Annotated in this window: 60 protein-coding genes (1 of these 60 running past the window's edge); 20 read left to right on the top strand and 40 right to left on the bottom strand. The window is 65.0% G+C overall.

Annotation, left to right across the window (positions count from 1 at the left end; genetic code table 11):
- The 3 genes from EAE28_RS11015 to EAE28_RS11005 form a co-directional block, all read right to left on the bottom strand.
- Window positions 1-752, bottom strand: the 5' portion of a protein-coding gene (locus EAE28_RS11015) for a DMT family transporter (RefSeq protein ID WP_127106140.1). The gene continues 121 nt to the left of window position 1, outside the view; only the first 752 of its 873 coding nucleotides appear in the window; it begins with the start codon at window positions 750-752; its stop codon lies beyond the left edge, outside the window.
- 507 nt (window positions 753-1,259) lie between these two features.
- Window positions 1,260-2,120, bottom strand: coding sequence for a ParB/RepB/Spo0J family partition protein (locus EAE28_RS11010; protein ID WP_127106138.1), 861 nt, complete (start codon window positions 2,118-2,120; stop codon window positions 1,260-1,262).
- A 122-nt stretch (window positions 2,121-2,242) separates the two neighbouring features.
- The gene (locus EAE28_RS11005; RefSeq protein WP_127106136.1) at window positions 2,243-2,527 is read right to left on the bottom strand and encodes an HU family DNA-binding protein; all 285 of its coding nucleotides are present in this window, start codon (window positions 2,525-2,527) and stop codon (window positions 2,243-2,245) included.
- Between the two features lie 299 nt (window positions 2,528-2,826).
- Here EAE28_RS11005 and argC point away from each other — a divergent pair, with 299 nt between their 5' ends.
- Both argC and EAE28_RS10995 read left to right on the top strand, forming a co-directional pair.
- Window positions 2,827-3,804 carry an N-acetyl-gamma-glutamyl-phosphate reductase gene (gene argC, locus EAE28_RS11000; protein WP_127106134.1) on the top strand — a complete coding sequence of 326 codons (978 nt, stop codon included), beginning with the start codon at window positions 2,827-2,829 and terminating at the stop codon, window positions 3,802-3,804.
- A gap of 15 nt (window positions 3,805-3,819) precedes the next feature.
- Window positions 3,820-4,302 carry a GNAT family N-acetyltransferase gene (locus EAE28_RS10995; protein WP_127106132.1) on the top strand — a complete coding sequence of 161 codons (483 nt, stop codon included), beginning with the start codon at window positions 3,820-3,822 and terminating at the stop codon, window positions 4,300-4,302.
- Window positions 4,303-4,312: 10 nt separating this feature from the next.
- On the opposite strand, the gene EAE28_RS10990 is transcribed toward EAE28_RS10995, so the two are convergent.
- Window positions 4,313-5,254: a phosphotransferase family protein gene (locus EAE28_RS10990; protein WP_127106130.1), complete on the bottom strand. Its 942-nt coding sequence runs from the start codon at window positions 5,252-5,254 to the stop codon at window positions 4,313-4,315.
- Window positions 5,255-5,267: 13 nt separating this feature from the next.
- Window positions 5,268-6,743, bottom strand: a complete 1,476-nt coding sequence (locus EAE28_RS10985) for an AMP nucleosidase (protein ID WP_127106128.1) — start codon at window positions 6,741-6,743, stop codon at window positions 5,268-5,270.
- 490 nt (window positions 6,744-7,233) lie between these two features.
- Here EAE28_RS10985 and EAE28_RS10980 point away from each other — a divergent pair, with 490 nt between their 5' ends.
- Entirely contained in the window at window positions 7,234-7,863 is a 630-nt protein-coding gene (locus EAE28_RS10980; protein WP_164736613.1) for an outer membrane protein, read from the top strand.
- Between the two features lie 223 nt (window positions 7,864-8,086).
- Entirely contained in the window at window positions 8,087-8,710 is a 624-nt protein-coding gene (locus tag EAE28_RS10975; protein WP_127106124.1) for an outer membrane protein, read from the top strand.
- Between the two features lie 72 nt (window positions 8,711-8,782).
- On the opposite strand, the gene dxs is transcribed toward EAE28_RS10975, so the two are convergent.
- The 6 genes from dxs to EAE28_RS10945 form a co-directional block, all read right to left on the bottom strand.
- Window positions 8,783-10,711, bottom strand: a complete 1,929-nt coding sequence (gene dxs / locus EAE28_RS10970) for a 1-deoxy-D-xylulose-5-phosphate synthase (protein WP_127106122.1) — start codon at window positions 10,709-10,711, stop codon at window positions 8,783-8,785.
- A 13-nt stretch (window positions 10,712-10,724) separates the two neighbouring features.
- Complete coding sequence (locus EAE28_RS10965) at window positions 10,725-11,576, bottom strand: polyprenyl synthetase family protein (protein WP_127106120.1); 852 nt, start codon at window positions 11,574-11,576, stop codon at window positions 10,725-10,727.
- Window positions 11,573-11,809 (bottom strand): exodeoxyribonuclease VII small subunit, encoded by a 237-nt coding sequence (locus EAE28_RS10960; protein WP_127106118.1) that lies wholly within the window; start codon window positions 11,807-11,809, stop codon window positions 11,573-11,575. Before EAE28_RS10960 ends, EAE28_RS10965 begins: the two co-directional genes overlap by 4 nt.
- Window positions 11,806-12,741: a histone deacetylase family protein gene (locus EAE28_RS10955; RefSeq protein ID WP_127106116.1), complete on the bottom strand. Its 936-nt coding sequence runs from the start codon at window positions 12,739-12,741 to the stop codon at window positions 11,806-11,808. The genes EAE28_RS10960 and EAE28_RS10955 overlap by 4 nt, the downstream gene beginning before the upstream one ends.
- A gap of 123 nt (window positions 12,742-12,864) precedes the next feature.
- Window positions 12,865-13,767 (bottom strand): methionyl-tRNA formyltransferase, encoded by a 903-nt coding sequence (gene fmt / locus EAE28_RS10950; protein WP_127106114.1) that lies wholly within the window; start codon window positions 13,765-13,767, stop codon window positions 12,865-12,867.
- A gap of 62 nt (window positions 13,768-13,829) precedes the next feature.
- Window positions 13,830-14,018 carry a DUF1127 domain-containing protein gene (locus EAE28_RS10945; protein ID WP_181954487.1) on the bottom strand — a complete coding sequence of 63 codons (189 nt, stop codon included), beginning with the start codon at window positions 14,016-14,018 and terminating at the stop codon, window positions 13,830-13,832.
- Between the two features lie 111 nt (window positions 14,019-14,129).
- Between EAE28_RS10945 and EAE28_RS10940 the strand changes: the two genes are divergently transcribed.
- Both EAE28_RS10940 and EAE28_RS10935 read left to right on the top strand, forming a co-directional pair.
- Window positions 14,130-14,807, top strand: coding sequence for an ArsR/SmtB family transcription factor (locus EAE28_RS10940; RefSeq protein WP_127106110.1), 678 nt, complete (start codon window positions 14,130-14,132; stop codon window positions 14,805-14,807).
- 26 nt (window positions 14,808-14,833) lie between these two features.
- A complete protein-coding gene (locus EAE28_RS10935) occupies window positions 14,834-15,073 on the top strand; it encodes a methionine synthase (RefSeq protein ID WP_127106108.1) in 240 nt (79 codons plus the stop codon).
- On the opposite strand, the gene def (EAE28_RS10930) is transcribed toward EAE28_RS10935, so the two are convergent.
- The 4 genes from def (EAE28_RS10930) to def (EAE28_RS10915) are packed head-to-tail and all read right to left on the bottom strand — an operon-like array spanning window position 15,070 to window position 17,856.
- The gene (gene def / locus EAE28_RS10930) at window positions 15,070-15,564 is read right to left on the bottom strand and encodes a peptide deformylase (protein ID WP_127106106.1); all 495 of its coding nucleotides are present in this window, start codon (window positions 15,562-15,564) and stop codon (window positions 15,070-15,072) included. The genes EAE28_RS10935 and def (EAE28_RS10930) overlap by 4 nt on opposite strands.
- Complete coding sequence (gene def, locus EAE28_RS10925) at window positions 15,561-16,076, bottom strand: peptide deformylase (RefSeq protein ID WP_127106104.1); 516 nt, start codon at window positions 16,074-16,076, stop codon at window positions 15,561-15,563. The genes def (EAE28_RS10930) and def (EAE28_RS10925) overlap by 4 nt, the downstream gene beginning before the upstream one ends.
- 1 nt (window position 16,077) lies before the next feature.
- Window positions 16,078-17,286: an FAD-dependent oxidoreductase gene (locus EAE28_RS10920; protein ID WP_425466774.1), complete on the bottom strand. Its 1,209-nt coding sequence runs from the start codon at window positions 17,284-17,286 to the stop codon at window positions 16,078-16,080.
- Window positions 17,287-17,334: 48 nt separating this feature from the next.
- Window positions 17,335-17,856: a peptide deformylase gene (def, locus tag EAE28_RS10915; protein WP_127106100.1), complete on the bottom strand. Its 522-nt coding sequence runs from the start codon at window positions 17,854-17,856 to the stop codon at window positions 17,335-17,337.
- A gap of 140 nt (window positions 17,857-17,996) precedes the next feature.
- On the opposite strand from def (EAE28_RS10915), the gene EAE28_RS10910 reads away from it, so the two are divergent.
- Complete coding sequence (locus EAE28_RS10910) at window positions 17,997-19,169, top strand: MalY/PatB family protein (protein WP_127106098.1); 1,173 nt, start codon at window positions 17,997-17,999, stop codon at window positions 19,167-19,169.
- 33 nt (window positions 19,170-19,202) lie between these two features.
- Here the strand turns inward: EAE28_RS10910 and EAE28_RS10905 are convergent, their stop codons facing one another.
- The gene (locus tag EAE28_RS10905) at window positions 19,203-19,556 is read right to left on the bottom strand and encodes a hypothetical protein (protein WP_127106096.1); all 354 of its coding nucleotides are present in this window, start codon (window positions 19,554-19,556) and stop codon (window positions 19,203-19,205) included.
- A 178-nt stretch (window positions 19,557-19,734) separates the two neighbouring features.
- Between EAE28_RS10905 and EAE28_RS10900 the strand changes: the two genes are divergently transcribed.
- Window positions 19,735-20,730, top strand: a complete 996-nt coding sequence (locus tag EAE28_RS10900; RefSeq protein ID WP_127106094.1) for a glutathione S-transferase family protein — start codon at window positions 19,735-19,737, stop codon at window positions 20,728-20,730.
- 212 nt (window positions 20,731-20,942) lie between these two features.
- Window positions 20,943-21,197, top strand: a complete 255-nt coding sequence (locus EAE28_RS10895; RefSeq protein ID WP_127106092.1) for a DUF6455 family protein — start codon at window positions 20,943-20,945, stop codon at window positions 21,195-21,197.
- A 15-nt stretch (window positions 21,198-21,212) separates the two neighbouring features.
- On the opposite strand, the gene gyrB is transcribed toward EAE28_RS10895, so the two are convergent.
- From gyrB to mutM, 12 genes are all read right to left on the bottom strand, one after another.
- Entirely contained in the window at window positions 21,213-23,651 is a 2,439-nt protein-coding gene (gene gyrB, locus EAE28_RS10890; RefSeq protein ID WP_127106090.1) for a DNA topoisomerase (ATP-hydrolyzing) subunit B, read from the bottom strand.
- 99 nt (window positions 23,652-23,750) lie between these two features.
- Complete coding sequence (locus EAE28_RS10885) at window positions 23,751-24,122, bottom strand: hypothetical protein (RefSeq protein ID WP_127106088.1); 372 nt, start codon at window positions 24,120-24,122, stop codon at window positions 23,751-23,753.
- A gap of 16 nt (window positions 24,123-24,138) precedes the next feature.
- Window positions 24,139-24,429 carry a DUF6958 family protein gene (locus tag EAE28_RS10880; protein WP_127106086.1) on the bottom strand — a complete coding sequence of 97 codons (291 nt, stop codon included), beginning with the start codon at window positions 24,427-24,429 and terminating at the stop codon, window positions 24,139-24,141.
- Window positions 24,426-24,950: a GFA family protein gene (locus EAE28_RS24205; RefSeq protein WP_127106084.1), complete on the bottom strand. Its 525-nt coding sequence runs from the start codon at window positions 24,948-24,950 to the stop codon at window positions 24,426-24,428. The genes EAE28_RS10880 and EAE28_RS24205 overlap by 4 nt, the downstream gene beginning before the upstream one ends.
- Window positions 24,947-25,570 (bottom strand): TetR/AcrR family transcriptional regulator, encoded by a 624-nt coding sequence (locus EAE28_RS10870; RefSeq protein WP_127106082.1) that lies wholly within the window; start codon window positions 25,568-25,570, stop codon window positions 24,947-24,949. Before EAE28_RS10870 ends, EAE28_RS24205 begins: the two co-directional genes overlap by 4 nt.
- Before the next feature lie 27 nt (window positions 25,571-25,597).
- Window positions 25,598-26,014 carry a VOC family protein gene (locus tag EAE28_RS10865; protein WP_127106080.1) on the bottom strand — a complete coding sequence of 139 codons (417 nt, stop codon included), beginning with the start codon at window positions 26,012-26,014 and terminating at the stop codon, window positions 25,598-25,600.
- Window positions 26,011-27,099, bottom strand: coding sequence for a DNA replication/repair protein RecF (gene recF / locus EAE28_RS10860; RefSeq protein WP_127106078.1), 1,089 nt, complete (start codon window positions 27,097-27,099; stop codon window positions 26,011-26,013). The genes EAE28_RS10865 and recF overlap by 4 nt, the downstream gene beginning before the upstream one ends.
- A gap of 274 nt (window positions 27,100-27,373) precedes the next feature.
- Entirely contained in the window at window positions 27,374-28,492 is a 1,119-nt protein-coding gene (dnaN, locus tag EAE28_RS10855; RefSeq protein WP_127106076.1) for a DNA polymerase III subunit beta, read from the bottom strand.
- A gap of 105 nt (window positions 28,493-28,597) precedes the next feature.
- On the bottom strand, window positions 28,598-29,989 hold the full coding sequence (gene dnaA, locus EAE28_RS10850; RefSeq protein WP_127106074.1) for a chromosomal replication initiator protein DnaA: 1,392 nt from the start codon (window positions 29,987-29,989) through the stop codon (window positions 28,598-28,600).
- A 448-nt stretch (window positions 29,990-30,437) separates the two neighbouring features.
- Complete coding sequence (gene rpsT / locus EAE28_RS10845) at window positions 30,438-30,704, bottom strand: 30S ribosomal protein S20 (protein WP_127106072.1); 267 nt, start codon at window positions 30,702-30,704, stop codon at window positions 30,438-30,440.
- Between the two features lie 174 nt (window positions 30,705-30,878).
- Window positions 30,879-31,655 carry an enoyl-CoA hydratase gene (locus EAE28_RS10840; RefSeq protein ID WP_127106070.1) on the bottom strand — a complete coding sequence of 259 codons (777 nt, stop codon included), beginning with the start codon at window positions 31,653-31,655 and terminating at the stop codon, window positions 30,879-30,881.
- A gap of 60 nt (window positions 31,656-31,715) precedes the next feature.
- Window positions 31,716-32,579, bottom strand: a complete 864-nt coding sequence (mutM, locus tag EAE28_RS10835; protein WP_127106068.1) for a bifunctional DNA-formamidopyrimidine glycosylase/DNA-(apurinic or apyrimidinic site) lyase — start codon at window positions 32,577-32,579, stop codon at window positions 31,716-31,718.
- A 93-nt stretch (window positions 32,580-32,672) separates the two neighbouring features.
- On the opposite strand from mutM, the gene ubiE reads away from it, so the two are divergent.
- Both ubiE and ubiB read left to right on the top strand, forming a co-directional pair.
- Window positions 32,673-33,425 (top strand): bifunctional demethylmenaquinone methyltransferase/2-methoxy-6-polyprenyl-1,4-benzoquinol methylase UbiE, encoded by a 753-nt coding sequence (ubiE, locus tag EAE28_RS10830; RefSeq protein ID WP_127106066.1) that lies wholly within the window; start codon window positions 32,673-32,675, stop codon window positions 33,423-33,425.
- A gap of 1 nt (window position 33,426) precedes the next feature.
- Window positions 33,427-34,956 carry a 2-polyprenylphenol 6-hydroxylase gene (gene ubiB / locus EAE28_RS10825; protein WP_127106064.1) on the top strand — a complete coding sequence of 510 codons (1,530 nt, stop codon included), beginning with the start codon at window positions 33,427-33,429 and terminating at the stop codon, window positions 34,954-34,956.
- Between the two features lie 5 nt (window positions 34,957-34,961).
- Here the strand turns inward: ubiB and EAE28_RS10820 are convergent, their stop codons facing one another.
- Window positions 34,962-35,603 (bottom strand): flagellar hook capping FlgD N-terminal domain-containing protein, encoded by a 642-nt coding sequence (locus EAE28_RS10820; protein WP_127106062.1) that lies wholly within the window; start codon window positions 35,601-35,603, stop codon window positions 34,962-34,964.
- A 9-nt stretch (window positions 35,604-35,612) separates the two neighbouring features.
- A complete protein-coding gene (locus EAE28_RS23735; RefSeq protein ID WP_164736612.1) occupies window positions 35,613-36,716 on the bottom strand; it encodes a flagellar hook-length control protein FliK in 1,104 nt (367 codons plus the stop codon).
- Window positions 36,717-37,958: 1,242 nt separating this feature from the next.
- On the opposite strand from EAE28_RS23735, the gene EAE28_RS10810 reads away from it, so the two are divergent.
- The 6 genes from EAE28_RS10810 (at window position 37,959) to EAE28_RS10785 (ending at window position 41,755) form a co-directional block, all read left to right on the top strand.
- On the top strand, window positions 37,959-38,240 hold the full coding sequence (locus EAE28_RS10810) for a rod-binding protein (RefSeq protein WP_127106058.1): 282 nt from the start codon (window positions 37,959-37,961) through the stop codon (window positions 38,238-38,240).
- The gene (locus tag EAE28_RS10805) at window positions 38,237-38,599 is read left to right on the top strand and encodes a hypothetical protein (RefSeq protein ID WP_127106056.1); all 363 of its coding nucleotides are present in this window, start codon (window positions 38,237-38,239) and stop codon (window positions 38,597-38,599) included. The genes EAE28_RS10810 and EAE28_RS10805 overlap by 4 nt, the downstream gene beginning before the upstream one ends.
- 206 nt (window positions 38,600-38,805) lie before the next feature.
- On the top strand, window positions 38,806-40,086 hold the full coding sequence (locus EAE28_RS10800; protein WP_127106054.1) for a flagellin: 1,281 nt from the start codon (window positions 38,806-38,808) through the stop codon (window positions 40,084-40,086).
- Window positions 40,087-40,155: 69 nt separating this feature from the next.
- The gene (flaF, locus tag EAE28_RS10795) at window positions 40,156-40,536 is read left to right on the top strand and encodes a flagellar biosynthesis regulator FlaF (protein WP_127106052.1); all 381 of its coding nucleotides are present in this window, start codon (window positions 40,156-40,158) and stop codon (window positions 40,534-40,536) included.
- Window positions 40,533-40,937 carry a flagellar biosynthesis repressor FlbT gene (gene flbT, locus EAE28_RS10790; protein WP_127106050.1) on the top strand — a complete coding sequence of 135 codons (405 nt, stop codon included), beginning with the start codon at window positions 40,533-40,535 and terminating at the stop codon, window positions 40,935-40,937. Before flaF ends, flbT begins: the two co-directional genes overlap by 4 nt.
- On the top strand, window positions 40,934-41,755 hold the full coding sequence (locus EAE28_RS10785) for a DUF1217 domain-containing protein (protein WP_127106048.1): 822 nt from the start codon (window positions 40,934-40,936) through the stop codon (window positions 41,753-41,755). Before flbT ends, EAE28_RS10785 begins: the two co-directional genes overlap by 4 nt.
- A gap of 176 nt (window positions 41,756-41,931) precedes the next feature.
- Here the strand turns inward: EAE28_RS10785 and EAE28_RS10780 are convergent, their stop codons facing one another.
- From EAE28_RS10780 to EAE28_RS10745, 8 genes are all read right to left on the bottom strand, one after another.
- Entirely contained in the window at window positions 41,932-42,711 is a 780-nt protein-coding gene (locus EAE28_RS10780) for a succinate dehydrogenase iron-sulfur subunit (protein WP_127106046.1), read from the bottom strand.
- Between the two features lie 14 nt (window positions 42,712-42,725).
- On the bottom strand, window positions 42,726-44,531 hold the full coding sequence (gene sdhA / locus EAE28_RS10775) for a succinate dehydrogenase flavoprotein subunit (RefSeq protein WP_127106044.1): 1,806 nt from the start codon (window positions 44,529-44,531) through the stop codon (window positions 42,726-42,728).
- A 10-nt stretch (window positions 44,532-44,541) separates the two neighbouring features.
- Entirely contained in the window at window positions 44,542-44,919 is a 378-nt protein-coding gene (sdhD, locus tag EAE28_RS10770; protein WP_127106042.1) for a succinate dehydrogenase, hydrophobic membrane anchor protein, read from the bottom strand.
- A gap of 11 nt (window positions 44,920-44,930) precedes the next feature.
- Window positions 44,931-45,314, bottom strand: a complete 384-nt coding sequence (gene sdhC, locus EAE28_RS10765) for a succinate dehydrogenase, cytochrome b556 subunit (protein WP_127106040.1) — start codon at window positions 45,312-45,314, stop codon at window positions 44,931-44,933.
- A 209-nt stretch (window positions 45,315-45,523) separates the two neighbouring features.
- Entirely contained in the window at window positions 45,524-46,549 is a 1,026-nt protein-coding gene (locus tag EAE28_RS10760) for a MaoC family dehydratase (protein WP_127106038.1), read from the bottom strand.
- 112 nt (window positions 46,550-46,661) lie between these two features.
- Window positions 46,662-46,865, bottom strand: a complete 204-nt coding sequence (locus EAE28_RS10755; RefSeq protein WP_127106037.1) for a DUF1737 domain-containing protein — start codon at window positions 46,863-46,865, stop codon at window positions 46,662-46,664.
- A gap of 4 nt (window positions 46,866-46,869) precedes the next feature.
- Window positions 46,870-47,424, bottom strand: coding sequence for an NnrU family protein (locus EAE28_RS10750; RefSeq protein WP_127106035.1), 555 nt, complete (start codon window positions 47,422-47,424; stop codon window positions 46,870-46,872).
- On the bottom strand, window positions 47,424-48,299 hold the full coding sequence (locus EAE28_RS10745; protein WP_127106033.1) for an HpcH/HpaI aldolase/citrate lyase family protein: 876 nt from the start codon (window positions 48,297-48,299) through the stop codon (window positions 47,424-47,426). The genes EAE28_RS10750 and EAE28_RS10745 overlap by 1 nt, the downstream gene beginning before the upstream one ends.
- A 159-nt stretch (window positions 48,300-48,458) precedes the next feature.
- Here EAE28_RS10745 and EAE28_RS10740 point away from each other — a divergent pair, with 159 nt between their 5' ends.
- A complete protein-coding gene (locus tag EAE28_RS10740) occupies window positions 48,459-48,752 on the top strand; it encodes a hypothetical protein (RefSeq protein ID WP_127106031.1) in 294 nt (97 codons plus the stop codon).
- A gap of 138 nt (window positions 48,753-48,890) precedes the next feature.
- A complete protein-coding gene (gene mdh, locus EAE28_RS10735) occupies window positions 48,891-49,853 on the top strand; it encodes a malate dehydrogenase (protein ID WP_127106029.1) in 963 nt (320 codons plus the stop codon).
- 199 nt (window positions 49,854-50,052) lie between these two features.
- On the opposite strand, the gene EAE28_RS10730 is transcribed toward mdh, so the two are convergent.
- Window positions 50,053-50,565 (bottom strand): Rossmann-fold NAD(P)-binding domain-containing protein, encoded by a 513-nt coding sequence (locus tag EAE28_RS10730; RefSeq protein ID WP_127106027.1) that lies wholly within the window; start codon window positions 50,563-50,565, stop codon window positions 50,053-50,055.
- Between the two features lie 120 nt (window positions 50,566-50,685).
- Here EAE28_RS10730 and EAE28_RS10725 point away from each other — a divergent pair, with 120 nt between their 5' ends.
- Entirely contained in the window at window positions 50,686-51,849 is a 1,164-nt protein-coding gene (locus EAE28_RS10725; protein WP_127106025.1) for a cytochrome P450, read from the top strand.
- Between the two features lie 272 nt (window positions 51,850-52,121).
- Here EAE28_RS10725 and EAE28_RS10720 read toward each other — a convergent pair whose 3' ends face one another.
- Window positions 52,122-52,385 carry a hypothetical protein gene (locus EAE28_RS10720; protein WP_127106023.1) on the bottom strand — a complete coding sequence of 88 codons (264 nt, stop codon included), beginning with the start codon at window positions 52,383-52,385 and terminating at the stop codon, window positions 52,122-52,124.
- Window positions 52,386-52,517: the final 132 nt, after the last annotated feature.

Genomic DNA, 52,517 nt, shown 5'->3' with positions numbered 1-52,517 from the left:
CCGAAGAACGGGTTGAGAAAGTGGAAGGTCGCGCCCCGGACAGCGCCGATGCGCTGCACCAGCTTGAACCAGACCCATGTCGCGGCGAGGCCGGGAACGAGGGTGGTGTAGAGGAAGGCGAGGATCAGGCGGGGCGTCAGGTTGACCGAGAGCGTCTCGAAGGTCAGCGAGGGGCCGATCAGCACAACCGCCCCGATCAGCATCTGCAGCCCGACGACCATCATCACGTTGCCGCCCGAGGAAGCGCCGCGCAGGGCGAGGGTGGCGACGGTGAGGGCCATCGCGGCGAGCACGCAGAGGGCGACGCCGAGCGGGTCCAGCCCGCCGCCCAGCCGCGCGCCCATGATCAGGATGACGCCGCCGAAGCCGGCGACCAGCCCGGCGATGGCAAGGGGTTTCAGGCGGTCGCCGAAGAACACGAACCCGGCCAACGCGACCATCAGCGGCAGGGTCGAGGCGATGATGGCGGCGGCCGAGGCCTCGATCCACTGCATGGCGATGAAGTTGAGGCCGAGATAGGCGCCGTTCTGGCAGATCCCGAAGATGATCGTGGCGCGCCACTGGGCACGGGTCAGCCGCCACGTCTCGCCCATCAGGCGGGCAAGGGCGACGCCGATCAGGCCGGAAACAAGGAAGCGGGCCGAGAGGGACAGGAGCGGCGGGGCGTCGACGACGATCATCCGGGCCGAGGTGAAGGCCGAGGACCACATGAAGGCGAAGGCGAGGCCCATCAGGAGGGCTTTGAAATCCATGCGGTCCCCTTGTCCGGGCCACGACCGGGGCCCCGCCAGCAGGGATACCGGGGAAAACGGGGCAGGGAAAGGGGTGTCCCACGATGGGACAAGGGTGTGGATTGAGGGAAATCAACGGGTTGTGGGGAGGGATTCAGGTTTTGTTAAGAGATGTCCCCGGGGTGGGGGTGAGTCCAGTAGGGGAATTGAGGTTGTGGGTGCGCCGTGTGGACGGGACGGATAGCCCGTAGGTCGGGGTTCACCCCGACATTGGCGCATGGAGGTGCCGGGCGTCGCGTGTCGGTCGCGGGAGAGAGAGAGAGTCGGGGTGAACCCCGACCTACGGCTGGCTGTCAGCAGGGATAACGAGGAAGACGGTGGGGGAAGGGAAACGTAGGGTGCGCAATGAATGCGCACCCTACCGGCTGTGTGGGTTGGTCGGGGTTCCCCGGACATTGGCGCAGGGGTGTGGCGGGGATGGTGGGGTGGAACCCCACCCTACACTGGTGGCGATGGGGGCGGGCCCCCTCACACCCTCCTCTCAAACCACTCCTCCACCAGATCCAGAATGTCGTCCACGATCCCCGGGTGATCGGCGTGGCGGGCGTCGATGCGGATGGTCCAGCCGGAGACCGTCCATTCGCGGCGCAGGGTGATGCCCCGGTTCAGGCGGAGCAGGCGGCGGGGGCGGGGGGTGCGGCTGATCCGCGAGGTGGGGGCGGCGTCGGGGTCGTCGGGGAGCAGGATGGCCTCGGAAATCGCAGGCAGCAAGGCGCGCCACTGGCGATCCGCCGAGGCGCGGCCAACGGGGTGGAGGGCTTCGACCATGATCTCGCCCAGACCGGCGCGGATGGCGACGGCGAGCCGGTCCATGCGCGCCGAGGACAGGGTATGCGGATGGGTCATCAGATCGCCCAGCACCTCGACCACGCGACCAAAGCCGCGCAGGCGCGAGCGGGCCTGCCGGGTGAGCGTGGGGTAGAGCGCGTCGGTGGCAGCCTCGATACTGTCGAAAAGGCCGAACTCGACGGCCTCGCAGAGCAGCGCGCCCTTTTCCCAGGGGGAAATCTGCGCGCGCATCTCGTTTTCCGAGACCATCAGGGCCATGGCCTGCGGAATATCGGCGGGTTTGCGGATCACGCAGGGGATGGTGTCCCAGCTGCCGGGGGTCAGGCGGTTGAGCGCATCAAGGCATTGGAGGCGGCGGTGCCCGGCGAGCAGGCCCCAGGGGGTGTCGCCGGTGATGGGGAAGACCTCGACCGGTTGGCGCAGGCCTTCGCTGGCGATGGAGGCTTGCAGGGCGGCGAGGGCCTCGGGGTCACAGGTGAGGCGGTCGCGCAGCAGGGCATCGGCGAGGATATCGGTGCGGGGCAGGTGCTGGAGGTCCATCGGCGGTTCCCTTGAGCAAAGCGCCAAGGGACCACGGCCGGGTTAATGCGGCGCGAAGCGGGCGCACGCAAAAGGCCGCCCGTGGGGGCGGCCTGAGCGGTCGTGTACGCTGACGGGTGGCGTCAGGCCACGGCGTCTTTCAGAGCCTTGGCGACGGTGACTTTGACCGCGCGGTCGGCGGCTTTGGTCAGGGTCTCACCGGTGGCCGGGTTGCGCACTTCGCGCTCAGGGCGGGCGCGGCAGGCGACTTTGCCGATGCCGGGCAGGGTGACAGCGCCGCCAGCGGCAACTTCGGTCGCGACGATGGCCGCGATGCCGTCCAGCGCGGCGGTGGCGGTTTTCTTGTCGGCGCCCATCTGCTCGGCGAGGGCGGCTACGAGCTGGGTCTTGGTCATCGGTTTGTTCATTGTTGCTCTCCGTAGGTCAAGCGTTCAGACGCGGGGCGAGGCGGCTCCACGTCATTGTCCAGCGCGTCTATCGGCAAGCTTCGGATCAGGCAATCGCAAAGGCGAGCACGCCAGCGTGAAAACGCCGAAAAGACAGGCTGTGAAGGGGAAAGCTGGTTCTGAGAGGGCGTTTTAGGGCTGTGGGTATCAGGGAACTTGCCTGATGGCGGGTTTCGGCGGGTTCGGGAGCACGTGGACATTGTTTCGCGGATCCGTGATGGTGCGCGCGGGTTCGCTCTCACCAGCAAAGGGACAGGCACATGAGCATTCGCGTCGGCATTGTCGGGATCAGCGGTTTTGGCGGCGGCGAGGCGATGCGATTGATCGCGGGCCATCCGTCGTTCGAGCTGGTTTATGCGGCGGGTGAGGGCAGTGCGGGCCGTCGGCTGGTCGAACTTTTCCCCGGTGTGCCGCCCCGGCTGGCCGGGCTGGTTGTCCAGAAATGGGATCCTGAGGCGCTGCCGGAACTGGACGTGCTGTTCGCGTCGCTGCCGACGGGGTCGTCGGCCGAGGGGCTGGCACGGGTGCCGGCGGGGGTGAAGATCGTCGATATTGGCGGGGATCATCGTTATGTCGACGGCTGGGCTTACGGGCTGGCCGATGTCTGGCCCGAGCAGATGGCGGGGCAGACCCGCGTGGCCAATCCCGGCTGCTTTCCGGTCGCCACGCTGAACGCTTTGGCACCGTTGCTGGCGGGCAAGCTGATCGAGCCGGGCAATATCATCATCGACGCCAAGACCGGGATTTCGGGCGCCGGGCGCGGTGGGGCGGACAGCCGGTTCAGCTATGCGGGCAGCAATGAGAACCTGCAGCCCTACGGGTTGCTCAAGCACACCCATATGCCCGAGATGGCGACGACGATCGAACGGTTGAGCGGTGGCAAGGCCGACGGGCTGGTGTTCACGCCGCATCTGGTGCCGATGACGCGCGGCGTGCTGGTGACGATCTATGCGCGGGGTCAGGCGACGACGCAGCAGTGCCTCGACACGGCGCGGCAGTTCTATGCGGACCGGGCCTTCGTGCGGGTGACGGATCAGCCGCCGCAGACGAAATGGGCCACCGGCTCGAACCTGTCGTTTGTCAGCTATGCCGCCGATCCCGAGCGCAATCTGGTGATGGCGATGGGGGTGGTCGACAATCTGGGCAAGGGCGCGGCGGGGCAGGCGGTGCAGAACGCCAACCTGATCTGTGGTCTGCCCGAGACCGCCGGACTGGAGGGCGCGCCGGTCTGGCCGTGAGGCCACAGGCGCGCGATGCGGATGGTCGAGATCGGTTTCATGGATCCTGCCGAGGCGGATCAGCTGGGCACTGTCTTTTTTGACGCGGTGCGTCAGGGGGCGGCGGGGTTCTATGATGCGGATCAGCGACGCGCCTGGGCTCCGCGTGTGCCTGCGGGGCCTGACTGGGCGCGTCGGTTAACCGGGCAGCAGACGCTGGTGGCGCGGGTGGCGGGCAAGCCGGTGGGCTTTATGACGCTGGACGCGCAGGGCTATATCGACCTTGCCTTCGTTGCGCCTGCGCACCAGCGGCAGGGTGTCGGCGGGCGGCTTTACGCGCGGATCGAGGACTTGGCGCAGGAGGCCGGGCTTGAGCGGTTGCATGCTCAGGCCAGCCATCTGGTGCGCGGGTTGTTCGAGCAGCAGGGCTGGCGCGTGCTGCGTGAACAGCAGAGCGAGCGGGCGGGTGTGACGCTGACCAATTTCGTGATGGAGAAGCGGCTTTCTGGCGCCGCATGACGCCGGAGCGTCAGGTGCCGGGCCAGATCACCTGTTCAAGGTCGTAGAGGCTGGCGATTCGCTTTTCCCAGTCGGGGATCGTCATGTTGCGAAAATCGCTCGCATGATGCAGCGCCATGTGGATCAGCAACCGCCGCCGCATCGCGTTGTCAGCGGCGGTGCCGTAGCCGTCAAACAGGCTGTGTACCAGATCGGGCTTGCCGTCACACATCAGGGCGCTGGGCCCGAGCAGATCGTATTCCCACCAGCCGGTTCTGACATCGCCAAAATCAATGAGCGCGCACAGCCGCCAGTGGCCAGCCCGGTCCGAGAGAAGGAGGTTCTGCGGGATCAGGTCGCTGATCAGGATGACAGGCGGTTCGTCCAGCGGGATCAGTGTGGGGGCCTCGCGCACAAGGGCGGCAAGATCGTCCAGCAGGGTGGCGGCCAGACCCTGCGCGCGGTGACGCGCGACGCAGGTGCTGGCCTGCGCGCGGATGAAGTCGGGCCAGGGCGTGCCGATCTGAGCGAGGTCAGCGGGCGGAAGAGCGTGAACCTCGGCAATCACCCGTCCGACGTCATGCAGGATCGCGGCGCGCTCGCGGTCCGATAGCTGCGGCCAGACGGCTGAGCCGACGACCCCGTCCAGCTTGGTCATCACCAGCCATGACCACCCGTCCTGCTCATCGGCGGCGATGATCCGGGGGATGGCGACAGAGAGCTGCCCGGCCAGCCGGTGCAGGGCGGCGCATTCGCTGAGGAACTGGGGGTGATAGAGCGGCGGAAAGATCTTGAGGATCGCCGCGCCATCGACATCGATCACCAGATTGGTGCTGTCGCCAAAGGCCGTCAGATCCCGCCCGGCAAGCCCCGCCGCGCGCGCGATGCTCCGGGCGAGGGTCTGCCATTGGCCGGGGTCCTGACGCCATGCGTCGAAGGCGTCTGTGGTGTCGACGGCAGGGAACGTCGTCAAAACTCAGGCTGCCTCACAGGAACGCCGTCTCATCAAAACTGCGCAGTTTGCGGCTGTGGATGCGGTCCAGCGGCATGTCGCGCAGATGCTCCATGGCGCGCACGCCGATCAGCAGGTGGCGGGCGACTTGCGTCTTGTAAAAGGCCGAAGCCATGCCGGGCAGCTTTAGCTCGCCATGCAGCGGCTTGTCCGAGACGCAGAGCAAGGTGCCGTAGGGAACGCGGAAGCGAAAGCCGTTGGCGGCGATGGTGGCCGATTCCATGTCCAGCGCGATGGCGCGGGACTGGGACAGGCGCTGCACCGGGCCGGACTGGTCGCGCAGCTCCCAGTTCCGGTTGTCGACGGTCGCGACGGTGCCGGTGCGCATGATCTTTTTCAGCTCATAGCCCGACAGCTGGGTAATGTCGGCCACCGCGTCTTGCAGGGCGATCTGGATCTCGGCCAGCGCCGGGATCGGCACCCAGAGCGGCAGATCCTCGTCCAGCACCTTGTCTTCGCGCAGGTAGCCATGCGCCAGCACGAAATCGCCAAGGCTTTGCGAGTTGCGCAGACCGGCGCAGTGCCCGACCATCAGCCAGGCATGCGGGCGCAAGACGGCGATGTGGTCAGTGGCGGTTTTCGCGTTGGACGGACCGACGCCGATGTTGACCAGCGTGATGCCCTGACCGCCCGCGCGTTTCAGGTGGTAGGTCGGCATCTGCGGCAGGCGCGGCAGGACGGGCAGGGCGGCGTTGGCATCGGTGATCTCGGCATTGCCGGGCGCGACAAAGGCGGTGTAGCCGCTGTCAGGGTCGGACAGGGCTTGGCGGGCGTAGGCCTCGAATTCATCGACATAGAACTGGTAGTTGGTGAACAGCACGTGGTTCTGGAAATGCTCGGGGTCGGTGGCGGTATAGTGCGCCAGACGGGCCAGCGAGTAATCCACCCGCTGCGCGGTGAACGGGGCCAGCGGGACCGAGCCGTCGGCGTTGCGCACGCCTTCCCCGTTGACGATGTCGTCGTTGGTGATCGACAGGTCCGGCACGTCGAACACGTCGCGCAGGGTAAAGGTCAGCTCGCCCGACATGTTCACATCATGCCGCCCGGCCATCGCGAAGTGCAGCGAGATCGGCGTGTCAGAATAGCCGACCATCACCGGCTGGCCGTGATTCTTCAGCAAAAGCTCGATCTGCTGCTTGAGGTAGTTCGAGAACAGATCGGGCCGGGTGATCGAGGTGGCATAGGTGCCCGGCTCGGGCAGATAGCCATAGGCGAGGCGGCTGTCGGGCTGGTCATAGGTCGTCGTGGTGACGCGCAGCTCAGGATAATAGGCGCGGTAGCGGGCCTTGGGCGTGCCGTCCTTCAACGCGGCGCGGAAGCTGGCGGCAAGGAAATCGGTGGCCTGAGAATAGAGTGTCTGCAGATAGGCGACGGCCTGCGCGGCATCGGTGAAGGCGCGCGGTTCGGCCTGCGGGGCGGTTTCGGTCGGCAGTGAACGGGTGGGTTTCATAAACGTCTCATCAAAAGGTCAACCCCTCCCTGCCGCAAAGATGCGGCGGGTGCGTGACAGCATGACGGGAGGGGGAGTGTTGTTCCATACACAAAGATAGGGGGGTGTGCGGATAAAAGAAAGAGGGCGCGTCGGGTCAGGCCGAGAGGTCGCCTGCGGAAAAGCCCTTGTTTGGCTGGGTCGCGCCACGTTCTGGATGCGGTCTGCGGCGGTGGCAGCGAGGGCGCTCTGGAGCTTTTGTGGCACGCTCCGTCGGCCGGGTTCCATCACACTCGTGTGACGGTGTCACTTTTCATGGGCGGAAAGGCGCCTATTTTTGGAATATCCATATTTTACAGATATTTAAGGTGCCCCAGCTGGGTGCGGGTGATGCGCGAATGTTTCACCCGCAAGCGGCCTAAATGGCATCTGTCCGAGATGCCTTGAAGAGAACGCGCTGCGGGTGTGTGTAGGGCCAGAAGTTAACATTCGGTTAACGATGGAGAAAAAAATGACTGCAATTCGCAAACTCATCCTTGGTTCGGCCGCTTCGGTCACCGCTCTCGGTTTCGCTGCTGGCGCCGCCCTGGCCTCGGGCCCGGTCGTTTACAACGAGCCGGAAGTCATGGTTGCCCCGATGCCGGCGCCTGCTCTGTCCTGGGCTGGCCTGTACGGCGGTCTGAGCTACTCGCGCGTCAGCGGTTCGGCTGAAGTCGTTGGTCTGGGTACCGACGACATGGACAGCGACAACGGCTTTGGCGCGTTCGTCGGTTACAACTGGCAGAACGGTGGCTTCGTGTTCGGTGGCGAACTGAGCTACACCAACTTCGACAGCACCTACCCGCTCGTTCCGGGCAGCTACCAGCGTGATTCGCTCGAGCTGCGCGCCCGCGCTGGCTACGCGTTCAACCGCGTGATGGTGTACGGCTTTGTCGGCGCTGCCCGTTCGGAAATCGGCGCACCTGGCTTCGACCTGAACCAAACCGGCCCGGTCTACGGTCTGGGCGTCGAAGCGATGGTCACCAGCAACATGTCCGTTGGTCTTGAGTTCGCTCGTCGCGACGTGGACGCGGACGTTCTGGGCACCACGGTCGAGTCCGAGCTGGACACCGTGTCGCTGCGCGTCGGCTACCACTTCTAATCGCACCCAAGCGATACCGACAGCAGCCGCGCCCTTTGGGCGCGGCTGTTTGCGTTTGGGGGTGGCGGAACAGCCAAGCGCAAGCGGCGACCCACGGGGTGATGCGGGAAAGCGTCACTTCGCGCGAAATTGTCGACAAATTTTGAAGGTGACTTGAAAAATCGCAGCCGCGGGTGTGTGATCCTCTGCTAATTGATAAGAATTTAACAATTAGGTGGTTCACATGACAAAAATTCTCAAACTCTCACTCGGCTCGGCAGCTTCGGTTGTTGCGCTGGTCGTCGCGTCGGGGGCTGCGCTGGCCTCGGGTCCGGTTGTTTACGTCGAGCCGGAGGTGATGGTCGCGCCGATGCCTGCGCCTCAGTATTCGTGGGAAGGTTTTTACGGCGGTCTGAGCTATTCGTCGGTGCGCGGCCATGTCGATGCTTCGGGCACCATCGCGTCGATGGACAACGACACCGGCCCCGGTGCTTTTGTCGGGTACAACTGGCAGCGTGGCAACGTCGTTTTCGGTGGCGAGCTGAACTATACCGACTTTGACACGCCCTATCCCGGCTTCATCAACCGGCAGCGCAACGCGCTTGAACTGCGCGGGCGCGTCGGCTACGCCGCGAATAACGTGCTGTTCTACGGCTTCGTGGGCGCTGCCCGGTCCGAGATCTTCGGGTCAGGGAGCTGGAACAACCAGAGCGGTCACAGCTATGGTCTGGGCGTCCAGTACCACATCACGCGCGGTGCATTCGTCGGGCTCGAGGCAGTGCGTCGCGAGGTTGGGGCCAATATCGGCGGCGTTCAGGCTGACACCCAGATCGATTCCGTTGCGTTCCGACTCGGCTACCAATTCTGATCGCACCCAAGCGATAACGACAACAGCCGCTCCCTTTGGGTGCGGCTGTTTGCTTTTGCGGCACTCGGCTGTTCAGGCCCGCTTGGCCCCGATCCGCGCGACGCCCAGCGCGTCGAGCACTTTCGCTTCGATGTCCGCGGCGGTCAGCCCAGCCGCCTGATACATCTGATCCGGCGAGGCCTGGTCGATGAACACGTCAGGCAGCACCATCGAGCGGAACTTGAGTCCGGTGTCGAACACGCCCTCTTCCGCCAACAGCTGCGCGACATGGCTGCCGAAGCCGCCGACCGCGCCCTCTTCGATGGTGATCAGCGCTTCATGGTCCGCCGCGAGCCGCAGAATCAGGTCGCGGTCCAGCGGTTTGGCAAAGCGGGCGTCGGCGACGGTGGGCGCGATGCCGCGCGCGTCCAGCGCCTCGGCTGCTTTCATCACCTCGGCAAGACGGGTGCCAAAGGACAGGATCGCCACGCGCTTGCCCTCTCGCATCACGCGGCCCTTACCGATTTCCAGCGGGATGCCGCGCTCGGGCATCTCTACCCCGACGCCTTCACCGCGCGGAAAGCGGAAGGCGATGGGGCCGGTATCATGCGCGGCGGCGGTGGCGACCATGTGGACCAGCTCGGCCTCATCGGCGGCGGCCATCACCACCATGCCGGGCAGGTTGGCGAGGTAAGCCACGTCAAAGCTGCCCGCATGCGTCGCGCCATCCGCGCCGACCAGACCGGCGCGGTCGATGGCGAAGCGCACGGGCAGACCTTGCAGCGCCACGTCATGCACGACCTGATCATAGCCGCGCTGCAGAAAGGTCGAATACATCGTGCAGAACGGCTTCATCCCGCCCGCCGCCAGCGCGGCGCAGAAGGTGACGCCGTGTTGCTCGGCGATGCCGACGTCGAAGCAGCGGGTCGGGAACCGCTCGGCGAACAGGTTCAACCCGGTGCCATCCGGCATCGCGGCGGTGACGGCGACGATCTTGTCGTCGCCCTCGGCCAGCTGGATCAGCGATTGCGCGAAAACCTTGGTGTAGCTGGGCGCGTTGGACGGCGCTTTCTGCTGCTTACCCGTCAGCACGTCGAATTTCGCCGTGGCGTGGCCCTTGTCCATCGCCTGCTCGGCGGGGCGATAGCCTTTGCCCTTCTTGGTTAGCACATGGATCAGCGTCGGCCCGGTGGCGCGGTCATGCACGGTGCGCAGGACGGCCAGCAGCGTGTCCATGTCGTGCCCGTCAACGGGGCCGACGTATTTGAAGCCCAGTTCCTCGAACATCGTGCCGCCGACGGTCATGTGCTTGAGCATGTCCTTGGCGCGCTTGGCCCCCTCCTGAAAGGGGGGCGGCAGCAGGGACAGCGCGCCCTTGGCGGCGGCCTTGAGGTCTTGCAGCGGGCGCTCGGTATAGAGACGCGACAGGTAAGACGAGAGTGCGCCGGTGGGGGGCGCGATGGACATCTCGTTGTCATTCAGGATCACGAACATCCGCTTGCCCAGATGGCCCGCATTGTTCATCGCCTCAAACGCCATGCCCGCCGACATGCTGCCATCGCCGATCACCGCGATGGCATCGCCCAGCGCCGGGTCCGGCGCGCCGCCCAGATCCTGCGCGACCTTGAAACCCAGCGCGGCGCTGATCGAGGTCGAGCTATGCGCGGCACCGAAAGGGTCGTAGGGGCTTTCCGAGCGTTTGGTGAAGCCCGACAGCCCGTCCTTCATGCGCAGCGTGCGGATACGGTCCCGCCGCCCTGTCAGGATCTTGTGCGGATAGGATTGGTGCGAGACGTCCCAGATCAGCCGGTCGCGCGGCGTGTCAAAGATCGCGTGCAGCGCCACGGTCAGCTCAACCACGCCCAGACCCGCGCCCAGATGCCCGCCGGTTTCCGACACCGCGCTGATCGTCTCGGCGCGCAACTCATCAGCGACCTGTTTGAGCTGTGGATCGGTCAGCCGCTTGAGATCGGCAGGGCTGTGCACGCGGTCGAGGAGCGGTGTTTCGGGACGGGTATTCATGGACGCTCCAACTTTACTTGTCGCGGCTGATAACGAAACGCGCCGCGTCTCGCAAGGAATCGGCCCCCGCGCCATAGGGTGCCAGAGCGTCACAGGCCTGTGAAATCAAACCTGCGGCACGGGCGCGCGCCGGTTCAAGGCCGAGCAGCGACACAAAGGTCGCCTTGCCCGCCTCTGCATCCTTTTGCAGCCGTTTTCCGGCTGTTGCGGCATCGCCTTCGCAATCCAGAATGTCATCGGCGATCTGAAACGCCAGCCCCAGCGCCTGCGCATAGGTGGCCAGCGGGGCTGAGTCGCCGCCGGCCAGCACTGGCCCCACGGTGCAGGACCACTGAAACAGCGCGCCGGTCTTGCCCTGTTGCAGGTGGATGATCTGCTCCAGCGTCAGGGGATCGGCGGCGGTTTCGGCCTCGATGTCCAGCGCCTGACCTAGCACCATCCCGGCGGCACCGGCGGCCTGCGCAAGGGCGGCGGTCAGCGGCGCGCTGCCGGTTTCGGCGCACAGCTGAAACGCCAGCGATTGCAGCGCGTCCCCGGCCAGAATCGCGGTGGCTTCGTCAAAGGCGATGTGCACGGTGGGGCGTCCCCGGCGCAGATCGTCGTCATCCATGGCGGGCAGGTCGTCATGCACCAGCGAATAGGCATGCATCGCCTCGATTGCTGCCGCCGCATTCAGCGCAGCCACGTGCGGCACGCCGTGCAGCCCGGCGCTTTCCAGCGCCAGAAATCCGCGCAGGCCTTTGCCGCCATGGACGGCATGCGCCATGGCGGCGCGCACCCGGCTGTCGGGCAGCGCGTTCAGCGCCTGCGCCAGCCGGGCGTTCACGGCCAGTGCTGCGCTGGCCAGATCCTGCGGGAAGCTCATTGCGCGTCGAAAGGGGCGGTGCCGTCGGGCTGGCCATTCTCGGCCAGCGTGATCTGTTCGATCCGCGCCTGCGCCTGCGCCAGCTTGGCCTCGCAATGCTTTTTCAGCTCGGCGCCGCGCTCGTAGATGGCGATGGATTTCTCCAGATCGACCGCGCCGCCTTCCAGCTGGCTGACGACCTGCTCCAATTCGCGCAGGGCGTCCTCAAACGACAAGTCTGCTACAGGCTTCATGCGCCACGCTCCATCAACACCCGGATATGCGCCGCGGTCGAGGCCGCCAGCGCGTCGAGGTTATAGCCGCCTTCCAGCGCACTGACCACCCGCCCGCCGGCATGGGCATCGGCAAGATCGCAGATGCGGTGGGTGATCCAGATGAAATCTTCTTCGGTCAGCGCCAGTTGGGCCAGCGGATCGTCGATATGGGCGTCGAACCCGGCCGAGATCAGGATCAGCTCGGGCTTGAAGATGTCGAGCCGGGGGAACACCTGCCCCTCCCAAGCGTCGCGGAAATCGGGTCCGCGCGTGCCGGGGGCCAGCGGCACGTTCAGGATGGTGCCATGCGGTCCGGTCTCTTCCGCGCGCCCGGTGCCGGGCCAGAGCGGGAACTGGTGGCTGGACACGAACAGCGCGCGCGGCTCGTCCCAGAGCAGATCCTGCGTGCCATTGCCGTGGTGCACGTCGAAGTCCAGCACCGCAACGCGGCTCAGCCCATGGTGATCCAGCGCCCGCTTGGCGGCGATGGCAACGGTGCCGAACAGGCAAAAGCCCATGGGCGTGGCGGTTTCCGCGTGGTGGCCGGGCGGGCGGATCGCGGCGAAAGCGTTGCGCGCCTCACCGGCCACCACCGCATCCAGCGCCGCCGTCACCGCGCCCACCCCGGCCAGCGCGGCAGCCCAGCTGCCCGGCGACATCCACGTATCGGCGTCCAGCTGATGATTGCCCGCGTCAGGCTCTGCCGCGCGGATACGGTCGATATAGTCCTGCGGATGGCAGCGCAGCAGCTCGGCCACCTCGGCCATCGGCGCTTGCCGCCGGTCCAGCCCGGCGAAATCGCGATGCTCGAGCGCGGCCAGAATCGATACCAGCCGGGCTACCTGCTCGGGATGGCCCTCGGGCGTTGCGTGGTTCAGACAGGCGGGGTCGGTGTAAAAGGCTGTGCTCATGCTCAAAGGCTAGCGCCCGCCCCGTACCCCTTCAAGCACCGCGCCATCATCTTGTTGAAAATACTCTCAGGGGGTGAATTCGGCGTCAGCCGAAGAGGGGGGCGGAAAGCCCCCCTTGCCCGCTCATCCCAGCAGCGTTCCGGCTGGCCAGTCGAGCCCGCGCAGCAGCTCGTCCGCGTCCATCGGGCGCTTGCCCTCGCGTTGGGCGCGGGTGATCTTCACCGCACCCGTACCGCAGGCGATGGTCAGTCCGTCGAGCACCGCGCCCGGTGCCCCGGTGCCCGGCCCGGCGATGGCACCGAGCAGTTTCAGCCGACCCACCGGCGTCTCGCACCACGCACCCGGAAAGGGCGACAGCCCGCGGATCAGGCGGGCGACGGCGGCGGCGTCTTGCGTCCAGTCCACCCGGGCTTCGGCCTTGTCGATCTTGGCGGCATAGGTGACGCCCTCCTCGGGTTGCGGCATGGCCCGCAGGTCCGGCAACTGATCCAGCGCCGTCAGCACCAGCCGCGCCCCCATCAGCGACAGCCGGTCGTGCAGCTGGTCGGTGGTCTCCACATCGCCAATCGGCGTGGCCTCGCGCAGCAGGACCGGGCCGGTGTCCAGCCCCGCCTCCATCTGCATGATGCAGACGCCGGTTTCCGTATCCCCGGCCATGATCGCCCGGTGAATCGGCGCCGCCCCGCGCCAGCGCGGCAGGAGCGAGGCGTGGATGTTCAGGCAACCGTGCTTCGGCGCGTCGAGCACCGCTTGCGGCAGGATCAACCCGTAAGCCACCACCACGGCAATATCGGCGTTCAGGGCGGCAAAGGCCTCTTGCTCGGCCGCGTCGCGCAGTTTGGCCGGGTGGCGCACGGGCAAGCCCAGTTCCAGCGCGCGGGCGTGTACCGGCGTCGGGCGTTCCTGCTTGCCGCGACCGGCGGGGCGGGGGGGTTGGCAATAGACGCAGACCACCTCATGCGAGGCGGCCAGCACATCGAGCACCGGCACCGAGAAATCGGGCGTTCCCATGAAAATGACGCGCATGTTCGCCTCCGCTGCTGTGGTCGTCTCCGATCTAGCAGTGGTGGGGGCAAAGCGCCACCGGCTCAGCGGCGCCAGAACGGGCGGCGGGCTTCGCGCTGGGCGGCGGTGACGGTCAGGCCGATGTCGCGCAGCAGGTGAGTGTCGAGGGCGCGCAGGTCGCGGCGGGTGGTGGCGTTGCGGTGCCAGAGGCGCAGGGTCGGGCGCAGGCGCAGGGGTGGAAAGAGCGACAGCAGGGGGATGAGACGGATCATGAAGGGTCTCCTTTCGGGTTCCGGCATGCCACGCAAACCGGCGCGGATGCTTCGGTGCGGGCCGAAGCGTCGGGGCTTGTGCGCGCCGTGGCGCGGCCCCAGACTGCGGGGATGAGACAAGGTCCAGACATCTCGCGCATTGCGGCGCTGATCGGCGATCCGACCCGCGCCAACATCCTGTCGGTCCTTTTGGGCGGGCAGGCGCTGACCGCGCGTGAGCTGGCCGAGGCGGCGGGGGTGAGCGCGGCGACGGCCTCGGATCATCTGAAGCAACTGACCGAGGCCGGGCTCTTGTGGCCACGCAAGCAGGGACGGCATCGGTTCTTTGCGCTGGCCGACGAGCAGGTCGCGCAGGCACTCGAAACGCTGGCGGGTCTGGCCGCCACGCGGGGGCACATGCGCACACAACCCGGCCCGAATGACGCGGCGCTGCGCGAGGCGCGGGTATGTTACGACCATATGGCCGGGGCGGCGGCGGTGCGGATGTTTGACAGTCTGGCCGGGCGCGGGTTTCTGGTGGTCTCGCGTGAGAGCGTCGGGCTGAGCGCCGAGGGTGCCGGGTTCATCGCGGGCCTCGGCATCGACACGACCGCGCTGACGGCGCTGCGGCGGCCGATGTGCCGGGTCTGTCTGGACTGGTCCGAACGCCGCTCGCATCTGGCGGGCGCGCTGGGCGCGGCCTTGCTGGTGCGGTTTCAGGCACAGGGTTGGGTGCGACGGGTTGAAGACAGCCGCCATATCCGCTTTACCCCGCCCGGATTGCGCGCCTTTTCGGCGGCGTTTGGCTGAACGGGATCAGCACTGGGAGAGGGGTTATGCGTATCGCATCACGGGTGTTTTACGGGCTCGCCGCCCTTGCGGCCATCGCAGGCTGTGTCTTCTATATCTACGTCAGCAGCCTCGCCTGCGCCTTTGGCAGCCTGAACGGCCGCTGCCGGATCAAGGCCCCATGGGAGCTGGGATCGGAAGACATGCAGTTCATGGTCCTCTACCCGCTGTCCATCGTGCTGGCACTGGCCTTCATCGGCTGGCTGTTTGGCCGCGACGCGGGTTAGTTCACCAGCTTTTTCGCCTTGCGCAGCAGCATGTCGCGTTTCACCTTGCTCAGGTGGTCGAAGTACATCTTGCCGTTCAGATGGTCGATCTGGTGCTGGACCGAGGTCGCCCAGAGGCTGACAAAATCCTTTTCCTCAACCGCGCCCTGCTCGTTGAGAAACCGCACGGTCACCGCGCGAGGCCGCTGGATCTGCGCGTGGACGCCGGGCAGGTTGGGGCTGGCCTCGTCATGCGGGCGCAGCTGAACCGAGGCGTGCAGCACCTCGGGGTTGGCCATGCGCACCACCTGACCGCGCGCTTCCGACGCATCGACTACCGCCAGCCGCAGCATCACACCGATCTGCGGTGCGGCAAGGCCGACGCCGGGCATCGCCTCCATCGTGTCGATCATGTCGGTCCAGATCGCGCGGATCTCATCAGTGATGGTCTCGACAGGGGCGGCGGGGGTGCGCAGGCGCGCGTCGGGCCAGGGCAGGCAGCGGCGGATCATGGGGTTTCCGGGTGTGAGAGGGCGGTCAGGGCGGGCGAGGCGGCAACGCGCGCCGTTTCGTCCATCAGGTCGATGCAGAGCCGCCCGTTCAGGTGGTCGAGTTCATGCTGGGCGCAGACGGCCTCGAAGCCCGAGAGCACCTCGGTCTGCGCGACCCCGTCCAGATCCAGCCAGCGCATCAGCACCCAGTCGGGCCGCGCGACCAGCGCAGGGACGCCGGGGATCGACAGGCAGCCTTCGGTGTTGAGGGCCAGCGAGTCCGAGGTTTCAAGGATTTCGGGGTTCAGGAAGACGCGGGGCGCGGGCGTGCCCTCTTTCCACGTGCAATCCATCACGAAAATCCGCTTGGGCACCGCAACCTGCGACCCGGCAAGGCCGCGGCCGGTGGCGGCGTACATGGTTTCCAGCATATCGGCGGCCAGCTGGCGGGTGATGGCGTCGATTGCCTGCACCGGGGTGCAGGGGCGGCGCAGCATCGGGTCGGGGTACTGGACGATGGGCAAAACGGGCATGTCAGCGCTGTAGCATCGGGGCAGGGGGCGCGTCCATCGCCCAGCCTGGCGGGACGGGCTGGCCGTTGGCGTAGGGCTCGCCGCCCAGCGGCGGGATGAACAGGCCCGAGGCAATCGCCCCCATCGCCCGGTCAAACGGCGGGACGCGGCCAATCGGCGCGACGATGCGGTCACGGAACCACGCCAGCGCGCGGCTGTCGGACTGGTATTGCGGGGTCAGGAAGCGGCTGAAGGCCTGATACAGCATCAGATGCCCGCGCCGCATCCGCGCATAAAGCGCGGGGGCGTCCTGCGGCCCGGCAGCATCCAACGCACGAGCCAGCGCCAGCGCATCCAGCAGCGCCATATTCGCCCCCTGTCCCAGCTGCGGGCTGGCGCGGTGGGCGCTGTCGCCGATATGGACGAGGCGGTCGGCATAGGGCCTGCGCAGGGTGCCGTGCGAATAGCGCGCCAGCACCATCTGCGCGGGGTCGGTGATCTGGGCGATGAAGGGGCTGAGCGCGGGCCAGATGTCGCGCATCTCAGCCTGCCACGGGTTTAGCCCCTGCGCCTGCCAACCGGCAAAGGCGTCATGGCGCAGCGACCAGAAGAACGCGGCGCGCTGGGTGCTCTCTCCCGGCATCCGCCCGATGGGCAGGACGCCGACCATCCGATGCGCGGCGACGTAGCGCTGGGTCAGGCGGTCATCTGGCAGTTCGGTCACGGGCCATTCCAGCGTGGTCCAGAGCGCGCCGTAAGGCAGCACGCGCGAGACCAGCGGCGAGAGGGGGGAGTGCGAGCCGAGCGCATCGACGACCAGATCGAAGGGACCAAAGCGGCGGCCATCGGCCATCTGTAGCCAGCGGCCCTGCCGGTCGGCGCTGCTGGCCATGACCTGAGAGGAGGGCACGACGCGCGCGCCCAGCGACACCAACCTCCCGTGCAGCGCCTCGAACAACCCGGCGCGGTGCATGCCCAGCCCGTGCAGCCCAACACCCGCCGCGTCATAGCGCACGGCCAGCGTTCCCGCCCCTGTCCGCGCCTCAACCCCGTGCAACATGCGGATCGGTGCGCCGAGCGCGCGCGCGGCTGCGCCACAGCCCAGCCAGTCGAGCACCCGCTGCCCCACCGGCTGCACCACCAGTCCCGAGCCTACCGGGCGCGGCGCGTCGAACTGATCGAAGATCTCAACCCGGTGGCCAGCCAGATGCAGCGCAATGCCCGCCGCCAAGCCGCCAACGCCCGCACCGGCAATGCCAATGTGCAGGCCCTGCGCCACTCAGCCGCGCGCCCGCTCGCGTTTCAGCTTTTCCATCCGGCGGGTGATCATCTGGCGCTTGATCGGCCCCAGATAGTCGATGAACAGCTTGCCGTTGAGGTGGTCGAACTCGTGCTGCGCGCAGGTCGCCCACAGCTCGCTGAACTCTTCCTCATGCGTCTTGCCATCCAGCCCCAGCCAGCGCATCCGCACCGTCGACGGGCGCGTGACCTCGCCGTATTGCTCGGGGATCGACAGGCAGCCTTCCTCGTACGAACTGGTCTCTTCCGAGGTCCAGGTGATCTCGGGATTGATCAGCACCATCGGGCGTTGGACCGTGTCCTGCTCCTTGACGCAATCCATCACGAAAAGCCGCTGCATGATGCCGATCTGCGGCGCGGCCAGCCCGATGCCGGGGGCCTCATACATGGTTTCAAGCATGTCCTCGGCCAGTGCGCCAAGCTCGGACGATACCGTCTCGACGGGGGCACAGACCTTTTTCAGGCGGGGATCGGGATGGATCAGGATGGAACGCAGGCTCATGCGCCCTGATCTAGGCCAAGCGCGCGCGCTTATCAACGGTGGGCGCACGCTGTCGCGCCTGAGTTTTCAGGGCACACGCATTTGGGGGTTGCGCGCGCCGCGCGAGGCGGCATTCTGCTTCACATGATAAGGAGATTGGCATGAATTTCGACGAAATCATCGACCGGCGCGGCACCCATTCGGCCAAGTGGGACATGATGGAAGAGCTTTTCGGCGTTTCGCCCGACGATGGCATTGCCATGTGGGTCGCCGACATGGACTTCCGCCCGCCCGCCTGCGTGCCCGCCGCGCTGACGGCGATGGTCGAGCACGGGGTGTTTGGCTATTTCGGCGATGATGCGGCCTATAAGGTGTCGATCGACTGGTGGATGAGCACGCGCCACGGCTGGAACGTCGATCCCTCATGGATCTTCACCACGCATGGTCTGGTGAACGGCACCGCCCTGTGCATTCACACCTGGAGCAAGCCGGGCGACGGTGTGGTGCTGTTCACGCCGGTCTACCATGTGTTTGCCAAGATCACCAAAGCCGCGGGGCGCACCGTCACCGAATGCCCGCTGGTGCTGAAGGACGGTCTTTATGAGATGGATCTTGAGGATGCCGCCAAGCGTCTGACCGGCAACGAAAAGATCGTTGTCATCTCGTCGCCGCACAACCCCGGTGGTCGCTGCTGGACCGAGGGTGAGCTGAAAGCGCTGGGCGCGTTCTGCAAAGAGCACGACCTGATTCTGGTGTCCGACGAGATCCACTGCGACCTGATCTTCCCGGGCCAGAAGCACATGCCAGCGATCACCGCGCTGCCCGATATGCTGGACCGGCTGGTGATGCTGACCGCGCCGACCAAGACCTTCAACATCGCCGGGGCGCACAACGGCAACGTGATCATCCCCGATGAGGCGCTGCGCGAGGCGTTCGGTGCGACGATGATGGGTCTGGGGATCTCGCCCAGCTCGTTCGGCCTGACGATGGAAACCGCCGCCTATTCGCCCGAGGGCGCGGCCTGGGTCGATGCGTTGATGGCATATCTGGCCGAGAATCAGAAGATTTTCGATGCGGGCATCGCTGAAATTCCGGGTCTGGTGTCGATGCCGCTTGAGGCGACCTATCTGGCCTGGGTCGATTTCTCAGGCACCGGGATGGAGGGTGAAGAGATCGTCCGCCGGATCGAGAAAGACGCGAAGATCGCGGTGAACTATGGCGAGACCTTCGGCACCGGCGGTGAGAAATACATGCGCTTCAACATCGCCACGCCCAAGGCGCGGGTGGTCGAGGCGGTGGCGCGGCTCAAGTCGGCCTTTGGCGATCTGCAATGACAAAGGGGGCCAGCTGGCCCCCTTTTTCCACGCTCAAACGGGACTGGGCAGATAGCCCGCGTTGGTTGGCCGGTCATCGACATAGTCGCGGATCGGCGGCTGGCCGATCAGCGTTTCGCTTTTGAATTCATAGGTCATCTCGCCGCCATCCTCAGACGCGGCGATGATCAGGGCCCGGCTGATATGGCGCGGGCCGTCGAACACATCGACAAAGCCCCGCAGCGGCGGAATGCGGGTGGCATCGACGGCAAACCCGGTCGCTGACAGCCGCAGGATCGGATAGGCCACGTCACCGACATGTACGCTCAACCGCGCGCTTTTGCGCTGGGCTCTTTTGGTCGCTGCATCCAGCCCGCGCTGGATGTCTTCTGGCAGAAAAGCAAACATGGGCGCACCTCCCGATTCCCACAGCGGTATCGTCGTCGTCCATCATGGCAAAAACAAGTAACCCAATCGTATATCCCAAAGAATATTTGCCGCTGTTTGCCCCTGCACAGACCCTGCGCGGCGGTCTGGGTTGACCTGACGCCCAGAACAGCCACCCTTTGAGCAAAGGAGATGACACATGGGACAACTGATCGAAGGTCGCTGGGACACCGGCTGGTACGACACCAAAAGCACCGGCGGGGCGTTCAAGCGCAATGCCGCAAGCTGGCGCAACTGGGTGACGGCAGATGGCAGCGCTGGTCCCTCGGGCGAGGGTGGCTTCAAGGCCGAAAGCGGGCGCTATCACCTTTATGTTTCCTATGCCTGCCCTTGGGCGCACCGCGTGCTTATTTTCCGCAGCCTCAAGGGGTTAGAGGATCATATCGGCCTGTCTGTGGTGCATCCGGACATGCTGGAAAACGGCTGGGAATTCCGCACGGATTTTGACGGCGCCACGGGCGATACGCTGGCCGACGCCGACTATATGCACCAGGTCTATACCCGCGCCGATCCGCTGATGACCGGGCGCGTGACGGTGCCGGTTTTGTGGGACAAAGAGCGCAAGACCATCGTCTCGAACGAAAGTTCCGAGATCATCCGCATGTTTAATTCGGCGTTTGACGGGATTACCGGCAACACGCTGGATTTCTGGCCTGCCGATCTGCACGAGGCCATCGAGCCAGTGAATGCGCGGATTTACGATACGTTTAACAACGGGGTCTACAAAGCGGGTTTTGCCACCACGCAAAAGGCCTATGACGAGGCCGTCGGGCCGCTGTTTGATACACTCGACTGGCTGGAAGAGCGGTTGAGTGACCGCCGGTTCTTGATGGGCGACCGGGTGACCGAGGCCGACTGGCGGCTGTTCACCACGCTGGTGCGCTTCGATGCGGTGTACCACGGCCACTTCAAGTGCAACCGGCGTCGGATCGTCGATTATCCGAACCTGTGGGACTATACCCGCGCGCTGTATCAGGTGCCGGGCGTGGCCCAGACGGTGCGGCTGGATCACATCACGCGGCACTATTACTATAGCCACGACACGGTTAATCCGCACCGGATTGTGCCCATCGGCCCGGTTCTGGACTTCGACGCGCCGCATGGGCGTGGTGATGTGCTGGCCTCGGCGCGCTGACCGTGGCGCCAGCCGATAGGTAAATCCCGCGCCCGCTCAGGGCGCGGAGTTTTGCGTTTTGCCGGGGTCGCGGTGCAAAAATCGCCACAATTTGAGGAAAAAAGCTGGAATCAAAACCGTGATGGCGTTTAGAAATTAACCCTTGGGGCGGCATGATTTTGTAAACTGCCCTGAAAGGCGGTCCTGGTGCCGCCGTCAGCAAGGGTCGCGCCGTGACGATTCACTCACCGTCTAACAATGCCCAGATCTGGAATGTCGCGCCCAAGCTGGGCGTGGATCTGGCGCGGGTGATTGCGGGTGAGGTGATGACGCCCGCTGACCTGTCGGAAATGCTGCTGAATTGCGCGCGCTGCTGGCACACAAAGAAATGCGCGCGCTGGCAATACAGCGCGCGCGGTCAGGTCTGCGGACAAATGCCAGCGTTTTGCGCCAGTCGCGATATCCTGAACGACGTCGCCGCGCGCTAACCGCGCGGCGCTTGATCAGGTATCCAGATTTTCCACGTTCAGCGCGTTTTTCTGGATGAACTCGCGGCGCGGTTCGACCACGTCACCCATCAGCTTGCTGAAAATGTCGTCCGCCTCGGCCACATCCTCAACCCGGACCTGCAGCAGCGTGCGCGCTTCGGGGTCCAGCGTGGTTTCCCACAGCTGGCCCGGGTTCATCTCACCCAAACCCTTGTAGCGTTGCAGCGACAGCCCGCGCTGCCCCTCATCGAGCATGGCTTGCAGCAGCTCGACCGGGCCGTGAATCGTCTGCATCCGGTCCCGACGCGAGAGTTGCGACAGGCTGGAATAGACGTTGCGGGTTTCGCCCGACAGGCGCGACAACCGCCGCGCTTCGCCCGAGCGCAACACAGCGCCGTCCAGATTGCGGATCTCTTCCACGCCGCGCAGGATGCGCGACAGGCGGATGCCCTGTTCCTGCGTGATGCGGCCGGTCCAGCCACGCTCATACTCTTTCGCAACCATATCAAGCCGTTGCGCGACGTTATTCGCCACGGCTTGCAGATCGCCATCCACCCGGCCCGGATCGAACGCGCCGGCAAGGGCGGCCTGTTCCAGCACGTTGCGCGGGTAATGCGTCGGGAAGGCGTCGAGCACGCGCTTGAAGGCACGCGCCGCTTCCACCACGCGGTGCAGGTCCGGTCCGGCGATCACTTCGCCGGTGTTCAGCTTCAGCGAGGCGCCATCGATGCCCTGCGCGATCAGGTAATCTTCCAGCGCCGGGACGTCCTTGAGGTACACTTCCGACCGCCCGCGCGCCACTTTGTAGAGCGGCGGCTCGGCGATATAGAGGTGCCCGCCTTCGATCAGCTGCGGCATTTGGCGATAGAAGAACGTCAGCAGCAGCGTGCGGATGTGGGCACCGTCGACGTCAGCATCGGTCATGATGACGATCTTGTGGTAGCGCAGCTTGCTCAGGTCGAACTCGTCGCGCCCGATGCCGGTGCCCAGTGCGGTGATCAGCGTGCCGATCTCCTGACTGGACAGCATCCGGTCGAAGCGCGCGCGCTCGACGTTCAGGATCTTACCCTTGAGCGGCAGCACGGCCTGATTTTGCCGTGAGCGGCCCTGCTTGGCCGACCCACCAGCCGAGTCACCCTCGACGAGGAAGAGTTCGGACTTGGACGGGTCGCGTTCCTGACAATCGGCCAGCTTGCCGGGCAGCGACGCCACATCCAGCGCGGTCTTGCGGCGGGTCAGGTCGCGGGCCTTGCGTGCAGCCTCACGGGCCAGCGCGGCCTCGACGATCTTGCCGACGATCTGCTTGGCGTGGTTCGGATTTTCCTCGAACCACTCGCTCAGCTTTTCGTTGACCAGATTCTCAACCGCCGGGCGCACCTCGGACGAGACCAGCTTGTCCTTGGTCTGCGAGCTGAACTTGGGATCCGGCACCTTGACCGACAGCACGCAGGTCAGACCTTCGCGCGCATCGTCGCCGGTGAAGCTGATCTTTTCCTTTTTCGCGATCCCCGAGGATTGCGCATAGGCGTTGATCGTGCGGGTCAGCGCGCCGCGGAAGCCCGCCATGTGCGTGCCGCCATCGCGCTGCGGGATGTTGTTGGTGAAGGGCAGCACCGTCTCGTGGTAGCTGTCGTTCCACCACATCGCCACTTCAACGCCGATGCCGTCTTTCTCGCCGGTGATCCAGATCGGTTCGGGCATCACGGGGGTCTTCGAGCGGTCGAGGTAGCGCACGAATTCGCGCACGCCGCCCTCATAGCAAAACTCGGTCCGCAGCGGTTCCGCCGGGCGCTCATCCTCGATGACGATCATCACGCCCGAGTTCAGGAACGCCAGCTCGCGCAGGCGGTTCTCCAGCGTTTTGAACACATAGTCGAGGTTCGAGAACGTCCCGTCCGCGCGGTTGGTCTTCGAGCTGGCCATGAAGCGCACCTCGGTGCCCTTCTCGCCCTCGGCGGCGGGGCCTTCTTCGCGCAGGTGAATCGCGGTGTCGCCGTTTTCAAACCGCGCGTACCATTCCTTGCCGCCGCGCCAGATGCGCAGCTCCAGCCAGTCCGACAGCGCGTTGACCACCGACACACCGACGCCGTGCAGACCGCCCGAAACCTTATAGCTGTTCTGGTCGAACTTACCGCCCGCGTGCAGCTGGGTCATGATGACCTCGGCCGCCGAGACGCCTTCTTCGGTGTGGATATCGGTCGGAATCCCGCGACCGTTATCGCGTACCGACACGCTGCTGTCGGCGTGGATCTTTACGCTGACGGCGGTGGCGTGACCGGCCAGAGCCTCGTCAATACCGTTATCGACAACCTCATACACCATGTGGTGCAGGCCAGAGCCATCGTCGGTATCGCCGATATACATTCCGGGGCGTTTGCGAACTGCATCCAAGCCCTTGAGAACTTTAATAGAATCAGCGCCGTAATCCTCGCGCGGGGCGGGTTGAGCCGTCATGCTGACCTTCCGTAATTTACCTGCCCGATACCTACCGGATTCCGGGGGGGTTGTCACGCATCAGACACAAGATTTGGGGTGCCGCGGGCGGGTTGGCGACTATTGCCGGGAAAGCGTCGCCGTGGCGTCGGGGGTGACGCCGGTTTCGCTCCACGTCACCAGCAAAGCGCCTTTGCCATCGTCGCGCAGCGACAGGCTCAGATCGTTGGTGCAGTCCTCGAACCCGGCAACCAGATGCTCGGATCCCGTGGCGGTCGTTTCGGTGATCGCATCGAAGCGCCAGAAGGCCGAGCACGGGAAGTCCGGGTAATCCACGATCGCGCCGTCAGCCCGCAGGATCAGCAGCATCTGCCAGCGTTGGCCGTCGGTTTGTGTGCCTTCACCGATCCATGTGCCCGTGTGGCTTTGAGTAAAGCTTTGGGCGGCAGCGGGGGCGGCGGCGAGGGTCAACAGAAGGGCAAGGCGGAGCATGGGCAGGATCCCTTGGTCAGAGGCGGTGAAAGCGCAGCGGCGAGCCGGTGCTGCGGGCGATGATGCGTTTGGCTTCCAGATCCAGCTGCGCGGCCTTCATCCACCAGCCGACCTTCTCGCCGCCGGGAAACAGATCCTCGGGCAGATGCGCTTTCATTGCGGCCTGCGCGTCGCGCGCCGTCAGGCCGGGGGCCTCGGCGGGCAGGACGGCCAGCAAGGCGGCGCGCGCAGCGTCATATTTCGCGCGGTTGACACGGTAGAGCTTGCCGGGCTGGGTGACGTTCTCAATCTCGATCGTTTCGCTCATGACGTGCTCTCCAAAGGTGGCATCGGGTCCATGCGGAAAAAGCGAAAGCCGGTGGCAGCCCATGCCCCCAGCAACCGCAGCATGAAGCGCGCTGACTGGCGTTTGGCACCGGGGATGCCGTCGTCGGGGACGCTGCCGGGCGGGGCGTCCATCAGCATGGTGCGCATCTCGACCGGCGGCGGCGCGTCGAACCGCGCCGCATAGAGCGAGCGCCAGTGCCCGCCTTTGAATTCCAGATACATCGGCGCGTTGCAGCAGGTGGCGACCACCCGCCGCGAGCCGCCTTCGCGCAACAGATGCCCACGCAGCGTCTCGCCGCCGCGCACGACCTGCGCGCGGTCCTTGCGCCACAAGACGAAGGGTGTGCCGCCGTTGGCATCGGTCACCGGGCTGGCACCGGGCAGGGCGGCCAGCTCGGCGGCGGCCTGCCGGCACGAGGTGCAATGGCAGGTGGCGGTCAGAATGGGTGTGCCACTCAGCGCCAACGCGGTCTTGCCGCAGCGACAGGTCAGCTCGGTCATGCGTCCTCCGGTGCGAACAACAGGTCAAGATAGCGTCGCAGATGGTCGATTCCCTCACGCGCGGCCTCGGGCCCGCCGCCAGCCTTGGCCAGCACGAAAGCGCCCTGAAGCACGGCCTGGGTGTGGCGGGCCAGACTGGCGGCATCGGGTGCGGTAAGGCCGCGCGCGGCCATCGCGGCGGCGATATCGGCCTCAAGCGTCGCGGCGTGGGCAAAGATCGCCGCGCCGCAGGCCTCGGCGATGGCGGGATGGGTGCTGTGGGTCTCTTCGGCCATGGTGCCGACGAGGCAGGTGTATTCCCATGTCTCGCCCGCGATCAGCGCGCGGCGAAAGTCCAGATAGGCGCGCACCCGGTCCAGCGGATCAGCCGGGGTGTGATAGGGCGCGGCGGCGAAGAACGCGCCGGTGCTGTGCGCCCAGAAGTCGGCGGCGGCGATGCCCAAGGCCTCTTTCGACGCGAAATGGTGAAAGAACGCCCCCTTGGTCACCCCGGCGCTGGTGCAAAGGTCATCGACGCTGGTGGCGGCGAATCCCTTTGCCCGGATCACATCCCGCGCCGCTTCCAGCAGGCGCTGACGGGCCTGACCGCGTTCGGGGGACTGTTTCGTGGGTCTGGACATGCGCTGAACATACCAGACGGTCGGTACTCAGGCAAGCTTGCCGTCGGCGTCCAGCGTCCAGAACGGGTTGTGGGCCAGTTCCCAGACATGGCCGTCCAGATCGGCGTAATAGCCTGAATACCCGCCCCAAAAGACCTTCTCCGGGGATTTCAACGCAGTCGCGCCCGCCTTCAACGCCTGCGCGAAGGCGACATCGACCTCTTGCGGGCTGTTGAAGTTCTGCGCCAGCGTCACGGCGCCCGTGCCCAGCGTCGCACCGGGGCGGCCCTGATCTTCGGCCAGCGGCTCCAGCCCGAACAGACCCAGCTTCATCCCGCCCAGATCATAGAAAACAACGCCCGGGGTGCTTTCACTGCTCTCCCATCCCAGCGCGTCGTAAAAGGCCCGTGCCCGCTGCAGATCAGCGACGCCAAGGGTGATCAGGTTTACGCGTTGCGGAGTCATGGCAGTTCCTCTTGGGTCAGGCGGGACTGGCCGCCAGTTTCGGTAAGTCGGAAAGCTTGGGCACGCGGGCCCAGTGGGGTGAACAGCTCGGGTCCGGTGCCGGTCAGGAAAGCCTGCGCGCCCAGATCACACAGCGCATCATAGAGCGCGGCGCGACGGCCGTCATCCAGATGTGCGGCGACCTCGTCGAGCAAGAGCAGCGGCGCGTGGCCGCTGTCCTGATGCAGCGCGCGGGCATGGGCAAGGATCGTCGCGATCAGCAGCGCCTTTTGCTCGCCGGTCGAGCATTGCGCGGCAGGGCGCGCGCGGGCGGCCCAGAGCGCGCTCAGATCGGCGCGGTGCGGACCAATCAGCGTCCGCCCGGCGGCCATATCGCGGCGGCGGCCTTCGGCCAGCGCGGGGGCCAGATCGTCGGGGCTGTCATCCGCCAGCGACAAGTCGGCCTGCGGGAAGGGGCTGGCCGGGTCCGCCGCCTGCGCCAGACGGTCGAGCGTGGCGCGGCGGTTTTGCGTCACCTGTGTGCCGGACGTCGCCATCTGCTGCTCCAGCGCGCCGTACCACGCGGGGTCGGTGACACCCTCCCGCAGCAGGCGATTGCGCTCACGCATGGCTTTTTCATAGGCCAGCGTCGCTTCGGCGTGGTCGGGCTCGAACCCGAGAACCAGCCGGTCGAGGAACCGCCGCCGCCCCTCTGAGGCCTCGATCCACAGCCGGTCCATCGCCGGCGTCAGCCAGAGCATCGCCGCCAGCCGCCCCAGCGCCGTCTGCGTCGCAAGCTTGCCGTCGATGCGCACCGACCGGCTGGAACCGGGGCTGGCAGTGGTTTCGATTTCATGTGGGGTGCTGTCGCGGTGAAGCTCGGCGCTGATTTTCCAGCCCAGCGCGGCGGGCTGGCCGATCAGGTCCTCAGGGGCTGCGCGCCGCAACCCGCGACCGGGGCTGAGCAGGGAAATCGCCTCGAGCAGATTGGTCTTGCCCGCCCCGTTGTCACCATACAGCACCACGGGCCGCCCATCAAAAGCCACCTCGGCCCGCGGATGCGAGCGGAACTGCGAGAGGGTCAGATGAGCAAGGTGAAGGGTCATGCGAGAGGGTTAAGCAACAACGCGCGTGACCGCAATGGAAAGGGCCTCGTCTAACGACGAGGCCCAACTCAGACACCGGATCATCGCTTGCTATGGCGAGTGTGACACGGTGGCCGCAGGTAGGGTCTCAATGCGAAAGTTTTCAGAGTCGCCACGAGGCCTTGGTCGCCTATAAGAGACGCAGACAATTCGATTCAAATTGCCCGCATCTTTGCTCTCCAAATATCCTCGGGGGGTGAGCCGAAGGCGAGGGGGGCGGAAAGCCCCCCTTTCTTTACACCCGCATCGGCATCACGACATAGACCGCCGAGGCATCCGAACCTTCGCGCACCAGCGCCGGTTCGCCCGACGAGTTGAACATGAACACGGCGTTCTCGCGGTCGATCTGGCTGGCGATCTCCAGCAGGTATTTGGCGTTGAAGCCGATCTCCAGCCGCTCGTCGCCATAGGCCACGACCAGCTCTTCCTCGGCGGTGCCGCTGTCGGGGGCGTTGACGCTCAGCGTCAGCTTGTCCTCTTCCAGGATCAGCTTGACCGCGCGCGAACGCTCAGAGGACACCGTCGCCACCCGGTCCACCGCCTTGGCGAAATCGGAGGCATCCACTTCCAGCCGCTTGGTGTTGCCGACGGGAATCACCCGCGTGTAATCGGGGAAGGTGCCGTCGATGACCTTTGAGGTCAGCGCAATCTCGGGCGTGGCGAAGCGCACCTTGGTTTCCGACACCGAAATCGCGATGTCGGCGTCATCGTCATCCAGCAGTTTGCGCAGCTCGTTCACCGTCTTGCGGGGAACGATCACGCCCGGCATGCCCACGGCGGCCTCGGGCAGCGGGGTGTCGATGCGGGCCAGACGGTGGCCGTCGGTGGCAACGCAGCGCAGCACGCGACCGTCTTCGCCCTCGGCCACATGCATGTAGACACCGTTGAGGTAATAGCGGGTTTCTTCGGTCGAGATGGCGAATTTCGACTTTTCGAACAGGCGGCGCAGGTCGCCCGCCTTGGCCGAGAAATTGCTCTGATACTCGGACGAGGCCATCACCGGGAAATCTTCACGCGGTAGGGTGGCCAGCGCGAAGGTCGAGCGCCCGGCTTCCACCGTCAGCCGCCCGGTGCGTTGATCGTCGGTCAGCGAAACCAGCGCGCCATCGGGCAGTTTGCGCACGATTTCATGCAGCATGACCGCCGATACGGTTGTCGCCCCGGCGCGTTCGACCATCGCGGCGGCCTTGTCGACGACCTCGATATCGAGGTCGGTCGCCCGGAAGCTGACCGTGGCACCTTCGGCCTCGATCAGCACGTTGGCCAGGATCGGGATGGTGTTACGACGCTCGACCACCGATTGGGCCTGCGCGACGGCCTTCAACAGCGTTGCGCGTTCGATGCTGAGCTTCATTTCCAGACCCTCTCCGACACGTCTGGCCGGTGCCGATAGGTCATCGGCCCGGCCAGTCTGTTTTTGTTCCTGTTTGTTTGCGGCCCTTTGAGGGCCACGTCAAGGTCAGCTTTCCAGAAGACGACGCAGCAATTCAAGGTCTTCGGCCAGTTGGCTGTCGGATGCGCGCAGTTCTTCGACTTTGCGCACGCCGTGCAGGATTGTGGTGTGGTCGCGCCCGCCAAAACGGCGCCCGATATCGGGCAGCGAACGGGTGGTCATCTGCTTGGACAGATACATCGCCACCTGACGCGGCCGCGCGATGGTGCGCAGGCGCTTGGGGCCGATCATGTCCGACAGGCGGATGTTGTAATGCTCGGCGACCTTGCGCTGAATTTCCTCAACCGTGACCTTGCGCTCGGACGAGCGCAGGATGTCGGCAAGGCAGTCCTGCGTCATGTCCAGCGTGATGTCGCGACCCAGCAGCGAGGCGAGCGCCAGCAGGCGGGTCAGCGCGCCTTCGAGCACGCGGACGTTGTTGGTGATTCGGTGGGCCAGGAACTCCAGCACGTCCGAATTGATCGCCACATCGCCATAGTTGGCGCGGTTCATCTCGGCCTTTTGCTGCAGGATGCCCAGACGCAATTCGTAATCGGTGGGGTGCAGATCGACCACCAGACCCGATTGCAACCGGCTCTTGATGCGTTCTTCCAGATCCTTGATCTCTCCGGGCGCGCGGTCGGCCGAGATGATGATCTGCTTGTTCTGGTCGATCAGCGCGTTGAACGTGTGGAAGAACTCTTCCTGCGTCGATTCCTTGCCGGCGATGAACTGCACGTCATCGACCATCAGAATATCGACCGAGCGGAACAGGCTTTTGAAATCGAGCGTCTGGCGGTCGCGCAGGGCCTGCACGAAGCGGTACATGAATTGCTCGGCGCTCAGATACATCACGCGGGCTTCGGGGTTGCGGGACTGAATCTCCCACGCGATGGCGTGCATCAGGTGCGTCTTGCCCAAGCCGACGCCGCCATACAGGAACAGCGGGTTGAAGCTGACGGCAGCGCCTTCGGCGACCCGGCGCGCGGCGGCATGGGCCAGCGCGTTGGGTTTGCCGACGACGAAATTGTCGAAGGTAAAGCGCGCGTCCAGCGGCGCGGCGGGCAGTTCATCGTCGCCTTTGCTGGGCGCGGCGGCGCGGGTCGGCGCGATATAGCTGGGCGGTGCCGGGGCGGGCGCGGGCTGCTGCGCAACGGGGGCGGCGGCACCGGGGGCGCGGACCTGCACGGCAATCTCGATCCGCTGGGCGGGCATTCCGGCGGCACCCATCGCGCGCAGCATCGGGTCCGCAAAGTTGCGGTTGACCCAATTGGCGATGAAGTTGGTCGGCGCGGTCAGGTGCGCAACGCCGTCTTCAACCGCGCTCAGCTCAAGCGGTGCGATCCAGGTTATGAAATTGTGGTCGCCGACCTGTTCCTTGATCTTGTTGCGTACATTGCCCCACACCGCGTTTGTCATTCTGTCCCGACCCAAAAGTGCCGCACCGGCAGAGGTGCGGAAGTATTTCATTTTTATGACGCCCGGTTAATCCGGGTTGCCGAAAGGCGACGCAGTCGACCAGAGACACCGCTTGCAAAAGCGGCGTGCAGGCAAAAGGGGATCAGGAGACACCGGAGGCAGTCTTCCGGGCCGATAGGCGACACGACACACCCCCTCGGACCGCAGTGGCGCGAGGTGACGAATCGAGGCGCTTCTGACGTGACCCCCCCAAGGGCTTTGTGAATCGCAAGACCACGCTATCCCGGTGCGCGCAGCGGCATCAACCGAACAACTTGCTTGACAGGACCGGGGGTGAAAGGAATCGGTTTGGGCGTAGTTTTCGTGCCACAGTGACGGGCGCGTAACGCAAAAAAGCGCACCAGAGGTGCGCTTTTTATTTACTTATCAATGGCTTAGCCTTTGAATATCAGGCGGTCAGCGATTTCACGCGCGACGCAAGGCGCGACATTTTCCGCGACGCGGTGTTCTTGTGCAGAACGCCTTTGGAAACGCCACGTGCCAGCTCGGGCTGCACTTCGATCAGGGCAGCTTTGGCGACTTCAGCGTCGCCCGAGGCGATCGCTTCTTCCACTTTGCGCAGGTAGGTGCGGATACGCGAGCGGCGGGCTTTGTTGATTTCAAAGCGAGCATCCGCCTGACGGGCGCGTTTTTTGGATTGTGACGTGTTGGCCATGGTCTGGGCTCTTTCCGGGTCTGTTACAATATCTTCGCGCACAGACCCACCGATCCCTCAGGATCAGGTCGATTCTCGCCTTAAGCGGGCCCACGCGCATGTGACGGTGGCGATTAAAGCAAACGCGCACCAAAGGAAAGGGGGGAATCGCGTCCCCCCTCAGGTCTTGCAGGATCAGCGGTCGCGGAACTGCGCTTCGCGCTTTTCCAGAAAGGCGCTCATGCCCTCTTTCTGGTCTTCGCTGGCGAACAAGGCGTGGAACACCCGACGCTCGAACAGCAGGCCTTCGCGCAGCGTGGTCTCATAGCTGCGGTTCACCGCCTCTTTGACCACTTTCGCCGCCAGCCCCGATTTGGACGCGATCTTCTGCGCCGCACCCAGCGCCTCTTCCATCAGCTTCTTGGTCGGCACGACGCGGCTGACCAGCCCCGAACGCTCGGCCTCTTCGGCATCCATGAAGCGGCCGGTCAGGTGCATGTCCATTGCCTTGGACTTGCCGACCAGCCGGGTCAGGCGCTGCGTGCCACCGATCCCGGCGACAACGCCCAGATTGATCTCAGGCTGGCCGAACTTGGCGTTTTCCGCGCAGATGATGAAGTCGCACATCATCGCCAGTTCACAGCCACCGCCCAGCGCATAGCCCGACACCGCCGCGATGATCGGCTTGCGCACGGCCATGATCACTTCGGATTCCGGCGCAAAGAAGTCTTCGGTGAACACGTCGACAAAGGACTTCGGCGCCATCTCGCTGATATCGGCCCCGGCGGCGAAGGCCTTTTCCGAGCCGGTGAGCACGATGCAGCGCACCTTGTCGTTCTTGTCTGCGGCTTTGAGAGCCTCGGCCAGTTCGCCCAGCAGCTGCGAGTTCAGTGCGTTGAGAGCTTCCGGCCGATTCAGTCGAATCACGGCAACATGTTGAGCGATTTCGACGAGAATGGTTTCGTACGCCATGAGGGGTTCCCTGTGGTCGTTTCCGGACCCGTGTCTAGCAGGATGGGACAGGGGTTCAAGCTATCTCTGACAGCGCGAACAATAGTAGCTGGAGCGCCCGCTTTGCACGATGCGCGCGATGGTTCCGGTGCAGCCGGGGGTGGGGCAGGGCTGGCCCTCGCGGTCATAGACGCGAAAGGAATGCTGGAAATAGCCCAGCTCGCCATCGGCCTGCCGGTAATCGCGCAGGCTGGAGCCGCCCGCCTCGATCGCCTCTTGCAGCACCAGCCGGATCTCGGTGGCCAGCACGTCCAGCTCTGCCCGCGCGATCTTTCCGCCCGCGCGTTCGGGGTGGATATGGGCGCGGTGAAGCGCCTCGCACACATAGATATTGCCCAATCCCGCCACCAGCTTCTGATCCAGCAGCAGCGCCTTGATCGGTCCTTTGCGCCCGGCCAGTTTCAGCGCCAGCAGATCGGCGCTGAATGCGTTGCCCAGCGGTTCCGGCCCCAGGGCTGCCAGCAGCGGATGGCTGTCCGCCGTCGCCGTCGCCATCAGGTCCATGGCGCCAAAGCGGCGCGGATCGTTGAAGGTGACGCGCGCGCCGCCCTCCATATCGAACACCACATGGTCGTGTTTTTCCGGCATCGGGTGTTGGTGATGGAACTGCCCCGGCACGAAAGGCGCGGCCAGCCCCGATACCGTCATCCGCCCGCTCATCCCCAGATGGATCAGCAGCGACTCACCCGTGTCCAGGTCGGCCAGAATGTATTTCGAGCGCCTCCGCAGCCGTTCGACCCGTGCGCCGGTCAGGCGTTCGGCCATGCGTTCAGGGAAGGGCCAGCGCAGATCGGGCCGTCGGACCTCGGCCAGCGCGATGCGCTGACCCTCCATCGCCGGGGCAAGGCCACGGCGGACGGTTTCCACCTCGGGTAATTCGGGCAAGGGGCGCTCCATTCTGGCAATGCGCAGGGGTCGCATTGTGAGGACCGCCATCCTCGGCTAAGGAGAGGCGACGCGCAAGATCAGGGGGGCGCCATGAGCCCGGACAATCGCCAGACGCATTTTGGTTTTCAGACCGTTGATGAGGACGACAAGGCCGGGATGGTCCATGGCGTCTTCAGTTCCGTTGCGTCCAAGTATGACGTGATGAACGATCTGATGAGCATGGGAATTCACCGTGTCTGGAAAGACGCGATGATGGACTGGCTGGCCCCGCGGCCGGGCCAGCGCCTGCTCGACGTGGCCGGGGGCACCGGCGATGTGGCGTTCCGCTTCCTGAACCGGGCGGGGCAGGGGTCACAAGCGACCGTGCTGGATATGACCGCGCCGATGCTCGAAGAGGGCCGCAAGCGCGCCGAGGCCGAGCAACTGGCCGGACGGCTGGATTGGGTCGTCGGCGATGCGATGGCGCTGCCGCTCGAGTCCAACACCTACGACGTCTACACCATCAGCTTCGGCATCCGGAACGTGACCCGCATCCCCGATGCGCTGGCCGAGGCTTACCGTGTGCTCAAACCCGGCGGGCGGCTGATGGTGCTGGAATTCAGCCAGATCCCCAACGAGATGATGCAGAAAGCCTATGATCTCTACTCCTTCAACGTGATCCCGCGCATGGGGCAGTTGGTGGCGGGGGATCGCGACAGCTATCAGTATCTGGTCGAATCGATCCGCAAATTCCCCGATCAGGAAACCTTTGCCGCGATGATCCGCGACGCGGGCTTCGGTCAGGTAAAGTACCGCAACCTGACCATGGGCATCGCCGCGCTGCATTCGGGCTGGAAGCTCTGACGTGAGAGGCCCGCACAACATCTGGCGGCTGATCCGCACCGGCGCGACCTTTGAGCGGACCGGCGCGATGCGTGTGGTGCTGGAAGCGATGAGCGTGCCGCCGCGCCTGCGGTTTGTAGCCCGCGTGATGGGCTGGCCGTTTGCGTGGCTGGGGCTCAAGGGCGATCCGGCGCTGCCGCCGGTGACCCGCGCGCTGACGGCGCTGGGCCCGGCCTATATCAAATTCGGTCAGATCCTGTCGACGCGCCCTGACATCGTCGGCCCCGATCTGGCCGATCAGTTGCGCTATCTGCAGGACAAGCTGCCCCCCTTCCCGCAGGCGCAGGCCCGCGCGATGATCGAGGCCGAGCTGGAACGGCCGGTCGACGAGATGTTCTCGGAATTCAGCGAGCCGGTCGCCGCCGCCTCGATCGCGCAGGTTCACCATGCGCGCGTCGCCGGAACCGGCGAAGAGGTCGCGGTAAAAGTGCTGCGACCCGGCATCGTGCGCGCCTTCCGGCGCGACATCGACGCCTTCTATTTCGCCGCCGGGATGGTTGCGCGACTGCTGCCCTCGACCCGCCGCCTGCGTCCGATCGAGGTGATCGCGCATTTTGAGGGCGTGGTCATGGGGGAGCTGGACCTGCGTCTGGAAACCGCCGCCGCCGCCGAATTCGCCGCCAATACCGAAGGCGACGCGGGTTTCCGCGTGCCGCGTCCGGTCTGGCACCTGTCGGCACGCTCGGTGATGACGCTGGGCTGGGCCGAGGGGGTCTCGCTGGGTGACAATGCTGCCATCGACGCGCTGGGCGTGGACCGCGCCGAAATGGGCGAGCGGGTGCTGCAACTGTTCCTGAAACACGCGCTGCGCGACGGCTATTTCCACGGCGACATGCATCAGGGCAACCTGAAGGTCAGCGCGAATGGCGATCTGATCGCCTATGATTTCGGCATCATGGGGCAGATCGACGAATACACCCGCCGGGTTTACGCCGAGATCCTGTTCGGTTTCATCCGCAAGGATTACCGCCGCGTCGCCGAGGTGCATTTCGAGGCCGGCTATGTCCCCGCCGACCGTGACATCGACGAATTTGCCCGCGCCCTGCGCTCGGTCGGTGAGCCGATCTTTGGCATGGATGCCGACCATATCTCGATGGCACGACTGCTCAATTACCTGTTCGAGGTGACCGAGCGTTTCGGCATGGAAACGCGCACCGAGCTGATCTTGTTGCAACGCACCATGGTCGTGGTCGAGGGGGTCTCACGCTCGCTGAACCCCTCGATCAACATCTGGCACGTCGCGCAGCCGGTGGTCGAGGATTACATCCGCACCACGCTCGGCCCCGCCGCCTTCCTGCGCGATCTGCGCCGCACGATGACCGTGCTCGGCCGGTTCGGCCCGCATTTGCCGGGCGCCGTGGATACCGCGCTGCTGCGCCTGCGCCAGCCCGAACCGCCCGCGCCGCAGGGCCGGTCTTTCGCGGCGCTGGGCTGGTTCGTTGCGGGCGCTGCTGTCGCCTGGGCCGGGTTGCTGACGGTGCTGTACTTCTAGGGCGATCACGCCGGGGGGCGGCGCAACCCTGTGACCTGGGTGCTGTCGACATACAGCCCGCCGGGCAGAACCAACAGCGTCATGCCACCCTCAAACCGCGCTTCAAGCACTGGCATATAGGCCGCGACGGGCTGTGAATCGAGCGTGTCGCCCTCCAGCTTTGACTCCAGCTCGAAGGAATACGTGCCCTCGGGCAGGGTGGCCCCGTCACTGTCCAGCCCATCCCAGCTGTAGCTCTGCGTCTCAGGGTCCAGACTGCGGGTGTCGACAATGGCGCCGGTGCTGTCGCGCACGATCAGCGTGACCTCATCCGCCCCCAGCGCCGGATCGGGCGTCAGGGCGATCGGCGTGCCGTCGAAATGCGCTCCGCCATAGATCCGCGCTTCCATCCCCACCCAGCCGCCCAGATCGGCAAGCCCGGTCTGCCCCAGCATCGAGCTGAGCAGCTGATTGGTGTAGGTCTGCTGCTCAACCGACGAAAACGTCGCCAGTTGCACGGCGAAATCCGAGGGGTCCATCGGGTTCAGCGGATCCTGATTCTGGATCTGAACCGTCAGCATGTTCAGAAACGTCTGGTAATCCGTCTGCGTCGGGGTCTGCTGCCGGGAATTGGCGCTGTAGGTGCCAGCGTTCGAGGTGATTTCCATAAAGTCCTCTCAGAGCCTGAGGTCGAGGTGATCGCGCACCAGACTGCGCGCGGCGATTGGGTCGGGGGTGACGGGCGGCGGATCGGGCTGCGGCGCATGGGACGGCGTGTTGCCCGACTGGCTCCCCGGTTGACCGCCCGAATACGTGCCCCCCTGAGCCCCGGCCTGACCGCCCGATAGCCAGCCGGGGCTGGTGCCCTGCGATTGCGGGCTGGTGCTGTTGAAGCGCAGCGACAGCTGATCATGGCCAAGCGCACGCAGTTCATGCTCAAGTGCGCCGATATGGCGGCGCATCAGATCCAGCGTTTCGGGGCGCTCGGCCTGAATGATCAACACGCTGCCGCCGTCGTGGCTGACCAGTTTCAGACGGACGCTGCCCAGTTCTTCAGGATGCAAGGCGATATCGAAGCCCGCGCGCCCGGATTGCGCAAGGCGCGGCGCGATCTGTTCGGCAATCTGGCGCGGCGTCTCGGTGCTGGCAGGTTGATGCCGCGCTTCGGGCAGGGGTGCCTCACTGCGCGCACCGGCATCAGGGCGCTGCGCCGGATCGGGAGGAAGAGCACGCTCTGTCGGGGCGGCGTCCACGGTCACTATGGGCAACGGATCACGGGTTCTGCGTGGCGCGGGTGGCTCGACCGGGGCAGGGGCCATCGGCGCGCCTGCCGGGGCGGGCTGCACCGCGGCAATGTCGGGCAAGGCCGAGGGTTTGGGCACAGCCGGCTCTGCCCGTTTCGGGGCGGGCACGGTGCTTACGGCCGCCGCAAGGGGCTGTGCGTCGACGCGTGCTACCGGTTGGGTTGTCGGGGGGCGGTCTGGCAAAGGGGCACGGGTTTTGGGCGTCTCTGCCGTGACGGGCAGCGGCTGAGATGCCTCCGCGATGACAAGGGGTTGCGCGGGTTGCGCTTGCGGAACGGCGCGCACCAGCGTGGCGGCGCGCGGTTCGCCAGCGGTGGGCGCGGGGGCTGGCTCGGCGCTGCGCTGGACCTTGGGGCTGACGACCTGCGGGAGGGCGGGCGGCAGCTGTGCCTCCGGCGGCGGCGAAGGATTGGCCGTGTTCGTCAGGCGAAGCCCGAAGGCTGCGGCGATCAGATCGGTCCGGGCCGGGCTGACCATGGTTACGTGAAGGCGCGCTGCTGGGTCGGCAATGTTTCCCACCGGCAACGGCGCGGGGGGCTGGGCGGGGACTGGTGTAACCGGCGCAGCTGGTCTCTCATGTTTTGGAGCGGAGGGCACCGAAGCTGCCTGCGGAGCGGCAGAAAGCGGGGCGGTTGCGCGCCGTTGGACAGGCGCGTGAGGGATGTCCGCCGGACGATGCGGCGGTGCGGCTAAGGCGGGAGCCTCGGGCGGCGGCGGGGCTGGTCGCGTCCGTGATTCGGTCTCGGTTGGCGATACCGCCTGCGGCTGAGGGAGGCGGGGGGCCGCGTCTGTCCCCTGACCCACAGGAGCGGACGGCGCGTCGCGGGCATCCGGTGGAACCGGCGGCGGGGCGATGGTCGCAGGCGCATCCCCGGTCGGTGTAGGTGCGCTGCGCGGGGCCTGCGCCGGCGGATTAACTGGTTGATTTTGTGCAGAATTCTGCGGCAGAAGGGCGCAGCCCTCAGCGGCGGTCGCGACCCTTTGTGCAGGCTCTGGCGCGGCGACGTCGCCCTGCGCCACCGCCTCACGCGACGCCTCGACGGCAGGGATCGACGCGGGCAGAGCAGGTTTTTGCGGCGGCGGTGCGGTTTTCGGCGACAGGGCGATTCGGCCCTGAACCAAAGCTTCGGGTGCGGGCGGCGTGCGTGGCGTGCTGTCCTTGACCGGGCGCTCAGGCGGAGAGGCCTCGACCGCCGCGGTGAGCTCAGGACGTGGAGCGGTGGCAGCGGTGGCAGCGGGCGCATGCGCGCGCGGAGGCGATTCGACCGTAACTGGCGGTGGCGGCGCAGGCGTGCCCGGGTCGGCGGGCAAGATGTCCGTCGGCTCGGGCTGTTCCCCGCCTCGCTGCGGCATTTCAGGCGGCGCAACTTCGGGCGGTGCACGATCAGGCGCGGTCGCAGCATCATCCGTCCCCCTGTCCGGCGTCTCGCCGTCAACACCGGCCTGCGCCTCCACAGCTGTCTCAGCCTCCGGCAGCGCGGGGTCTGCGGGCCGGGCGCTGGCACGCAGGCTGTCCAGAACGGCCAGAAACGCCTCCGCTGCGGGTGCGCCGGGGGTGCGCGCCGGGGCACTGGCGCGGGGTAGCTGAGGGGTGTCGGACAGGACAAAGGGCAACATTCCGGGGCTCCGGTCTTGGGACGCCTCAGGTCTAGCAGCCGTTGGTTACTGCTTCTTTACCGCGATCTGAGAGCGTCGATTCCATCGACAACGGAGAAACCGATGACCCTGATTCCCCCGACTTTGCCGCCGATCCCGCCCGCGCCCGACGCTCTGCGCCGCAGCGCCGAGGCTCTGGAAAGTGCCTTTCTGGCCGAAATGCTTAAAAGTGCAGGCGTTTTTCGCGCCAATGAAGGGCCGGGCGGCGGCGGTGAGGGTGAAGCGCAATTCACCTCGTTTCTGGCCGACGAACAGGCTCGCGCCATGGTCGCACGCGGCGGAATCGGTCTGGCCGATTCAATCGAGCACGCGCTGCGACAGCGTGCAGCGGGGGCACGCCCATGACCCGCGCAGCGCTGATTCGACTCACCCGCCTGCTGGACCAAGAGCGCCGGGCGCTGATCGCGGGCGATCTGTCCCGGCTGGCGCGCCTGGCCCCGCGCAAGGCCATGTTGATCGAGCATATCGAGTCCGCCTCGCCCGCGTCGGTCCCGCCCGAGGCCGAGGCGCTGATGCAGACCGTCCGCAGTCTGGCGCAGCGAAATGGGCGGCTGTTCGACGCCGCACTGAGCGGGATCACCGACGCCCGTGCCCTGCTGACGCGCGCCCGCGAGGACGGGCGCGGGCGCGGGCAGACCTATGGCCGCAATGGCGCGCGCGCCGCGCTCGAACCGCAAGCGGGCAGCCTGCATCGGCGTGCGTGAAGTGCGTAGGATTTGAAGGAAATGCAATGTGTTGGTGTGATGCGTCTTAAGACCCTCTTAGCAAATCGACCCGAGGGTGGCAGGGCACCAACACAGGTGGCGCGTCCTCCGCAAAGGCGGAGCCGCAGGTCCAGAAAGGGCTTGGTCGCCGTTTCCGAACGGCAAACAACCGGCGCAAAAACGCGTCTTCTATCAAGGGAATAACCATGTCCTCAATTCTGACCAACAACACCGCGATGGTGGCTCTTCAGACGCTGAAGACCATCAACGCCAACATGTCCCAAACCCAGAATGAGATCTCGACGGGTAAATCGGTGTCGACCGCCCGGCAGAACTCGGCGATCTGGTCCATCTCCAAGACGATGGAATCCGACGTCAAGGGCTTCAAGGGGATCGCTGACAGCCTGGCCCTGGGTTCGTCGACGATTGCGGTGGCGCGCTCGGCGTCCGAGCAGATCACGGACCTGCTGACCGAGATCAAAGGCAAGGTCGTCGCCGCGCAGGAAGAGAACGTCGATCGCGAAAAGATCCAGACCGACGTGACTGCCCTGCGCAGCCAGATCTCGTCGATTGTCGGGGCGGCCCAGTTCAACGGCCTGAACCTGCTGTCGAACCGCGAAGGCGGTGCGACCGTGGCGCAGATCGTCGGAAACACCGGCGCTGGCGCCGGCATCAAAGGGTCCGGCAGCGTGAGCATCCTGTCCTCGCTGGATCGCAACAGTTCGGGCAGCGTCTCGGCGTCGAATATCGCGGTGTCCAAGGCCGATCTGGGTACGCAGGCCGGGTCTGTCGGCGCAGGTACCGATCTGGCGGCAACGGCGATGACCGGCGCCGGCGCGATTGCTGCGGCGGCCACGGCGACCATGACCGTTGTCGGTGATACCACCACGCTTGCACGGGGCGGCAACCGCGTGCTTGCAGGCGATTCCTACGCCATCGGTGGTCTGACCGGCATCACCAACCCGGTGCGCTATGTCGCGCGCGACGGGGATACGGTGTCCGACATCTCGGCGGCGCTGGTTGATCGCCTCAACTTTGAGGCCGCAAGTGCGGGCGTTGCGATCACGGCCAGCACCGACGGGACCGGTGCGGTGTCGATCACCAACAACACCACGGCCAGCATCACCACCACGTCGACGCTGGCCACCGGTGGCACAGCGGGCGGCGGGATGGAAATCCTGTCCAGCCTCGACGTGTCAAGCGAAGAGGGGGCATCGGCGGCTCTCTCGGCCATCGAGGGGCTGACGCAGACTGCGATTCGGGCGGCTGCCGACTTCGGCTCGGCACAGGGCCGGATCGACATCCAAAGCGAATACGTCAACAGCCTGATGAGTTCGCTGAAGTCGGGGATCGGCTCGCTGGTCGATGCCGATATGGAAGAAACCTCGGCGCGTCTGCAGGCGCTTCAGGTTCAGCAGCAGTTGGGTATTCAGGCTCTGTCGATTGCCAACCAGGCACCGCAGAACATCCTGGCGCTCTTCCGTTGAGGCCTCGGGCCGGGGGCACCAGCGCCCGGCCCACCCTCCGCCCCTGAATTCGCACCATGAGGCCCCAAAATGAGCGTCGCAGCCCATGCGCACACAAGCTATGGACATCACGCCCGTGCGCTGAAAACCCCGCGTGATATCGAATATGACGTGCTGGCCCGGATCACGGGCCGTATACAGACCCACATTCCGCACGCCCGCGGCAGAACCGGTGCCGCCCTGACCGAGGCGTTGAACGATAATCGCCGCCTGTGGGCCGCCTTTGCCGCCGATCTGGCCCACCCCGAAAACGCGTTTCCGGCCGATCTCAGGGCACGAATGTTCTATCTCGCCGAGTTCACCTTGCGGCACACCCTGCAGGTCTTGTCTGGCAGTGCGTCGGCAGATGTTCTGGTCGACATCAACACCGCCGTCATGCGCGGCTTGCGGCCAGGAGGGCGTACAGCATGAGCGGGTTGATCCTGAAACTGGCACCGCGCGAACGGGTGTTGATCAACGGCGCAGTCATTGAAAATGGTGAGCGCCGCAGCCGGTTGTCGATTGTCACGCCCAACGCCAATATCCTGCGGCTGCGGGACGCGATTCATCCCGGTGAAGTGGTCACGCCGGTGCGCCGCGTGGCCTATATCGCGCAGTTGGTGCTCAGCGGTGATACCGATCCCGAACAGGCAAGCCCGCAATTGTTGCGCGGGATCGAACAGCTCAGCCAGGTGTTGACCGATTTCGACAGCCGCCAACTTCTGGATCGCGCGACCCAATCCGTGCTCGCGCGCGATTTTTATCCGGCGATGCGGCATTTGCGGGCTCTCTTGCCGCGCGAAGACCGGCTTATGGCGGCGGCACGACAATGAGCTTTCAACCGATCCTGCCGCTTGACGGCTATGTGGGGTGGCGCTTTTTGCAGCGCACCCGTGACCAACAGGAGGCGGCGCTCACCGCCGCCCCCGCCGCCCAACGCGATGAAGCCTATTTCCGCGAGAGGATCCAATCCATCACCAGCGCCGAAGATCTGGTAAAGGACCGGCGCTTGCTGAGTGTCGCGCTTACGGCATTCGGCCTGCAGGATGACCTGCCAAACCGGGCCTATATTCAAAAGGTACTGGAAAGCCCTGCCAAGGAAGACGGTAGCTTCGTCAATCGCCTGGCTGACAAGCGCTACAAGCAACTGAATGTCGCCTTTGGGTTTGGTGATACCTATCTCAGCTGGAATCAGTTCGACGGTTTCGCCGAGAAACTTCTCGGTGACTTCCGTGATCGATCGTTCGAGCAGGCGGTTGGCGAGCAAAGTGAATCCATGCGCCTTGCTCTGGCGCTCGAGCGGGATTTGCCGGCGCTTGCGGCGCAAGACATCAGCGAAGCTGCACGATGGTACACGGTGCTTGGCACCCCAAGTCTGCGCGCGGTGTTCGAAACCGCCTATCTTCTGCCCGACGGATTCGGCACGCTGGATATCGACCGGCAGGTCGATATCCTCAAAGACCGGACAGAGCGGTTGATGGGCTCGGACAGCATCGCCCAGTTCGATGACCCCGAGGCGGTCGAAACGTTGACCCGCCGCTTCTTCCTGTCCGAGCAGGTTCAGCAAATTCAGGCCGAGACGGCCAGTTCCGGGGCCTTGATGCTATTGCAGCAAGGGCAATCGTCGTTGCGCAGGTTGCTGGGGCGGTAAAGCCTGCGGGCACAACCACCGGGCGTCGCAAGCCATTGGATCCGGAAGGCCGATGCCTTTGCGCCGCTGACGCCTGGAAGCTGCTGGCCGCCAGACCGACGTCGGGAACGCGTGCAGGGGACAAAACAGAAGGGCCGCAGAAATCTGCGGCCCTTCTGGCGATGCGACAAATCCGGTCAGACGACCCGCTCGACCATCATCTTCTTGATCTCGGCGATTGCCTTGGCGGGGTTCAACCCTTTGGGGCACGTCGAAGTGCAGTTCATGATCGTGTGGCAGCGATACAGCTTGAACGGATCGTGCAGCTCGTCCAGACGCTGGCCGGTGATCTCATCGCGCGAATCGATGATCCAGCGGTAGGCGTGCAACAACGCGGCCGGGCCCAGATAGCGGTCGCCGTTCCACCAGTAGCTGGGGCAGGACGTCGAACAGCAGGCGCACATCACGCATTCATACAGACCGTCGAGCTTCGAGCGGTCCTCAATCGACTGCTTCCACTCTTTGGCCGGCGTGTTGGTCTTGGTTTCCAGCCACGGCATGATCGATTCGTGCTGCGCGTAGAAATGCGTCAGATCCGGGATCAGATCCTTGACCACCGGCATATGCGGCAGCGGATAGATCTTCACGTCGCCCTTGACCTCATCCATGCCAAAGATGCAGGCCAGCGTGTTGCGACCGTCGATGTTCATCGCGCAGGATCCGCAGATCCCCTCACGGCAAGACCGGCGGAAGGTCAGCGTCGGGTCGATCTCGTTCTTGATCTTGATCAGCGCGTCCAGAACCATCGGCCCGCAGCTGTCCATATCGACGAAATAGGTGTCGACGCGCGGGTTTTCCCCGTCATCGGGCGACCAGCGATAGATGCGGAAGGTCCGCAACTTGGTCGCGCCCGCCGGTTTGGGCCAGGTCTTGCCGGTGCGGATTTTCGAGTTCTTGGGAAGAGTGAGTTGTACCATCTGCCTGTCCCCGCTCAGTAAACGCGCGCTTTGGGCGCGATTTTCTTGAGTTCGATTCCGCCGTCGGCTTCCGCGGTCAGCGGATCGAGAACGACAGGGCGATAATCGAGGCGTACCTGATTGCCATCGACCCACGAGAGCGTGTGCTTGCGCCAGTTCTCGTCGTCGCGGTTCGGGTAATCCTCGTGTGCATGGGCGCCGCGCGATTCCTTGCGGGCCTCTGCACCAACGATGGTGGCCAGCGCGCAGGGCATCAGGTTTTCCAGCTCGAGCGTTTCCATCAGGTCGCTGTTCCAGACCAGCGAGCGGTCGGTAACCTTGATGTCGGCCATCTTGCCCGCGACCGCTTTCATCTTCTCGACGCCTTCGCCCAGCGTCTTGTCGGTGCGGAACACGGCGGCGTCGGCCTGCATCGTCTTTTGCATTTCCAGACGCAGCTCGGCCGTCGGGGTGGACCCATTGGCATTGCGCAGCCGGTCAAAGCGGTCAACCGCGGCTTCAACCGCCGCTTTCGACGTGTCGCGGTTGGCCGAGGCCGGGTCGATGATCTGACCCGCACGAATTGCAGCCGCGCGACCAAACACCACGAGGTCGATCAGCGAGTTCGAACCCAGACGGTTCGCGCCATGGACCGAGGCGCATCCGGCCTCACCGACAGCCATCAGGCCGGGCGCAGTGCGGGTCGGGTTCTCAGCGGTCGGGTTCAGCACCTCGCCCCAATAGTTGGTGGGGATGCCGCCCATGTTGTAGTGAACCGTCGGCAGAACCGGGATCGGTTCCTTGTTCAGGTCCACGCCCGCAAAGATCCGCGCGGATTCCGAGATGCCCGGCAGGCGCAGATGCAGCGTTTCGGGCGGCAGGTGGTTCAGGTGCAGGTGGATGTGGTCCTTGTTCGGACCAACACCGCGGCCTTCACGGATCTCCATCGTCATGCAGCGCGAGACCACATCGCGCGAGGCGAGGTCTTTATACGTCGGCGCGTAGCGTTCCATGAAGCGCTCGCCTTCCGAGTTGGTCAGATACCCGCCTTCGCCGCGCGCACCCTCGGTGATCAGGCAGCCTGCGCCGTAAATCCCGGTCGGGTGGAACTGCACGAACTCCATGTCCTGCAGCGGCAGACCCGCGCGGGCGACCATGCCGTTCCCGTCGCCGGTGCAGGTATGGGCCGAGGTCGCGCTGAAATAGGCGCGGCCATACCCGCCGGTGGCCAGCACGACCATCTTGGCGTTGAACTGGTGCAGCGTGCCGTCATCCAGTTTCCACGCCAGAACGCCGGTGCATTCCCCGTCTTCCGACATCAGAAGATCGGTTGCGAAGTATTCGATGTAAAACTGCGCTTTTTCTTTCAGCGAGCGGCCATAAAGCGTGTGCAGAATGGCGTGGCCGGTGCGGTCTGCCGCGGCGCAGGTGCGCTGCACGGGCGGGCCTTCACCATATTCGGTGGTGTGGCCACCGAAGGGGCGCTGATAGATCTTGCCTTCCTCGGTCCGAGAGAAGGGCACGCCGTAATGCTCCAGCTCATACACGGCCTTGGGGGCAGAGCGCGCCAGATATTCCATCGCGTCGGTATCGCCCAGCCAGTCCGACCCTTTGACGGTGTCGTACATGTGCCACTGCCAGCTGTCCGGGCCCATGTTGCCAAGGCTGGCAGCGATGCCGCCCTGTGCGGCCACGGTATGCGAGCGGGTCGGGAAGACCTTGGTGATACAGGCGGTTTTCAGTCCCTGTTCGGCCATGCCCAGCGTCGCGCGCAGACCCGCGCCACCGGCGCCGACCACGACAACGTCATAGGTGTGTTCTTGGATTTCATATGCAGACATCGGTTCGTCCTCAGGCGCGGAACAGGATGGTGGCGATGGCGACGACGCCGCTGACGCCCAGAACCGCGCCAAACAGTTTGGACGCGATCAGCCAGACCAGACGCGTGAAGCCAGCGGTATAATCTTCGATGACCGCTTGCAGCCCGATGGTGAAGTGCCAGCACGCAACCGCGATGAACAGCATCGCCGTTACGGCATGGCCGAACTGGCCGTAGGTCGCGATCAGCGCCTCGTAGCCGCCACCAAGGGCCTGGCCGAAGGGGATCACGAACAGGATGGCCAGCGGCACCAGCGCGATCGCCGTCAGGCGCTGGATCCAGAAGTGCTGGACGCCTTCACCGGCGCTGCCCAGGCCTTCGACATTCTGATAGTCGGTTTTATAGCTCATTTTGCGCTCCGTCACACCAGAAACAGGGTCAGGACGGTCAGCACCACCGAGGCGCCGATCACATACCAGTTTGACCGTTGCACGCTGGGCAGCTCCAACCCTTTACCAAGGTCGAAGAAAAAGTGCCGGATGCCGTTGGCAAAGTGGAACCACAGCGCCCAAAGCGAGACGATCAGCACCAGCTTGCCGATCCAGCTGCTCAGCAACCAGTCCGCCGTGGCGAAGTAGTCGGGCGAATAGGCACCGGCAACGAACCACCACACGACAAAGATGCTCGACAATACCATGCCGACGCCGGTGATCCGGGTCATGATGGAGATGATAGCAACAAGCGGAAGGCGATAAACCTGCAGGTGCGGGGAAAGCGGCCGGTTGCCCCGGTTCACGTCAGCCATGATGGTCCCTCTCTCTTGGCGCGTCCGGCCCCGAGATGGATCCCTTGGGCCGGCTGGCTTGCCGTTTCAATAGCGGATTTTTCACCCGAGTCACGCAAGCTTTAAACGAAACTTGTCTGAAACTCACGCAAGGGTGAAAAAAATCTGTTAATGTGATCACACTCGGAAAAAGCGTGATCACAAGATGATGGCCTGTCGCCGCGCGCGGCTCAAAGCGGCATCAACGCCCAGTAATCGAGGTCCAGCAGCACGTCGGGCGCATATTTCCCGTCCTCACCACGCAGCACAGACCCCGTTCCGCTGGTCGCCACCAGCCGCAACCGGATTGCGCCAACGCCGGGCACGCCGGTCTCGGCCTTGTCCAGAACTTGCGACCACGCGCGCACTGTCATGCCCGCGAAACACGGGTTCACATGCGCCCCGCCGTTGATCGCCACGATCATCTGCGCATTGGCCAAGCCGTTGAAACTGAGCGCCCGCGCAAGGCTGATGACATGCCCGCCGTAAATCAGCCGCTGGCCGTCCGGACGGAAGGTCGCGTCGAAATGCACCTTCGCCGTGTTCTGCCACAGCCGCGTGGCCAGCATATGTTCGGCCTCTTCCACGGTGACGCCATCGACATGCTCGATCACCTCACCGACGGTGTAATCGCCCAACCGATACGGCTCGCCCGCCAGCCCGGCATCATAGCTGTCGAAATGCAGCCCCTCCGGCACCACCAGATCGCCGGGCGCCACCACCGTCGCCAGCTCCGGCACCAGTGTCACCGGCGCGGGCGCGTCGATGTCCCTTTTGCGTACCATCACCCAGCGCACATAGGAGAGCACTGGCTGGCCACGCTGGTTGGTGCCCGTCGTGCGCACATAAACCACGCCCGATTTGCCGTTCGAGTTCTGCTTCAGCCCGATCACCTCGGACTGCGAGCTGAGCGTATCGCCCGCATAGACCGGCGCCAGAAACCGCCCCTCGGCATAGCCCAGATTGGCGATGGCGTTCAGGCTGACATCGGGGACCGTCTTGCCAAAGACCGTATGGAACACGATCAGATCGTCCAGCGGACTGCTCGGCAGCCCACATGCCTGCGCAAATTCATCCGACGAATAGAGGGCCCCGCGTGCCGGGTACAAAGCATGATACAGCGCCCGCTCCCCCCCCGACAGCGTGCGTGGCACAGCGTGGCGGATCACCTGACCGACAGAATAATCCTCAAAAAACCGGCCCGCAGTCGTCTTCATACAGTGCCCATCATCTTGTCCTAAATACTCACGGGGGGTTCCCCAAGGGGGGAGCGTGCTCCCCCCCTTGGGCGAGGGGGTCCGGGGGGCGAGCAGCCCCCCGGCCGCGCCCTCAGTGCTCGCCCAGCTTGGTCTCGGGCGTGTACGTCCCCGGCGCCTCTTTCACCACGGCCTGCGCGCAGCGCATCACGCCCTTCCCAGCGTCGAACGCATAAGAGGGCGAGCCGTGCAGCTCCCACCCCTTGTTCAGGGCGGCCGTCACCTTGTGGCAAAACACCGACGTGTCGTCCTCGGTCAGCAAACGGTAGAGTTTCATCGCATCACCCGAATGGATTGTAGCCAAGCAGAATGTGGACATAGCCCACCGCGCCCATCACCAGCACGGCCCCGACGACCGCGCCGATTTCCTTGCCGACATTCGCCGGACCCGTCGGCTTGACCCAGACCGGGTCTGCCCGATTGATGAACGCCACCTCGACCTGCGCCCAGATGAACAACCCGGCGAACAGGATGAGTGAGGCCAGATCGCCGTTCACCATCAAATGCGCCAGTGCCCACAGCCGCACGCCCCACAATTGCGGGTGGCGGACATAGCGCGTCACCACGGTTTTCATGCCAGAGGCCGCGAACAGATAGACCGCCAGCAGCATCAGCAGGTTGTTCACGGGCACCATGCTGCGCGATTCCGGCCAGATCGGGTCGACCGGGGCCATGCGATAGCCCACCACCATCAGCGCGATGCCGACGAACGAGGCAACCGTCACCACCAGCTTGCCCTTGTCGCCCATCGAGGCGCGGTGCGCCGGGGCGAAGCGTTTCCACAGATGCGGGACCGACCAGGCCAGCAGCCCCAGGATCAGTAAGAGATAGCCCATCAACTCATCGCCTTTTGTAACTGCAAGATTGCGTCGGCGCGCGCCAGCACGCCGCGTGCGGTCACAATATGCAGGTTCTCGACGATCTTGCCATCCACAACGGCAACGCCCAGCCCTTTGGCCGTCGCCTCGTCAAAGGCGGCGATCTGGCGGCGGGCCAGATCAATCGCCGCTTCATCGGGCGCAAACACCGCGTTCGCCACGTCCAGCTGCGCCGGGTGGATCAGGGTTTTGCCGTCAAAGCCCAGATCACGGCCCTGTTCGCATTCGGCACGCAGGCCCGCGTCATCCTTGAACGCATTATAGACGCCATCAATCGCCACGATCCCGGCGGCGCGGGCGGCCATCAGGCAGGTTTGCAGGGCATATTGCAGCGGCAGACGGTCGGCGCGGAACCGGCAGTTCAGCTCCTTGGCCAGATCGTTGGTGCCCATGACAAACCCCGCCATACGCGGCGCGGCGGCAATTTCCTGCGCGTTCAGGATACCCAGCGGCGTCTCCATCATGGCCCAGATTGTCGTCTCTGACGTATCGGCCCGTCCCTCCAGCTTGGCGGCCAGTGCCTGAATGTCGCTGGCCGAGTTCACCTTGGGCAACAGCACAGCCTCAGGCCGGGCCAGCGCGATCACCTCCAGATCAGCATCGCCCCAATCCGTATCGAATCCGTTAATGCGCACCAGCTTGGCCCGCGGGCCGTAATCGGCAGAGGCCAGCGTGTTGGCCAGCAGCTCGCGCGCATTGGCCTTTTCCTCGATCGCGACAGCGTCTTCCAGATCGAAGATGATCGCGTCGGCGGCCAGCGAGCGGGCCTTGTCCAGAGCCCGCTCTTTCGAGCCGGGTATATAGAGGGCCGAGCGGAACGGGCGGCTGTCCATGATTCTCTCCCGTGAAACAATATTGCGCGCAAAGCACCAAATTCGGACACAAAGGGCAAGTGTTAAATTTCTGCACCGCAGAGAGACCGCTGCTTTCAACGGATTTTAGACACTTCACGCGCAGGCTGTGACCCCTGTCCCCCGTTGAAAGGTCGTCCCATGCTTCGCCTTGCCCTTGCCGCCCTGCTCCTTTTCCCCGCCGTCGCCAGCGCCCAGCAACTTCCCTGTTCGGCGCGCGAAAGGGTGCTCAGCCTTGTCATCGACCAGCGCGGCGAAGAGCGACTCGCCACCGGTCAGGCCGCGCGCGGCGCAACGATTGATCTTTTTGCCGCCGAGTCGGGCACCTGGACCCTCGTGCTGAACCTGCCGGACGGGCGTTCGTGCCTTCTGGCCAATGGCAACGGGTTCACCGCGACCCAGGGCCTGCAGCCGGCGCGCGGCGCACCGGCGTAATGCGACACAAAGGTCAGAATGCGTCGCTGGCAGCGATAACAGCGTCATAATCTATCGTGCTGCACCGCCGCGAGGCTTGCGTGACGGCATTGGAGGTCTTAGTCAGGTCGCCAACCAACAACCTGACCGGAGATACCCATGGCCAGACCCAAAATCGCGCTGATCGGCGCGGGTCAGATCGGCGGCACGCTCGCCCATCTCGCCGCGATCAAGGAACTCGGGGACGTCGTCCTGTTCGACATTTCCGAGGGCACCCCGCAGGGCAAGGCGCTCGATATTGCCGAGAGCGGCCCGTCGGAAGGGTTCGACGGCAGCTTCAAGGGCACCAACGATTACGCTGATATCGCTGGCGCCGACGTCTGCATCGTCACCGCCGGTGTCCCGCGCAAGCCGGGCATGTCGCGCGATGACCTGCTGGGCATCAACCTGAAGGTGATGAAATCGGTCGGCGAAGGCATCAAGGCCCACGCCCCCGACGCCTTCGTGATCTGCATCACCAACCCGCTGGACGCGATGGTCTGGGCGCTGCAGCAGTTCTCGGGCCTGCCCGCCGAGAAAGTCGTCGGCATGGCCGGCGTGCTCGACTCGGCCCGCTTCCGTCACTTCCTGGCGAGCGAGTTCAACGTCTCGATGCGCGACGTCACCGCCTTTGTGCTCGGTGGCCACGGCGACACGATGGTGCCGCTGGTGCGCTATTCGACCGTTGCCGGTATCCCGCTGCCCGACCTGATCGAGATGGGCTGGACCACGCAAGAGCGTCTGGACGCCATCGTCCAGCGCACCCGTGACGGCGGCGCCGAGATCGTTGGCCTCTTGAAAACCGGCTCGGCCTTCTACGCGCCCGCCACCTCGGCGATCGAGATGGCCGAAGCGTATCTCAAGGACCAGAAGCGTCTGCTGCCCTGCGCTGCCTGGGTTGACGGCGCGCTGGGTCTGAACGGCTTCTACGTCGGCGTGCCCACGATCATCGGTGCCGGTGGTGTCGAGCGTATCGTCGACATCAAGATGAACGCTGACGAGCAAGCCATGTTCGACAAGTCGGTCGACGCCGTGAAGGGCCTCGTCGAGGCCTGCAAAGGCATCGACTCTTCGCTGGCCTGATCGCCCTAAAAAACGACCGAAACGCGCCCCCCAACCGGGGCGCGTTTTGCTATGTGCCCGCCAGTGCCATGATCGCATCCCATTCCAGCACCTGAACCCCCGCGCCGCCCCGCAACACATCGCGCGCCATCGCGGCCCCCAGATCCTCAACCCTGATCCCGCGATACTTGCGCAGCCCCCCGGCCAGCAGCGGTTTCAGCTACGGCCACACCGCCAGCATCAGCGCCTGCGACGCGCCATAGCGGTTCTGGGGCGTCAGGATCATGCTGGGATGGAACAGGCTCAGCCGCGCAAAACCCATGCCCCGCAACCCGTCCTCAAGCTGCCCCTTCGTGCGGGCATAAAAGATGCGCGAGCCGGAATCGCTGCCCACTGCCGCCAGAAGCCCGAAATGCGCCACCCCGGCGTCACGGCAGGCCTGCCCGAAGGCCAGCGGAATATCGTGGTCCACCCGCGTGAATTCCTCCCGCGACGCCTTCGACGGCTCGCCCACCCCCAGCGTGCAGAGCGCCGCCTCATGCCCGACCAGATGCGCGGCATAGCTGGCTGGATCGGCCACATCGACCACCTGCTCGGCCACCTTCCCGCCCGCCAGCCCCGTCGCCCGGCGGCTCAGCAGCGTGACCCGCGCCACTTGCGGCATCGCCTTGAGCGTCCGCAAGGCCGCGGCACCCACCGCACCACTCGCCCCCAGCATGACCACCGACACCATTGCACTCTCCACTTCACCATTCCTCCCAAAGCCTAGGCCCTGCGCACCCAACCTACCAGCGTGTTGACAGCGCAACGCCGCGCCGGTCAGATACCCCCGCCACGACGCTGGGAGGAAACCATGTCGACCGCACCCGTCTTCGACATCGACCTCAAAGCGTTCTGGGCTGATCCCTATCCCACCCTCAAACGCATGCGCGCGCAGGCCCCGGTCGCCTATGTCCCGCAACTGGGGGCAACGCTGCTGACCCGGCGCGACGACATCTTCATCAATGAAAAGAAGATCGACATCTTCTCGTCCGACCAGCCCGGCGGGCTGATGAGCGTGCTCATGGGCCAGAACATGATGCGCAAGGATGGCGAGGCGCATAGCATCGAGCGCAAGGCGATCTTCCCCACCGTCTCACCGCGCACCGTCCGCGATACGTGGAAAGCGCAATTCCAGAGCTTCACCGCCGAAATCCTTGTCGAACTGCGCCCCCAGACCCGCGCCGACATGCTGCGCGACATTGCCACGCGCATTTCCGGTGAGGCGCTCAAGGTGATCACCGGCCTGACGCAGATCTCGTGGCAGGAAATGGACCGCGTCAGTCAGGGGATGATGGATGGCATCTCCAACTATGCGGGCGATCCGGCGGTTGAGGCGCGCTGCAACGACTGCACCGCCGCGATCGACCGCTATATCGATGAGCGCATGCCGGTGCTGCGCGACAACCCGGATGCCTCGTTGCTCTCGGTGCAGATGCAGGCCGGTCTGAGCGAGGCCTCAATCCGCGCCAATGTGAAACTGGCGATCTCGGGCGGGCAGAACGAGCCGCGCGATGTGATCGCGGGCCTGACATGGGCGATGCTGACCCACCCTGACCAACTGGCGCTCGTGCAATCCGGTCAGGTCACCTGGCTGGCTGCCTTCGAGGAATACGCCCGCTGGATCGCCCCCGTCGCCATGTCGCCCCGCCGCGTGGCGCAGCCCTATACCCTGCACGGCGTGCAGTTCGAGCCCGAAGACCGCGTGTTCCTGATGTTCTCATCCGGCAACCGGGATGAAAACGTCTTTGCCCGCCCCGATGTGTTCGACCTGACGCAGGACGCCGGGCCTTCGGTCGCCTTTGGTGCCGGGCCGCATTTCTGCGCCGGGGCCTGGGCCTCGCGCTGCCTGATCGCCGAGGTGGCCATGCCGATGATCTTCGAGCGGCTGCCGGGCCTGCGGCTGGACGGCGAGACGCCCTTCGGCGGCTGGGCCTTCCGGGGGCCGCTCAGGATGCCGGTGGCCTGGGACGCATAGGCCGTCTGCGACACGGCTCGTGGAGACCTGTGGCCGCCGCCGGTGCTCTCCTGCGCAGACCGGAGGCCGCGATGTGCCAGACGTCAGACGAAACGGGCCTTTACGTCATCAACTGCCCCAAAATGAAGAGCCGGACCTTGGCGCAGATCGCAGCGAACGGCCGCTTCGAGCGCACTTTACCTATTTTCTGCAGTGTAGCTAAAGTCCGCTCTTAGGAAACACAAAACAGAGCACTGGCAACTCAGCTCGAATGTGAACCTTGATTGAAAGAGTCAAACGGGCAACAGGAGATATTCTGCGAAATCTTCTGTAAACTCAAATCGGTCGGTATTGTTGTAGGTGGTTTCAATGATCGCGTCATAATTTTGCATAACTTTAAGCATCGACTTTAAGTTGTCATGGTCTTCGAAATAATAAGAGAAAATGGGTTTCTCTGGGTCGCCATTGTAAGACCAGTTCTTGGATCCAATGATGAATTCACGAGTGAATGGCGCGCCAGCTATATCGTCTCGCATTTCCGCCACAAGGCTTGGCATTTTGTCTTCGAGCTTCTTAAAGCTCCGAGACACTACAATTGCAAACCCGCGAATGCCTAGGTTCCAGACTCATTGATTTTCAAAGCCAGAAGAGAACGGTCGCAGCGAGGGCGATGGCCGAGAGGAACACCT

It is taken from the genome of Pararhodobacter zhoushanensis, from assembly GCF_003990445.1.
GTDB lineage: Bacteria > Pseudomonadota > Alphaproteobacteria > Rhodobacterales > Rhodobacteraceae > Pararhodobacter > Pararhodobacter zhoushanensis.
Note: the sequence above shows the minus strand (reverse complement) of the source record. Positions and strands in the feature narration are given on the sequence as shown.

What these genes read in the sequence shown, in the direction of transcription:
- EAE28_RS23735 (WP_164736612.1), bottom strand. Translation starts at nt 36,716, where the DNA reads ATGGTCAGCCCGGCCCGGACCGATCTGATCGCCGCAGCCTTCGGGCTT.
- EAE28_RS10810 (WP_127106058.1), top strand. Translation starts at nt 37,959, where the DNA reads ATGACCCTGATTCCCCCGACTTTGCCGCCGATCCCGCCCGCGCCCGAC.
- EAE28_RS10935 (WP_127106108.1), top strand. Translation starts at nt 14,834, where the DNA reads ATGCGTATCGCATCACGGGTGTTTTACGGGCTCGCCGCCCTTGCGGCC.
- EAE28_RS10870 (WP_127106082.1), bottom strand. Translation starts at nt 25,570, where the DNA reads ATGTCCAGACCCACGAAACAGTCCCCCGAACGCGGTCAGGCCCGTCAG.
- recF (WP_127106078.1), bottom strand. Translation starts at nt 27,099, where the DNA reads ATGACCCTTCACCTTGCTCATCTGACCCTCTCGCAGTTCCGCTCGCAT.
- EAE28_RS10750 (WP_127106035.1), bottom strand. Translation starts at nt 47,424, where the DNA reads ATGGGCTATCTCTTACTGATCCTGGGGCTGCTGGCCTGGTCGGTCCCG.
- EAE28_RS10900 (WP_127106094.1), top strand. Translation starts at nt 19,735, where the DNA reads ATGGGACAACTGATCGAAGGTCGCTGGGACACCGGCTGGTACGACACC.
- EAE28_RS10805 (WP_127106056.1), top strand. Translation starts at nt 38,237, where the DNA reads ATGACCCGCGCAGCGCTGATTCGACTCACCCGCCTGCTGGACCAAGAG.
- EAE28_RS11010 (WP_127106138.1), bottom strand. Translation starts at nt 2,120, where the DNA reads ATGGACCTCCAGCACCTGCCCCGCACCGATATCCTCGCCGATGCCCTG.
- EAE28_RS10995 (WP_127106132.1), top strand. Translation starts at nt 3,820, where the DNA reads ATGCGGATGGTCGAGATCGGTTTCATGGATCCTGCCGAGGCGGATCAG.
- sdhA (WP_127106044.1), bottom strand. Translation starts at nt 44,531, where the DNA reads ATGTCTGCATATGAAATCCAAGAACACACCTATGACGTTGTCGTGGTC.
- argC (WP_127106134.1), top strand. Translation starts at nt 2,827, where the DNA reads ATGAGCATTCGCGTCGGCATTGTCGGGATCAGCGGTTTTGGCGGCGGC.
- EAE28_RS10730 (WP_127106027.1), bottom strand. Translation starts at nt 50,565, where the DNA reads ATGGTGTCGGTGGTCATGCTGGGGGCGAGTGGTGCGGTGGGTGCCGCG.
- flaF (WP_127106052.1), top strand. Translation starts at nt 40,156, where the DNA reads ATGAGCGTCGCAGCCCATGCGCACACAAGCTATGGACATCACGCCCGT.
- def (WP_127106100.1), bottom strand. Translation starts at nt 17,856, where the DNA reads ATGAGCCTGCGTTCCATCCTGATCCATCCCGATCCCCGCCTGAAAAAG.
- def (WP_127106106.1), bottom strand. Translation starts at nt 15,564, where the DNA reads ATGATCCGCCGCTGCCTGCCCTGGCCCGACGCGCGCCTGCGCACCCCC.
- rpsT (WP_127106072.1), bottom strand. Translation starts at nt 30,704, where the DNA reads ATGGCCAACACGTCACAATCCAAAAAACGCGCCCGTCAGGCGGATGCT.
- EAE28_RS10940 (WP_127106110.1), top strand. Translation starts at nt 14,130, where the DNA reads ATGAGACAAGGTCCAGACATCTCGCGCATTGCGGCGCTGATCGGCGAT.
- gyrB (WP_127106090.1), bottom strand. Translation starts at nt 23,651, where the DNA reads ATGACGGCTCAACCCGCCCCGCGCGAGGATTACGGCGCTGATTCTATT.
- EAE28_RS10885 (WP_127106088.1), bottom strand. Translation starts at nt 24,122, where the DNA reads ATGCTCCGCCTTGCCCTTCTGTTGACCCTCGCCGCCGCCCCCGCTGCC.
- EAE28_RS10910 (WP_127106098.1), top strand. Translation starts at nt 17,997, where the DNA reads ATGAATTTCGACGAAATCATCGACCGGCGCGGCACCCATTCGGCCAAG.
- def (WP_127106104.1), bottom strand. Translation starts at nt 16,076, where the DNA reads ATGCCCGTTTTGCCCATCGTCCAGTACCCCGACCCGATGCTGCGCCGC.
- EAE28_RS10880 (WP_127106086.1), bottom strand. Translation starts at nt 24,429, where the DNA reads ATGAGCGAAACGATCGAGATTGAGAACGTCACCCAGCCCGGCAAGCTC.
- EAE28_RS10740 (WP_127106031.1), top strand. Translation starts at nt 48,459, where the DNA reads ATGCTTCGCCTTGCCCTTGCCGCCCTGCTCCTTTTCCCCGCCGTCGCC.
- EAE28_RS10905 (WP_127106096.1), bottom strand. Translation starts at nt 19,556, where the DNA reads ATGTTTGCTTTTCTGCCAGAAGACATCCAGCGCGGGCTGGATGCAGCG.
- EAE28_RS10980 (WP_164736613.1), top strand. Translation starts at nt 7,234, where the DNA reads ATGACTGCAATTCGCAAACTCATCCTTGGTTCGGCCGCTTCGGTCACC.
- EAE28_RS10965 (WP_127106120.1), bottom strand. Translation starts at nt 11,576, where the DNA reads ATGAGCTTCCCGCAGGATCTGGCCAGCGCAGCACTGGCCGTGAACGCC.
- EAE28_RS10755 (WP_127106037.1), bottom strand. Translation starts at nt 46,865, where the DNA reads ATGAAACTCTACCGTTTGCTGACCGAGGACGACACGTCGGTGTTTTGC.
- EAE28_RS10725 (WP_127106025.1), top strand. Translation starts at nt 50,686, where the DNA reads ATGTCGACCGCACCCGTCTTCGACATCGACCTCAAAGCGTTCTGGGCT.
- dxs (WP_127106122.1), bottom strand. Translation starts at nt 10,711, where the DNA reads ATGAATACCCGTCCCGAAACACCGCTCCTCGACCGCGTGCACAGCCCT.
- EAE28_RS10760 (WP_127106038.1), bottom strand. Translation starts at nt 46,549, where the DNA reads ATGAAGACGACTGCGGGCCGGTTTTTTGAGGATTATTCTGTCGGTCAG.
- EAE28_RS10945 (WP_181954487.1), bottom strand. Translation starts at nt 14,018, where the DNA reads ATGATCCGTCTCATCCCCCTGCTGTCGCTCTTTCCACCCCTGCGCCTG.
- EAE28_RS10985 (WP_127106128.1), bottom strand. Translation starts at nt 6,743, where the DNA reads ATGAAACCCACCCGTTCACTGCCGACCGAAACCGCCCCGCAGGCCGAA.
- fmt (WP_127106114.1), bottom strand. Translation starts at nt 13,767, where the DNA reads ATGCGCGTCATTTTCATGGGAACGCCCGATTTCTCGGTGCCGGTGCTC.
- EAE28_RS10720 (WP_127106023.1), bottom strand. Translation starts at nt 52,385, where the DNA reads ATGCCAAGCCTTGTGGCGGAAATGCGAGACGATATAGCTGGCGCGCCA.
- EAE28_RS10865 (WP_127106080.1), bottom strand. Translation starts at nt 26,014, where the DNA reads ATGACTCCGCAACGCGTAAACCTGATCACCCTTGGCGTCGCTGATCTG.
- EAE28_RS10960 (WP_127106118.1), bottom strand. Translation starts at nt 11,809, where the DNA reads ATGAAGCCTGTAGCAGACTTGTCGTTTGAGGACGCCCTGCGCGAATTG.
- EAE28_RS11005 (WP_127106136.1), bottom strand. Translation starts at nt 2,527, where the DNA reads ATGAACAAACCGATGACCAAGACCCAGCTCGTAGCCGCCCTCGCCGAG.
- EAE28_RS10840 (WP_127106070.1), bottom strand. Translation starts at nt 31,655, where the DNA reads ATGGCGTACGAAACCATTCTCGTCGAAATCGCTCAACATGTTGCCGTG.
- dnaN (WP_127106076.1), bottom strand. Translation starts at nt 28,492, where the DNA reads ATGAAGCTCAGCATCGAACGCGCAACGCTGTTGAAGGCCGTCGCGCAG.
- dnaA (WP_127106074.1), bottom strand. Translation starts at nt 29,989, where the DNA reads ATGACAAACGCGGTGTGGGGCAATGTACGCAACAAGATCAAGGAACAG.
- EAE28_RS10745 (WP_127106033.1), bottom strand. Translation starts at nt 48,299, where the DNA reads ATGGACAGCCGCCCGTTCCGCTCGGCCCTCTATATACCCGGCTCGAAA.
- flbT (WP_127106050.1), top strand. Translation starts at nt 40,533, where the DNA reads ATGAGCGGGTTGATCCTGAAACTGGCACCGCGCGAACGGGTGTTGATC.
- EAE28_RS10800 (WP_127106054.1), top strand. Translation starts at nt 38,806, where the DNA reads ATGTCCTCAATTCTGACCAACAACACCGCGATGGTGGCTCTTCAGACG.
- EAE28_RS24205 (WP_127106084.1), bottom strand. Translation starts at nt 24,950, where the DNA reads ATGACCGAGCTGACCTGTCGCTGCGGCAAGACCGCGTTGGCGCTGAGT.
- EAE28_RS10955 (WP_127106116.1), bottom strand. Translation starts at nt 12,741, where the DNA reads ATGAGCACAGCCTTTTACACCGACCCCGCCTGTCTGAACCACGCAACG.
- EAE28_RS10975 (WP_127106124.1), top strand. Translation starts at nt 8,087, where the DNA reads ATGACAAAAATTCTCAAACTCTCACTCGGCTCGGCAGCTTCGGTTGTT.
- EAE28_RS10785 (WP_127106048.1), top strand. Translation starts at nt 40,934, where the DNA reads ATGAGCTTTCAACCGATCCTGCCGCTTGACGGCTATGTGGGGTGGCGC.
- sdhC (WP_127106040.1), bottom strand. Translation starts at nt 45,314, where the DNA reads ATGGCTGACGTGAACCGGGGCAACCGGCCGCTTTCCCCGCACCTGCAG.
- ubiE (WP_127106066.1), top strand. Translation starts at nt 32,673, where the DNA reads ATGAGCCCGGACAATCGCCAGACGCATTTTGGTTTTCAGACCGTTGAT.
- mdh (WP_127106029.1), top strand. Translation starts at nt 48,891, where the DNA reads ATGGCCAGACCCAAAATCGCGCTGATCGGCGCGGGTCAGATCGGCGGC.
- EAE28_RS10780 (WP_127106046.1), bottom strand. Translation starts at nt 42,711, where the DNA reads ATGGTACAACTCACTCTTCCCAAGAACTCGAAAATCCGCACCGGCAAG.
- sdhD (WP_127106042.1), bottom strand. Translation starts at nt 44,919, where the DNA reads ATGAGCTATAAAACCGACTATCAGAATGTCGAAGGCCTGGGCAGCGCC.
- EAE28_RS10820 (WP_127106062.1), bottom strand. Translation starts at nt 35,603, where the DNA reads ATGGAAATCACCTCGAACGCTGGCACCTACAGCGCCAATTCCCGGCAG.